This is a genomic window from Kitasatospora cheerisanensis KCTC 2395, from assembly GCF_000696185.1.
Classification (GTDB): Bacteria; Actinomycetota; Actinomycetes; order Streptomycetales; family Streptomycetaceae; genus Kitasatospora; species Kitasatospora cheerisanensis.
Map to the genome: position 1 here is coordinate 3,727,767 of NZ_KK853997.1, position 57,457 is coordinate 3,785,223.

The following is a 57,457-nucleotide window of genomic DNA, read 5'->3' on the forward strand; positions in this document are numbered from 1 at the left end:
CCGTCCCGGCGGCGACGGCGACCCCGCCGACGGCGGTCACGCCCAGCGCGACGGCCATGGCCTTCGCGCTGAGGGCGCGCGCGAGCGCGGTGTCCGCCATCTTTCGTCTCCGGTGCGTGCTGGGGGCAGGCTGGCGACGAGCCTGCCGGAACGCGGCCACGGCCCCCTCTTCGCCGGGCAGCGGGCCGTCGTCCGCCGTCCCGGTCGCCGCAGCGGCGGCGAGCAGGGCTGCGAGCTCGGGCCGCCCTGGCGCGGGCTGCTGCCCGGCGGAGGGGTCCGGACCGGCCTCCGGGCCGACCGTGGCGCCGCCGAGCAACTGCTCGGCGGCGGCGCGATCGATCCGGCGGGATCGGTTGGTGCTCATCTCATGTCCTTCAGCGTCGGCACCTGCGCCGGTGTCACACCCTGCGCGGAGATTTTTTTCCCGGCGCCCGGCGGGGCACCCCGGCGGCCGCTCCCCCGGTCTGTTCCAGCGCCTTGGCGAGCCGCCGCAGCCCCCGGTGCGCGGCCATCCGGACGCTCCCGGCGCGCTTGCCCAGCACCTTGGCGGCGCTCTCCGCGTCCAGCCCGAGCACCACCCGCAGCAGCACGGCCTCGGCCTGGTCGGGCGGCAGCGAGGCGATCAGCGCGAGCGCGTCGGCGGTGGCGACGGTGTCCATCGCCTGGCCCGCGGTGTCCTCGGCGGCGGCCAGCTCGGCCAGGTACTCGACCGGCAGGTCGGCGACCGGGCGGCGGCGCAGCCGGCGCAGGTGGTCCATGGCCCGGTTGCGGGCGATGGTGGCGGCCCAGCCGCGGAAGCCGTCCGCGTCGCCGCGGAAGCCCGGCAGGTCGCGGGCGATCTGCAGCCACGCCTCGGACGCGATGTCCTCGGCGTCCTCGGCCTTGCCGCCGACCAGCACCCGCAGGTAGCGCAGCAGCCCGGGCTGGACGGCCCGGAACAGGACCCGGAACGCCTCCTCGTCTCCGTCCTGGGCGGCCCGGACGGCCGCGGCGAGATCGCCCCGGCGGCCCGGCGCGTTCGGCCGACCGCGCCGGTCGCCGTCGTCCGCCCCGTGATGTTCAGCACTGTGCACCCGCCACATGATGCGCCATCAGGGTGGCCCGGCCCAGCCGCGGGGCGGGTCGCGGGCGGTGACGGAGCGGTGGCCGCCCGGTGTGGGCCCGGGTGCCGCCGGGTGTGCGGGCGGTGCAGGGCCCGGCGGGCGCCGGCCCCGGGACCAAGGCCCCGGACCGGCCCGACCTTGGTCCCGGCGGGCGCTGTCGTTCGCCTGCGGATTCACCCCGCTCCCCCGCCATACCGTGCAAAAGAGGGACATTCCCTCCCACGTCCGGAACGCGGCGGCCTCCCGCCCGCCGCCGTCCCGGCAGCACGGGCAAGGAGACCGGGAGACGCCATGAGCACCGCCCAGGAGCTGTACACGACGGGGATCCGCGAGCACTTCGCGCCCGCCCTGCGCGCCCTCGGGTTCCGGGGCTGGCGGCACTCGTTCTCGCTGCCGGACCGCGACCGGTGGGCGGTGCTCGGCGTGCACGCGGTCCGCTCCGACGGGCGGGTCCGGTACACCGTCAACCTCTCCGTCACCGACAAGGCCGCCTGGGACCGGCGGCGGATCCGCCCCGACGCCAACGACCCGACCGGCCTGGAGCGCTGGCACGCCCCGATCGGCGAGGTGATGCCGGTCGGCGGCGAGGTCTGGTGGGAGGTCGTCCCCGGGCCGCGCTGGCTGGTGGCGGTCGAGGACTCGGTGGCCGCCGTCCGCGGCTACGCGCTGCCCGAACTCCGCCGCCGGCTCCGCCCCGAGGACCGCGGGCCGTACCTGCTGCCGGCCGCCCTGGACGGCGTCAACAACGCCCTCGCGATCGCCGGCGTCGCCCGCATCCAGCGCGCCGAACTCGCCGACGGCATCCTCGAGTTGCGTGGTGCGTGGAGCCGCCACGACCCGGCCGCCCGACAGGTCCTGGCGGGCGCCGCGCGCGGCTTCCTGTCCGCCCGCGACCACCGGTTCCGGCTGGTCCGGGTGCTCGACACCCTCGACCGCCCGCTGTGGGAGTTCCCAGCGGGGAACCAGGACGGGGCCGGCTGAGTCCCAGTCAGTGCCGGCCCGGGAGCGCGCCGGCACTGAACGCACCGGGGGGAAGCACATGACGGGAACGGCCGGCACAGCCGTCACGACCGCCGCCGCACTGCACGAGCAGCGCCGGCTCGACTGGGACGGCTGCCTGAACGTCCGCGACCTGGGCGGCCTGCCCACCCGCGACGGACGGCATACCCGCACCGGCGCGGTCGTCCGCGCCGACAACCTCGACCGGCTCACCGCCGAGGGCCAGAACTCGCTGCTCGACTACGGCGTGCGCACCGTCGTCGACCTGCGCGACGCCGTCGAGTACCGGCCGCTGCTGCCCGCCCCCGACGCCGTCGACCTGGTCCGGGTGCCGCTGGACGCGCTGGCCGGCTCCGCCTGGTGGGCCCGGTTCGGCGGCCTCGACGGCACCCCGCTGTCCTTCCGCCCCTACCTCGACCACTGCCGGGACGCCGTCGCCGAACTGGTCCACGCCGTCGCCGTCGCCCGGCCCGGCGCGGTCGTGGTGCACTGCGGCGCCGGCCGCGACCGCACCGGCCTGGCCGCCCTCCTCCTGCTCGCCCTCGCCGGCGTCGAGCCCGCCGCGATCGCCGAGGACTACCTGCTGTCCGCGGCGAACCTGCGGCCGCTGTGGACCATCCTCGACCGCCCCGACGAGGAGGCCGGCATCGCCCGCGTGCTGGCCGCCGCCGGCACCACCGCCGAGCAGGCCGTGCACCAGGTGCTCGCCGAGTTCGACGCCCCCGACTGGCTGCCCGCCGACGACGTCGCCGCCGTCCGGGCCCGGCTGCTCACCTGACCGGCGGCCCGTTAATCGCTCGCGTCCCGCTCGGGGCGCGAACGATACTGCGCCGCATGGTGGACTTCTCCCTGTTCGACACCCGCGGCTATCCGACCGTCGACGTCCGCACCGGCTACGCCGGGTGGGTCGACAACTACGAGCAGACCGTCCAGGACGCGATGGACGTCGATGTCCTGGCCCGGCTCACCGTCCCCGACTGGTCCGCCGCCACGGCCGCCGTCGACCTCGGCTGCGGCACCGGCCGCACCGGCGCCTGGCTGCGCGGACGCGGCGTCGGCGCGGTCGACGGCGTCGACCTCACTCCCGAGATGCTGGCCCGCGCCCGCACCCGTGGCGCCCACCGCACCCTCACCGAGGGCGACCTCGCCGCGACCGGCCTGCCCACCGCCGGGTACGACCTGGCGGCCTGCTCCCTGGTCGACGAGCACCTCGCCGACCTCGGCCCGCTCTACCGCGAGGCCCACCGCCTGGTCCGCCCCGGCGGCCTGTTCGTCCTGGTCGGCCTCCACCCCGCCTTCATCATGGCTGCCGGCATGCCCACCCACTACGACGGCCCGGACGGCCCCGTCGCCATCACCACCCACGTCCACCTGGTCAGCGACCACCTCACCGCGGGCCTCGCCGCGGGCTGGCAGCTCGCCGAGATGCGCGAACAGGTCGTCGGCGAGGAATGGATCGCCCTCAAGCCCAAGTGGTCCCGCCACCGCGGCCAACCGGTCTCCGCGGCCTACGTCTGGCGGGCATGCTGACGGAGGGCGCACAACCAGGGGCGCGGGGAACTGCGCGAGCAGGGAGCGCACGTCGGCGAGGTCGCGATCACGTGCAACCCACTGCCCGCGACACGTCCTGGCGGTGGGGCGCCTCCCGCTCCGCGCAGTTCCCCGCGCCCCCGCTCTCGCAGCCCTCCGCGGGTCAGCACCCCGAGCAGCCCTCCGCGGGTCAGAACCCCGAGTTGGGCGCCGTCACCACCCGCGCCCGCCCGTCCGCCCTGGCGGCCAGCCCGGCCTCCAGCCGCAGCGCCCGGGCCGGCCCGAGCAGGGCCATCGCCTCGGGGACGGTCGCCCACCGGTAGGCGTCGAGTTCGCCGGCCGGCAGGGTGATCGGGGTGTCGGCCGGGAAGACGCCGAGGTCGAAGAGGAAGTGGCAGGCGGGGTGGCCGAGTTCGCCGCTGGGGTGGGTCCAGGCGACGGCCAGCAGGTCGCCCGCCTCGCGGCGCAGTCCGGTCTCCTCGTGGAGTTCGCGGGTGGCGCACTGCTGCGCGTTCTCGCCGAGGTCGACGGTGCCGCCGACGAACTGCCAGGCGTCCCGGTAGCCGGCCTTGACGATCAGGACCCGTCCGTCGGGGTCGGTGATCAGGCAGCCCGCGGCGGCGTACACGCGGTGCAGGGAGGCCAGCCAGTCCTCACGGGTCGCGAACTCGGGGGCGTCGGCCATCGGACTCCTTCGACGGGGGCGGGCGGGGGCGTGCGGCCCAACTCTCCCACCCCCGTCAAGGATTCAGTGCGCCGAGTGGCGTTCCGCGCCGCGGTGCCGGTGGCCGGGCAGTTCGGTGTGCGCGGCGGCCCCGTCGGCCGGGCCCGCCATCGCGGGCTCGCGCCGGCCGCCGTGGCTGAACGCGACGTCGCCGGGGTAGCCGCCGCTCTGCGCGGCGTGCGCGGTGTCGGTGTGCAACTGCGGCGCGAGGGGCGCCGGGTCGGCCTCCATGGTGCGGCTCTGCAGCACCTCCTGGCTGCCGTTGCGGAGCCTGGTCGTCCTGCCGGTCGATCGCTCGGTCATCGCCGACCTCCCTTCATGGGCCCGATATGCCCATTATCGACCCGTATCCGCCGCACCGGCCCGAACTCCCTTTGCCGAAAGGCCAGCTCAGGACCCCGCCGGTGTGGGACCATGCCGCGTGGCCACGGTGATACAAGCCGACGAATCCCAGGAACCGCGCACGGCACAGCCCACCCCGCGCGGCGGGCACGCGGACCGGGTCCGGCACCCGGCCGCCCTGCTCCGGCTGGTCTCCGGGCTGTGCTGGATCGCCCTGGTACTGCTGCTGGCCGGCTACGCCCGCTCCGCCGCGCTCGGCCTGGACACCGACGTCTCGCGCGGCACCGAACTGCTGCCCTGGCCGCCCGTCAAGCTCGCCGCGGCGCTGTGCGGCGCCGCGCTGCTGCTGGTCCCGCTGGGCTACGCCGTCGACCGACTGCTGCACGCCGACGGCCGCCGGGTCGCCGACGGCGTCCTCGCGGCCGTCCTCGCCTACGGCCTCTCGCTGGCGCTGGACCTGCTGGCCGGCGACCTGACCACGCTGACCCACCCGCTGCCCGGCGGCGGCCGCACCGACCCGGTGTACGGGCACCTCGCGCCGGTGGTGGCGTTCATGACCGCGATCGGCACCGCCGGGATGCGCCGCTGGCGCACCGCGCTGGCCGTCGCCCTGACGCTGTCCGGCCTGTCCGGCCTGATCACCGGGTACGCCACCCCGCTGTCCCTGCTGCTCTCGCTGCTGCTCGGCTGGACCACCGCGCACGCCACCCGGTACGCCGTCGGCGAGCCGGTCGGCACGCCCACCGAGGGCCAGATCGGCGCCGCGCTGGCCGCCTGCGGGGTGCGCACCGACGCCGTCCTCGCGGTCGGACCGACCCGCTACCTGGTCACCCAGCACGGCGGCCGCCCCGACCTGGACGTCCACCTGCTCGACCGGCACGTCCAGGCCAGCGGGCTGCTCGGCCACCTGTGGCTGGCGCTCCGGCTGCGCACCGCCCCCCGCCCGCTCGGCCTGCGCCCGCTGCGCGCCGGGCTGGAGCACCAGACCCTGCTCGGCCACGCCGCGGCCGCCGCGGGCACGCGCACCCGGGCCCCGGTCGCCGCCGTCGAACTGAGCCCGGACGCCGCGCTGGTCGCCTACCGGCGGATCGACGCCCGGCCGTTCGCCGAGCTCTTCGCCGAGGGAGCCGCCGACCCCGACAGCGCCCCGACCGACGGCAACGCCCCGACCGACGCGGAACTGCGCGACGCCTTGGAGCAGTTGGCGCTGCTCCAGCGCCGCCGGATCGCGCACCGCTCGCTGTCCCCGCAGACCGTGCTGCTGGACGCGGAGGGCCGGGTGCACCTGGTCGGGCTGGCCCGCGGCGAGATCGCGGCGAGCGACCTGCTGCTGCGCCTGGACGTCGCCGGCATGCTCGCCGTCCTCGCCGTGCACGCCGGGCCGGAACGGGCGGTGCGGGCCGCGATCGAGGTGCTCGGCCGGGGGCCGGTCGGCGCGGCGCTGCCGCTGCTGCAGCCGATCGCGCTGGCCCGTGACACCCGCGCCGCGCTCGCCCGGCACAAGGAGCTGGCCGGCGAGCTGCGCGCCGAGGTGCAGCGGCAGATGCCGCAGGCCACCGCCGAGCCCGTCCGGCTGGAGCGGCTGCGCCCGCGCACGCTGCTCACCGGCATCGCGGGGATCGCGGTCGGGTACGCGCTGCTGCAGTTCCTGTTCAGCAGCGAGGTCAACCCGGTGCTGCTGGTCGCCGACGCCGACCCGCTGTGGCTGGCCGGTGCGGCGCTCTGGGCCGCGGCCAGCTATCCCGTGGCGACCTTCGCGTTCAGCGGCTTCGTGCCGGAGAAGCTGTCGTTCCGCTCCACGCTGGCCGCCCAGGTGGCCGGTTCCTTCGTCAAGGTGGTCGCCCCCGGCGGCGTCGGCGGGCTGGCGCTGAACACCCGCTACCTGCAGTGCGCCGGCATCCCCACCGCGCAGGCGATGTCCAGCATCGGCGTCAGCCAGCTGTTCGGCCTGGTGCTGCACATGCTGCAGCTCGCGGTGTTCAGCGCGCTGGTCGGGGTGGACAGCGGCGGGGCCGGGGCCGAGTCCTCCTCGCTGCCCAGCGGCTGGGTGCTGTGGCTCGCCGGGGCGGCCACCGCCGTCGTCGCGGTGTCGATCGCCGCGGTGCCGTCGCTGCGGCGGCGGGCCCAGACCCTGCTGCGGCCGCTGCGCGCCGAGGTGCTGCCGCGGCTGCTCGACCTGGCCCAGCAGCCCGGCCGGCTGGCCTCCGGCGTGGCCGGGCAGCTGCTGGTGTCGATGTGCTTCGTGGTGTGCCTGTACTGCTGCACCCGTGCGGTCGGGCAGCACCCGGGCTTCAACGCCGTCGCGGTGAGTTTCCTGGCCGGCAACGCGGCCGGCAACGTGGTGCCGACGCCGGGCGGCATCGGCGGGGTGGAGAGCCTGACCGCGGGCATGCTGACGACGACCGCAGGCATGGGTTCGGGCACCGCGATCGCCGCCGTGATGCTGTACCGGCTGCTGACCTTCATCATTCCGGTGCTGCCGGGGTGGGCCGCTTTCAGCTGGCTGAAGCGCCGCCGGGCGATCTGACCGCCGCGGGGTCAGTCCCCGCGGTGGTCCTCGTCGCCCGTCGCGACCTCCCGGACCTGCTCCACCGCGTCGCCCTCGTCGGCCGGCGCCGTGCCCAGTTCGCGCTGCCGCCGCAGCACCTCCAGATCGTCCACCTCCGGCTCCACCGCCTCCCGCTCCTCCTCGACCCCTTCCAGCACGGTCGGGGTCGGCTCGTCCTTGTCCTCGGGATACTCCGGGTTCTCCGCATTCAGGCGCATACCGCAAGTATCCGGCGCAACCCCCGGGAACCGGAACCTTTCGAACGGCGGGTCTCGCATCCGGGCTCGTACGGTGGTGGACGGGGCCGTCCGGCGGAGGGTGATCGGGATGTTGGTGGCGGAGGTGGCCGGGGCGTCGGCGCGGCTGGCGGGGACGGCGGCGCGCTCGGAGAAGGTGCGGGTGCTGGCGGAGCTGTTCGGGCGGGTGTCGGCCGCGGAGGCGCCGGTGGTGGTGGCGTACCTGGCGGGCCGGCTGCCGCAGCGGAAGGTGGGCGTGGGCCCGCAGGCGCTGCGCGGGCTCCCCGCTGCCGCCGCGGGGGCGACGCTGGAGGTGCTGGAACTGGACCGCCGGCTGTCCGCGCTGGCGGCCCTCTCCGGGCCCGGCTCGCAGCGCGAACGCAAGCGCCAGGTCGACGAGTTGATGGGCCTGGCCACCGCGCAGGAGCAGCACTTCCTGCTCGGCCTGCTCTCCGGCGAGCTGCGGCAGGGGGCGCTGGACGCGGTCGCGGTGGAGGGCCTGGCGGCGGCCGTCGGCGCTCCGGCCGCGGCGGTCCGCCGGGCGCTCATGCTGTCGGGCGGGCTCGGGCCGCTGGCCGGCCGGCTGGTCGAGCACGGCCCGGCAGCGCTGGACGCCTTCCGGCTGACCGTCGGCCGCCCGGTGCAGCCGATGCTGGCGCAGAGCGCGAAGAGCGTGGACGAGGCGGTGGAGCGGCTCGGCCCGTGCGCGGTGGAGGAGAAGCTGGACGGGGTGCGGATCCAGGTGCACCGGGACGGCGAGGAGGTCCGCGTCTACACCCGGACGCTCGCCGACATCACCGCGCGGCTGCCCGAAGTGGTCGCCCTGGTCCGGGAGTTGCCACAGCCGCGGCTGGTGCTGGACGGCGAGGTGCTGGCGCTCGACGAGGAGGGGATGCCGCGGCCGTTCCAGCAGACCTCCGGCCGGGTCGGCTCGCACGTCGGCCCCGGCGCGCCGGACGGCCCCGAGGCGCCCGGCGGGGTCCGGCTGTCCGCCGTCTTCTTCGACCTGCTGCTGACCGGCGACCGGGACCTGCTGGACGCGCCCGCCGCCGAGCGGCACGCCGAACTGGCCGCGCTGGTACCGGAGTCCGCGCGGGTCCGGCACCTGCGGGTGGACGACCCGGCCGATCCGGAACAGCGGCGGCTGGCCCGCGAGTTCACCCGGGCGGCGACCGCCGAGCACCGGCACGAGGGGGTGGTGGTGAAGTCGCTGGACGCCCCGTACAGCGCGGGCCGGCGCGGCTCGTCCTGGCTGAAGGTGAAGCCCGTGCACACCCTGGACCTGGTGGTGCTGGCCGCCGAGTGGGGGCACGGGCGGCGCACCGGGCGGCTGTCGAACCTGCACCTGGGGGCGCGGCGCGCGGACGGCACGTTCGCGATGCTCGGCAAGACCTTCAAGGGCCTGACCGACAGCCTGCTGGAGTGGCAGACGGCGCGGCTGCGGGAGCTGGCGGTCCGCGAGGAGCGCTGGGGCGTGGTGGTGCGGCCGGAACTGGTGGTGGAGATCGCCTTCGACGGGGTGCAGCGCTCCAGCCGCTACCCGGACGGGGTGACGCTGCGCTTCGCCCGGGTGCTGCGCTACCGGGAGGACAAGAGCGCCGCCGAGGCGGACACCGTGGAGTCCGTGGCGGCGCTGCTCGACTGAGCCTCAACTCCTGGCGGCGGCCCGGCGGTTGGCGGCCGGGACGACCAGCGGGGTACCGGTCTCCGGGTCGGGGATCACCCGGCAGGGCAGCCGGAACACCTCCTCGACCAGCTCGGCGGTGACCACGTCCTGCGGGGCTCCGGCGGCGACCAGCCGGCCGTCCCGCAGCGCGATCAGGTGGGTGGCGTAGCGGGCGGCCTGGTTGAGGTCGTGCAGCACGGCGACCAGGGTGCGGCCCTGCTCCCGGTGCAGCCGGGCGCACAGGTCGAGGACCTCGACCTGGTGCGCGATGTCCAGGTAGGTGGTGGGCTCGTCGAGCAGCAGCAGCGGCGTCTGCTGGGCCAGCGCCATGGCGATCCAGACCCGCTGCCGCTGGCCGCCGGACAGCTCGTCCACCGGCCGCTCCGCCAGGTCCGCGACGCCGGTGTCGGCCATCGCCCCGGCCACCACCCGTTCGTCCTCGGCGGACCACTGCCGCAGCACCCCCTGGTGCGGGTAGCGGCCGCGGGAGACCAGTTCGGCGACGGTGATGCCGTCCGGCGCGATCGAGGACTGCGGCAGCAGGCCGAGCGTCCGGGCCACCTGCTTGGCGGGCAGGGTGGCGATCGACTGCCCGTCCAGCAGCACCTGACCGGCCGTCGGCTTCAGCGTCCGCGACAGCGCCCGCAGCAGGGTGGACTTGCCGCAGGCGTTCGGCCCGACCACCACGGTGAAGGAGTGGTCGGGGATGTCGACGCTCAGGCCTTCGGCGATGACGCGCTTCTCGTAGGCGAGGGTGAGCTCACGACCGGCCAGGCGGGACTCGGACTGGGCCATGGGAAGGCTCCGTTCAGGGCGGGGTGGGACGAACGGCGGCAACGGGAAAGCGCTCTCTCACAGGTGTCCGGCGCGGCGCCGGACGGCGAGCAGCCAGAGCAGGTAGCCGCCGCCGAGCACGCCGGTGACCACGCCGACCGGCAGTTGGCGGTCGCCGAACAGGTGCTGCGCGGCGAAGTCGGCGGTGACCAGCAGGGCGGCGCCGGTGCACGCGGAGGCGGCAAGGTTGGGGCCGGGCGCGCCGGTGAGCCGGCGGGCGAGTTGAGGGGCCGTCAGGGCGACGAAGTTGACCGGTCCGGCGGCGGCCGCGGCGAGGGCGGCGAGCAGCACGGCCGCGCCGAGCAGCGCGAGCCGCAGCCGCTCGGGGCGCACCCCGAGACCGCTCGCCGCGTCGTCGCCGAGTTCCAGGGCGCGCAGCGCGGGGCCGCAGCCGAGCAGGACCAGCGGCAGGAGCACGGCGAGCGCGACGGCGAGCGGCCGTGCCTGCTCCCAGCCGCGGCCGTCGAGGCTGCCGGTGAGCCAGAGCACCGCACGGGCGGCGTCCATGAGCTGGGTGCGGGTCAGCAGGTAGCCGTTGACGCCGGTGAGGATCGCGGCGGTGCCGATGCCGACCAGCACCAGCCGCGCCCCCTGGACGCCGCCGCGCCAGGCCAGCGCGTAGATCGCCGCGCCGGTGAGCAGCCCGCCGGCCACCGCGCCGCCGGCCAGCGCCTGGCTGCTGCCGCCGGCAACCACGACGAGCAGCGCGCCGGTGGAGGCGCCCTGGGTGAAACCGAGGATGTCGGGGCTGCCGAGCGGGTTGCGCACCAGGGTCTGGAACAGCGCGCCGGCCAGCGCCAGGGCGGCGCCGACCAGCAGCGCGGTGGCGACCCGGGGCAGCCGCAGCTGGTGGACGACGAAGTCCTCGGCGGGGGTGCCGTCGCCGGCCAGGGTGCGCAGCACGTCGGCGGGGGCGATCGGGTAGTCGCCGTGGCCGAGGGCGAGCACCGCCATCAGCAGGGCGACCAGCAGGGCCCCCGCGCAGGCGGCCAGCGCCCGGGGCCGGTAGCGCACCGAGAAGCGGGCGACGCGCAGCGTCCTCGGGTGCCTCGTGCGGGAGAGTGTGCTCATGCGCGGGCCTTCCCCCGTCGTGCGAAGTACAGGAAGAACGGCCCGCCGAGGACGGCCGTGACGATGCCGACCTGGAGTTCGCCGGGGCGTCCCAGCACCCGGCCGAGCACGTCGGCGCCGAGCAGCAGCACGGGGGCGAGCACCGCGCAGTACGGGAGCAGCTTCCGCAGGTCGGGGCCGGTGAGGGCGCGGACCAGGTGAGGGACCATCAGGCCGACGAAGACGATCGGCCCGCAGGCTGCGGTGGCCGCGCCGCACAGCAGCGTGACGGCGACGATCGCCGCGGCCCGGACGGTGCCGGGCCGGGCGCCGAGCGCGCGGGCCGCGTCGTCGCCGAGGGCGAGCGCGTTCAGCGGCCGGGCCAGGCCGAGGGCGAGCAGCGCGCCGACGGCGACGAACGGCAGCACCCCGAGCACCGTGGACGGCTGCGCACCGGCGAGTGAACCGACCGTCCAGAAGCGCATCTTGTCGAGCGAGGCGGTGTCCAGCAGCATCACGGCGCTGACGTACGAGTACAGGGTGGCGTTGAGTGCGGAACCGGCCAGGGCGAGCCGGGCCGGGGTGGCGCCGCGTCCGCCGCCGACGGCGTAGACCAGAACGGCGACGACGGCCGCGCCGGCCAGGGCGCACCAGACGTAGCCGGAGAAGGAACTGACGCCGAGGAAGGCGGCGGCGGAGGCGACCGCGGCGGAGGCGCCGGCGTTGATGCCGAGGAGTCCGGGGTCGGCCAGCGGGTTGCGGGTGAGGGCCTGCATGACGCCGCCGGCGAGGCCGAGGGCGGTGCCGGCGAGCAGGCCGAGCAGGGTGCGCGGCAGGCGCATCTCGTGGACGGCGGTCCAGCCGGGGGCGTTCGGGTCGACCAGTCCGTGCCAGACCTCGGCGGGGCTCAACTGCCGTGCGCCGAGGCCGAGACTGAGCACCAGGACGGCGAGCAGCACGAGCAGCCCGGCGGCCAGGCCGAGGACGTGCGGGGAGCCGCGGCGGGCGGTGGCGGGGCCGGGGGTCGGGAGGGAGCGGGTGGTGCTCAAGGGTGCTCCGGATCGGTCGGGGACTGTCGGCGCCGGGCCCGGGGGGCCCAACAGGCCAAGACTTAGGTTAGGTTAACCTATCTAGCGCCTGCTCCCGCGGTCGGCCCCGCCCCCTGCGCGCTGCCCCGAACCGCACCGAACCGCCCTGCACCGAACCGAGGTACCGCCATGCCGACTTCCTTCCGCCCGACCCGTCGCGGCCTGCTCGCCGCCGGCGGCGCCACCGCCCTCGGCGCGGTGCTCGCCGCCTGCGGCTCCTCCGGCGGCCAGGGATCCGGCAAGGCCTCCGACGGCGCGAACTCCGGTGCCGGCACCGGCTCGTGGAGCTACACCGACGACCGCGGCAAGACCGTCTCCGCCAAGTCCGTCCCGACCCGGGTGGTGGCCTTCACCGGCGCGGCCGCCGCCCTCGCCGACTTCGGCCTGGACAAGCAGCTGGTCGGCGTCTTCGGCGAGACCAAGGCCGCCGACGGCAAGGCCGACCCGCAGGCCGGCAGCCTGGACGTCGACCGGATCGAGATCCTCGGCAACGCCTGGGGCGAGTTCTCCATCGAGAAGTACGCGGCGCTGCGCCCCGAACTGCTGGTGACCCACATGTACGACCCGGACGCGTACTGGTACGTGCCGGACGAGTCCAAGGACAAGATCCTGCAGCTCGCCCCCGCGGTGCTGACCTCGACCGGCCGGGTGTCGATCAAGCAGCCGATCGAGCACTACGCCAAGCTCGCCGAGTCGCTCGGCGCGGACCTGAAGGCGCCGAAGGTCGTCGACGCCAAGACCCGCTTCGAGCAGGCCTCCGAGGCGCTGCGGCAGGCCGTCAAGGCGGCCGGCGGGATCAAGGTGATGGCCTGCTCGGGCAGCGCCGACCTGTTCTACGTCTCCAATCCGAAGGTCTCCTGCGACCTGATCTACTTCGCCGAGCTGGGCGTGGACTTCGTGCAGCCGGAGAAGACCGACGGCGGCGACTACTACGAGGGCCTGAGCTGGGAGAACGCCGGCAAGTACCCGGCGGACGTCCTGCTGCTCGACCAGCGCTCCACCGCCCTCCAGCCCAAGGACCTGGCCGCCAAGCCCGCCTGGGGGCAGCTGCCCGCGGTGAAGGCCGGGCAGATCACCCCCTGGGACGCGGTGCCGCGGTTCTCCTACGCCGGGTTCACCCCGCTGCTGGAGCGCCTGACCGCGGCCGTCCAGAAGTCCCGCAAGCTGAGCTGAGAGGCAGTCGGATGGCCGACCGGGCCCAGGAGTACGCGTTCTTCCCCGCCGAGGTGGTGCACACCCGCCGGCTCGGCCCGACCATGCTGCGGGTCACCTTCGGCGGCGCGGGCCTGACCGGCTTCGCGAGCGGCGGACGCGACCAGTCGTTCTCGCTGTTCCTGCCGCACCCGGGCCAGGCCGAACCGCTGCTCCCCTACCGGGAGGGCGAGGGCTGGTTCGCGGCCTGGCGGGCACTGCCCGCGGCCGAGCGGGCGGTGATGCGCTCGTACACCGTCCGCGCGCAGCGCACCGAACCGCCGCAGGTGGACGTGGACTTCGCGCTGCACGGCACCGACCCGGCCGACCGGGCCCCGGCCGGTCCGGCGGCCCGCTGGGCGGCGGACGCGGTGCCCGGCGACCGGGTGGTGCTGCTCGGCCCGGCCGTCGCCGACAACCGCTCGGTGGGCTTCCGCCCGCCGGAGGGCGCCGGGACGGTGCTGCTGCTGGCCGACGAGACGGCCCTGCCGGCGGTCGGCGGCATCCTGGAGTGGCTGCCGGCCGGCTCCCGGGCGCTGGTGTGGATCGAGGTGCCGGACCCGGCCGACATCCAGGACCTGTCGGGCGCGGGCGAGGTGGACGTGACCTGGCTGGTGCGCGAACCCGGCTCCCCGTCCGGTCTGCTGACGGCCCTTCGGGAGGCGGAGCTGCCCGGCGGCGACACGTACGCCTGGATCGCCGGGGAGTCCGGCACCGTCAAGGAGCTGCGCCGCCACCTGGTCGCCGAGCGCGGGCTGGACCGGCGCGCGGTGTCCTTCTCCGGCTACTGGCGGCGCGGCGCGTCCGAGGACCGGCTGCGCGAGGAGGCCTACGCCGAGCCCTCCTGACGGCGGGCGAGGAGGCCCAAGCCGAGCCCTCCTGACGGCACGTGGGGGGGGCGGCCGCGGCCCCCTGACGGCCCGTGACATGCGGCGACACCCGCCCTTAATGCCCCCTCAGTGCTCTTGCAAAAGAGTTGCAATAGGGTGGCTCTCGCAACGGATCATCCGTCGACCGAGAGGGGCTGCTCACCCATGGGTGCCTACACGCTGCCTGACCTGCCCTACGACTACTCCGCCCTGGAGCGGGCGATGTCCGCCGAAATCCTGGAGCTCCACCACTCCAAGCACCACCAGGCGTACGTCAACGGCGCCAACCTGACGCTCGAACAGCTCGCCGAGGCCCGCGACAAGGAGCAGTTCGGCTCGCTGGTCGGCCTGCAGAAGACCCTCGCCTTCAACCTGTCCGGCCACGTCCTGCACTCGCTGTTCTGGCAGAACCTCTCCCCCGAGGGCGGCGACCGCCCGGACGGCGCCCTCTCCGACGCCATCACCGAGCACTTCGGCAGCTTCGAGGCGTTCAAGCAGCAGCTCACCACCGCCACCGTCGGCGTCCAGGGCTCCGGCTGGGGCATCCTCTCCTGGGAGCCGCTCGGCCAGCGCCTGATCGTCGAGCAGGTCTACGACCACCACGGCAACGTCGGCCAGGGCACCGTCCCGCTGCTCGCCTTCGACGCCTGGGAGCACGCCTACTACCTGCAGTACAAGAACGTCCGCCCCGACTACGTCACCCGCCTCTGGGACGTCGTCAACTGGCAGGACGTCACCACCCGCTTCACCGCCGCCACTTCGGCCTGACGGCACCTGCCGCCGGGCCCCGCCGCACGGGCGGGCCCCGGCGGCGCCGCGCACCGGGCCCGCTACCGTGGGGGCCCATGGACGCGGCGCAGGAGTTCGAGACCCACCGGCGGCGACTGTTCTCGCTCGCGTACCGGATGCTCGGCTCCGCCGCCGAGGCCGAGGACGCCGTGCAGGACGCCTACCTGCGCTGGCACGGGGCGCAGCCGGGGCAGATCGCGGCTCCCGGGCCGTGGCTGAACAAGGTGCTCACCAACCTGTGCCTGAACCGCCTCACCTCCGCCCGGGCCCGCCGCGAGGAGTACCCGGGCACCTGGCTGCCCGAGCCGGTCGCCACCGGCGACGGCGCCCTCGGGCCGATGGAGCACGCCGAGCAGCGCGAGGCGGTGTCCTTCGCCGTCCTCACCCTGATGGAGCGGCTCACCCCGCCCGAGCGGGCCGCGGTCGTGCTGCGCGACGCGTTCGCCTACAGCCACCGCGAGATCGCCGGCGTCCTGGACTGCACCGAGGCCGCCGCCCGGCAGCTCTACCACCGCGGCCACCGGCACCTGACCGACGACACCCCGCAGCCCGCGCCCGACCCGGCGCAGAACGCGGCCCTGCTCCAGCGCTTCCTGTCCGCCGCGGCCGACGGCGCCCTGGACCGGCTCGAACAACTCCTCGCCGAACAGGTCGTGGTGTGGGCGGACGGCGGCGGCAAGGTCCGCGCCGCGCTGCGCCCGGTGGTCGGCCGCGACAACGCCGCGCGCTTCCTCGCCGGACTGTTCGCCCGCTTCACCGGCGGCGTCCGGTTCTCGGTCGCCGAGGCCAACGGGCTGCCGGCGGTGCTCGGTTGGGAGGGCGACCGGCTCACCTCGCTGGGCGCGATCGACGCCGGCCCGGACGGCGTCACCACCGTCCGGATCCTCCGCAACCCCGACAAGCTCGCCCACTACGAGGCCCGCCACCGCCCGCCGCTCCAGCCGCTGTCACAGATCGGCTGACCGCCCGGTTCCTTCCTGTGCGACCCCGCACCGACCTCTCCGGAAGGAACCCCCATGAACGACCGCACGCTGCTGGTGACCGGCGCGACCGGCGTACTCGGCCGCGAAGTCCTGCGCCGGGCGCACGAAACCGGCTGCACCGTCCGCGCCCTGACCCGCCGCACCGCACCGCCCGACGTCCCCGGCGCGGCCGGCACCGACTGGCGCACCGGCGACCTGACCGCCAACACCGGACTGGACGCGGCGCTGATCGGCGTCGACACGGTGATCCACTGCGCCAGCGACCCCAGGCGGCCCCAGCACGACCTGCCGGCCCTCCGCCACCTGCTCGACGCGGCCCGCCGGGCCGGCGTCCGACACGTCGTCAACATCTCCATCGTCGGCGTCGACCGGGTCCCGATGCGCTACTACCGCATCAAACTGGCGGGCGAGCAGCTGCTCGCGGCGTCCGGCCTCGGCTGGACCAACCTCCGCGCCACCCAGTTCCCCCAGCTCCTCGACGGCATGCTCACCGCCCTCGCCCGCCTCCCCGTCGTCCCGATGCTCGCCGGCACCCCCGTCCAGCCGGTCCACCCCGCCGAGGTCGCCGACCGCCTGGTCACCCTCGCCCTCGGCCAACCCGCCGGGCACGCACCGGACTTCGGCGGCCCCGAGATCCACCCCGCCACCGAACTCGCCGCGAGCTGGCTCCGCGCCACCCACCGCCCGCGACGCGTCCTCCCCCTCCACCTCCCCGGCCGCCTCGGCACCGCCCTCCGCCACGGCCACCTCACCACCCCCACCCACCCCCACGGCACCACCACCTGGACCGACTACCTCACCACCCGCCCCACCTGACCCCCACCGCGGCCGCCCCACTCCCGCAGGCGCGGCCCCCTCCACCCCAAAAACAAGAAAACCCCAGGTCAGAAAACTGACCTGGGGTTCATGGAGCCGCCTGCGGGATTCGAACCCGCGACCTACGCATTACGAGTGCGTTGCTCTGGCCAACTGAGCTAAGGCGGCACCGCTGCCGGGTGTGACCGGGCTGGTGGGCCCAGGGTCGCATTGGCAACGCGGGTCAGTCTACACAGTTTCCGGGGGTGGTCCGTACGCGGTGGTGGGGCGGGTGGGTCAGGCGGAGGAGATGGCGAGTTTCGCGGCGAAGCCGGCGAAGAGGACGGCGACGGAGGAGGTGAGGCCGGCGGAGAGGCGCTTGCGGCGGCGGAAGGCGTTGGCGAGCGAGGTGCCGGTGAAGATCAGGAGGGAGAGGTAGAGGAAGGAGAAGGTCTGCAGGACGCCGCCGAGGAGGGCGAAGGAGAGGGCGGGGGCACCGTAGGAGGTGTCGACGAACTGGGTGAAGAAGGAGAGCAGGAAGAGGATCGCCTTGGGGTTGAGCAGGCTTATGACCAGCGCGCGGCGGAACGGCCGCTCGGTGTCCTCGAGTTCGGCGGGGTCGGCGGCCACGGCGGTCGCCCGCTCGCGCCACATCTGCCGGGCGGCCCGCAGCATGCCGAGGCCGATCCAGAGCAGGTAGGCCGCGCCGCCGAACTTGACGACGGCGAAGACGGCGGGGTTGGCCCGCAGCAGGGAGGCCGCGCCGAGGGAGGTGAGGCTGATCAGGGTGAGGTCGCCGAGGAAGACGCCGCAGGCGGCGCGGTAGCCGGTGCGGACGCCCTTGCGGGCGGCGACGGAGAGCACGTAGAGGGAGTTGGGGCCGGGCAGCAGGACGATGACCAGTGCGCCGAGGACGTAGGTGGTCAGGTCGTGGACTCCGAGCACTGCGGTCTCCAAGGGGGTCCGGGGTCCGGGTGGTGGGAACGCCGAAGGGGCTGCGCCATGCTAGCGCCAGCCCCTTCACGCACAAACACTCCTGACAGCAGCGTCCGCCATCCGGACATCGGCGGAGTCAGTCCTTGCAGACCTTCCCGTTCTCGGGTGCCGCCCCGCCGAGCAGGTAGCGGTTCACCGCCTCGTCGACGCAGGCGTTGTGCCGCCCGTACGCGGTGTGCCCGTCGCCCTCGTAGGTGAGCAGCCGCCCGGCCTCCAGCTGCCCGGCCAGGGACTTGGCCCAGGCGTAGGGGGTGGCGGGGTCGCGGGTGGTGCCGACCACGACGATCGGGGCGGAGCCGGCGGCGCGGACGGTGTGCGGGGCGCCGGTGGCCTTGACCGGCCAGTACGCGCAGCCGAGCGCCATCCAGGCCATGTCGCGGCCGAAGTGCGGCGCGGCCTTCTCGAACGACGGGACGGCCGCGGCGACCGCCGCCGGGTCGGCGAACGAGGCGGGCAGGTCGACGCAGTTGACGGCCATGTTGGCGTACATCAGGTTGTCGTAGCTGCCGTCCTCGGAGCGGCTGTAGTACTCGTCGGCGAGCTGCAGCAGCCCGCTGCCGTTGCCGGCCTGGGCGGTGGCCAGGGCGGTGCGCAGGTGCGGCCAGAGCGCCTCGGCGTACATCGCCTCGGCGACACCGGTGAGCGCCTGGGCCTCGGTGAGCGGCCGGTTGGTGTCGGTGGGCAGCGGCTGCGCGTCGATCTTCTTGAACAGTGCGGCGAGCTTGTCGCCGGCCTCCTGCTCGGTGCGGCCGACCGGGCAGTCCTCGCGCTTGACGCAGTCCTTGGCGAACGCCGTCCACGCGGTCTCGAAGCCGCCGGCCTGGGTGAGGTTGCCGGTGACGGAGTCCAGCGACGGGTCCATCGCGCCGTCCAGCACCATCTTCCCGACCTTGCTCGGGAACAGTCCGGCGTAGGTGGCACCGAGGAAGGTGCCGTACGACTTCCCGACGTAGGCGAGCTTCTGGTCGCCGACCAGGGCCCGCAGCACGTCCATGTCCCGGGCCGCCTCGACGGTGGAGACGTGGCCGAGCAGTTCGCCGGCCTTGGCCGAGCAGCCCGCCGCGAACTCCTTGTCGACGGCCACCAGGGCGTCGATCTCGGACTGGTCGTCGGGGGTGATGTCGGTGGCGGCGTAGGCGTCCATCCGCTCGCCGGTCAGGCAGGTGATCGGCGCGGACTTGCCGACCCCGCGCGGGTCGAAGCCGACCAGGTCGAAACCGGCCCGCACGTTGGCGTCGTAGCGGGACGCGACGCTCTGCACGTAGTCGACCGCCGAGCCGCCGGGGCCGCCCGGGTTGAGCAGCAGCGAGCCCTGCCGGTGTGCCTTGTCGGTGGCGGGCTTGCGGATCGCGGACAGCTCGATGTCGTGGCCGTCGCCGGGGTGGGCGTAGTCCAGCGGCACCTTGAACGAGGTGCACTCGAAGTCCGCCCCGCACGCCTTCCAGCTCAGCTGCTGGGCGTAGTAGGGGGCGAGCCCGGCCGGCTGGTCGGTGGGCAGCGGCTCCAGCGGGGTGACGCCGGCCGGCACCGGGGCCTGGCCGGCCGCCGAGCCGCCGGGCGTGCCGCTCGCCGCGGGTGCCGGGCCGCCCGAGGTGCAGCCCGCCAGCAGCAGGGACGCGGCGGCGGCCAGCGCCGCGGCGGGCAGGAGCCGGCGGGGCCGGGCGAAGCTCATGAACGTGGGTCCTCTCCCCTGGAGACGGGCCGACGGACCGGCCCTCCCGGACGTCGCCGGAAGGCCGAGCCTAGCGGCCGGTGCCGCCACTCCCGGGCCTCCGCCCGCCCGCCACTCCGCCCGGCCGATCATCACACCGCCAGCAGCGCCGCCAGGCCGACCGACCGCCGATCGACCGTCGCCCGACCGCTGCACAACCCTCGCCCCGACCGCCGCACAACCGTGGCCCCGACCCCCGCACGACCGCCGCACAACCGTGGCCCCGACCCCCGCACGACCGCCGCACCACCGTCGGCCGGCCGTCGCCCGGCCGCCCCGGTCGTGCACCACCGATCCCCCGCAGCTCAGGGCTTCGGCAGCTGCTCCGCCAAGTACTGCACCGCGACCCGGACCAGCCGCATCCGCTCCCGGTCCGTCGAGTAGTCCTGCACGATGTCGGAGATCCGCACCTCGGCCCGCGCCCCGGCGTCCCGCAGCGCCGACTGCACCGCCCGGGCCGAGGCCAGCCCGTCGCCGTCCCGTTTCGCGGCGGCCAGCAGCAGCCGCGCGGGCGGCCCGGCCGGCAGTTCGCCCGCAGCCGTCGCCAGCGCCCGCCCGTCGTACTGGCCGGATACCGCGGCGGCCGCGCCGTACAGGTCGGGGCGGGTCAGGCCGGCCGCGGCCGCGCACGGGGCGCCGCCGTCGACGCCGAGCACCGCCCAGCTGTCGGGGCCGGGCGGCAGGGTGCGGAAGGCGGTGCCGACGGCCGTGCGCAGGGCCGCGTCGTCGGCGACCGCCTGCGGGGCGGCCGCCAGCAGCTCGCAGGGGTGGCCGGTGCCGCTCGGGCCTCGGGGGCGACCAGCACGAACGGGCGGGCCTTGCCGGTCTTCACGGCCGAGGCCACGCCGTCGAACACGTCCGGCAGGTCCTCGTCGGCGGTCCGCCCGGCCGTCCCGGAGTGCACCACGATCACCGGGAAGCGGGCCGCCCCGTCCTGCCCGTACTCGGCGGGCAGCCACACCCGTACGGCGCGCGGCCGCCCGTCCGGGCCGGGCACCTGGCCCTGCAGCAGTTCGCCGCCCGCCGGCCGGGCCACGCTGCCGAACAGCACGGCCGGCGGCGCGGACGACGCCGGCGACGCGGGCGCGGGTTCGGGCGGTGCGGCGGGGACGGGCTGCTCCGCGCCGACGGCCGCCACCGCCTGCCGGGCGGCCCCCGGCCGGGCCGTTCACCGAGCAGCACGGCCACGCCGAGCGCGCTCACGCACGTCAGGCAGAGCGCCGCCGCGCCCGCCCGGACCAGCACCGGACGCGCCTCCGCCACCAGTTCGTACGTCTGCGCGGCCCGCAGGTCCCGCCAGCGCAGCATCGCCGACCGGGCCGACCAGCTGCCCGCCACCGCGGCCACCAGCAACAACAGGACGAGGAGCGATCGGGGCATGGGGACGCACCACCTCGGGGAAGGACGGCCGGACGCGAGCGCGTGACCAGTGCACAGGGTGCAAGACCGCGCGCCCCCGGGCCGCCCGGGCGCTACGGGCGTCCCCCCACGTTCACTCGAACGAGCGAACGGCGACGGGGCCAGGGGCGCTCACCTCAGCCCGCGTCCCGGACCGGCGCGCTCAGCCCCCGACCGCGCCCCGCACGGGGGCGGCGGCTCAGCCCGCCCGCAGCGCCACCGTCATCGCCTCGACCGCCAGCAGCGGGTCCACGTTCCGGTCCAGCGCCCGCCGGCAGGCCAGCACCGCCTCCATTCGGCGCAGCGTGTTCTCCGCGGCGCCCTCGCCCGCCACCCGCTGCACGGCCGGCCGCTGGTCCTCGTTGGCCAGCGCCCCGCCCGCGCCGAGCTGCACGGCCAGCACGTCCCGGTAGAAGCCCAGCAGGTCGCCGAGCGCCACGTTCAGCGTCTCCCGGCGGGTGCGGGTGGCCCGGCTCTTCTGCCGCTTCTCGAGTTCCTTGACCGCGCCGGCCATGCCGCGCGGGGCCCGGCTGCCCTCGGCGGCGCCGTACGCGGCCCGCAGGTCGTCGGTCTCCTTGGCGTCCTGGGTCTCGGCGAGCGCCTCGGCGTCGGCCTTCGCGGTGTCGACCAGGCGCTGCGCGGCGGCCAGGCAGCCGCCGAGGTCGGCGACCTCCAGCGGGATCCGCAGCACCTCGGCGCGGCGGGCGCGGGCCTGCTCGTCGACGGCGAGCCGCCGGGAGCGGTCGATGTCGCCCTGCCCGGCCAGCGCGGCGACCCGGGCCGCCTCCGGCTCCACGCCGTCCCGCCGGACCAGCATGTCGGCGACGGCCTCGGCGTGCGGCGTGCGCAGCACCAGCAGCCGGCAGCGGGAGCGGATGGTCGGCAGCACGTCCTGCACGGACGGGGCGCAGAGCAGCCACACAGTGCGCGGCGAGGGCTCCTCGACGCCCTTCAGCAGGGCGTTGGCCGCGGCTTCGGTGAGGCGGTGGGCGGCGTCCACCAGGATCACCGACCAGCGGCCGCCGGTCGGGTAGCTGGAGGCGCGCAGCACCAGGTCGCGCATGTCGCCGACGCCGATGGACAGGCCGTCGGTGCGGACCTGCTTCACGTCGGCGTGGCTGCCGGACAGCACGGTGTGGCAGCCGTCGCAGAAACCGCAGCCGGGCGTGCCGCCGAGTTCCAGGTCGGGGCTGGTGCACTGCAGGGCCGCCGCGAACGCCCGGGCCGCCGTCACCTGGCCGGCGCCGGGCGGGCCGGTGAACAGCCAGGCGTGCGTCATCAGCGAGGCGTTGCCCTCGGGGGCTTCTCCCCGGCCCGCCTGCACGGCCGCCCGGGCCGCCCGCGCGGCCGCCTGCAACTGTTCGACCACCCGGTCCTGTCCGACCAGGTCGTCCCACACACTCACGCCGCGCTCCTCCTCGTCACCGACCCGACGAGCCTAACGCCGTACGGGGACAGCCCGGCCCGCCGCCGGAAGAGGTCAGGGGCGCGGGGAGCCGTGCGGCCGGTCCTGCGCCGCGCGACTCCCCGCGCCCCTGCTCGTTCCGGCCGCGGGCGGTCAGTCCTTGCGGCGCCGCCAGCCGCGCTTCGGCTGCTCGTCCTGGGTGGTCGGCTCCGGGCCCTCGGCCTCCCAGCGGGCCCACTCCTCGCGGGAGCCGAGCAGGCTGTCGGTCAGGCTGGGCAGGTCGTCGAGCGGGGTCTCCTCCGCCCAGTCCGGCCGGGGGCGCAGCTCGCGGGTCCGGGAGGAGTCGTCCTCGTCGCGGAACAGGCCGGGCGGCACCTGCTTGGCCTCCGGTCCGGCGTCCGGCGCGGCGGGCTTGGCCTCGGCGGGCTTGGGCTCGGCTGACTTGGGGCCTTCGGGGCCTCGGGCTCGGGCGCGGCGGTCTTCGGGGACCCGGGCTCGGCCTTGGGCAGCACCGCCGTCTCGGCGTCCTCGATCTTCGGCAGCACGGCGGTCTCGTCGACCGCCGGCTTCGGCAGCTCGCGGGTGGTCTCGCTGTCCGACTCGGCGGCGGGCTCCTCGATCCGGGGCAGCACCGCAGTCTCGGCGGCGGGCTCCTCGATCCGGGGCAGCACCGCGGTCTCGGCGGCCTCCGCGGCCTTGCGGGCGGCCTCGGCGCGCTGCAGCGCCTCCTCGGCGCGGCGCCGCTGCTCCTCCCGCTGCAGGTCGCGCTGGCGCTGGAGTTCGGCGCGGGCGGCCTCCTCGGCGGCGGCCTTGCGGGCGGCGGCGGCCTCGGCGGCGAGCCGGGCCTGCTCGGCGGCCTGCCGCTTCGCCTCTTCCTCCGCCTTGCGGGCGGCTTCCGCCTCGGCCGCGAGGCGGGCTTCCTCGGCGGCCTTGCGGGCGGCCTCGGCCTCGGCGCGGGCGGCTTCCTCGGCGGCGAGGCGGTCCTTCTCGGCCTGCTCGGCGCGGAGTTCCTCCAGCAGGGCGAGGCGCTTGCGCTCGGCCTCCTCGGCGGCCTTCCGGGCGGCCTCGGCCTCGGCGGCCTTGCGGGCGGCTTCCTCGCGGGCCTTGCGCTCCTGGTCGGCCTTGGCGGCCTTCTCCTGGTCGGAGAGCGGCAGCTCGCGGTCGAGCCGGTGGCGGACGGCGGTGGTGACGGCGGCGGGCGGCTGGCTGCCGTCGACGACCAGGTAGCGGGCGGGGTCGGCGGCGGCCAGCGCGAGGAAGCCGGAGCGGACCCGCTGGTGGAACTCGGTGGGCTCGGACTCCAGCCGGTCGAGCGCCTCGGTGAAGCGGTCGCGGGCGGCGGTCGGGTCGACGTCGAGGACGACGGTCAGGTCGGGCACCAGTCCGCCGGTGGCCCAGCGGGAGATCCGGGCGACCTCGGTGGCGGCGAGGTCGCGGCCGGCGCCCTGGTAGGCGATGGAGGAGTCCATGTAGCGGTCGGTGATGACGACGGCTCCGCGCTCCAGCGCGGGGCGGATGACGTTCTCGACGTGCTCGGCCCGGTCGGCGGCGTAGATCAGCGCCTCGGCGCGGTGCGACAGGCCGGTGTTGCCGACGTCCAGGACGAGGGCGCGCAGCCGCTGCCCGATCGGGGAGCCGCCGGGCTCGCGGGTGACGACGACCTCGTGGCCCTTGGCGCGGATCCACTCGGCGAGGGCCTGGGCCTGGGTGGACTTGCCCGCGCCGTCGCCGCCCTCCAGGGCGATGAAGTAGCCCTTGCCGGCGACCCGGTGCGGCGCGACCTCGGCGCCGCCGCGGACGGCCTGGGCGAGCTCGCGGCCGAACGGGACCACGCCGCGCTGGTCGTCGGTCTTCAGCAGGACGACGGCGGCGAGCGCCAGGGTGAGCAGTCCGGCGGTGGAGACGGCGAGCGCGGCGCCGCCGTGGATGAAGGTGAAGCCGCCGGTGCGGACCTCGCCGAGCGAGACCTCGCCGTAGGCGGCGGCCAGCAGCGGCATGCCGACCAGGGCGACGGCGACGACGACCCGCAGCACCGCGTACAGGTGCTCGGTGACCTTGCCGAGGCGGATCTCCTCGATCTCCTGGGCGAGCAGTCCGCGTCCGGTGGCGATGACCACGCCGGCGGCGAGGCCGGCCAGCACGGTGAACAGCAGCACCAGGACGAAGTCGAGGACCAGTCCGGCGAGGATCAGCGCGACGCCGGCGGTGACCAGGCCGAGGGCGAGCAGTCGCCGCCGGGACAGGCCGGGCAGGGTGGCGCGGCTGAGCCGGATGCCGACCGCGGGCGCGCCGGCGGCGGCCAGCACCAGCAGGCCGTAGCCGATCGGGCCGGCCAGGTGCTCGGCGGCGGTGAGCAGGCCGAGCGCGGCGACGCCCGCCATCGCGGCGTAGGCGGCGGCGATCGAGAAGGTGAAGTACGGGGCGGAGCCGGTGCGGCCCTTCTTCAGGGACGGGCCGGGGGTCGCGTCGGTGGGCGCGCGCAGGCCCTGCAGCGGGGAGCGCGGCGGGGTGTTGGCACCGGCGGGCAGCTCCTGGAAGTACAGCAGCGCGGCGTTGACCACGAACAGCGCGGCGGTGCCGAGCGCGGCGGCGGTGACTTGGTGGTCGCGCAGCCAGTGCAGGCCGACCGCGGCGAGCACGTTGTTGAGCAGGGTGAGCGCGACCAGTCCGGTGGCGGCCAGCGGCAGCGCGGCCCAGCCGGTGCGCAGGTCGAGGGTGCGGACGGCGTCGAGCGAGGCGGCCGCGGGCGGGCCGGGCTGCTCGGGGACGGCCAGCAGGGCGGGGACGGCGGCGGCCTTGCCGATCGTCCAGACCCGCTCGGCGGCGCCGGCCAGGAAGACGGAGCCGAGCAGCAGCCAGGTCGCGGAGCCGGGCGACCAGACCACCCACCAGGGGGCGAGGCCGATCAGCAGGGCGCGGACCAGGTCGGCGCCGAGCAGGCTCCAGCGGCGGTCGATCCGGCCGCCGACCAGGGCGTGCACGGGGCCGAGCAGGGCGGCGCCGAACAGGCCGGAGGCGATCAGCCGGGCCGCGAACAGGGCGGCGACGGCGAGCGCGAGCGACCGGTAGCTGTGCCCGAACTGCCCGCCGAGGGCGGTGGCGACCACCGTGAGCGGCACCAGCACCAGCAGGGACAGCCGGTCGGCGGTGCCGCCGAGCAGCTGGGTGGTCCACAGTTTGCGGTAGGGCCGCAGCCGGAGCAGCGCACGGGCCCGTTCACCGGGTGTCCCGGCGGGGGCGACCTCGGGGAGGCCGCGGGCGGCGGTGCGTGCGGTGGGGGGCAGCTCCTCGCTCGTCATACGGTCAGCGTAGCGAGTGCGCGGCCCCGACCTTAACGGGCCTGCCCGGATTCGAACAGGCCCGTTACGGAGTGTCCGTCAGCTCTCCTCGGATGCGTTCTCCGCGGCTGCCGTCTTCTTCGCGGCGGCGGTCTTGGCGGTGGTCTTCTTGGCCGCCGTCTTCTTGGCCGCGGCGGTGGTCTTGGCCGCCGTGGTCTTCTTCGCCGCCGTCTTCTTGGCCGCGGTGGTCTTCTTCGCGGCGGTGGCGGTCTTCTTCGCCGGGGCCTTCTTCGCCGCCTTCTTCACCGGTCCGCGGGCGCGCTTCTCGGCAAGCAGCTCGAACGCCCGCTCCGGGGTGATGGTCTCCACCTCGTCGTCCTTGCGGAGCGTCGCGTTGGTCTCCCCGTCGGTGACGTACGGGCCGAACCGGCCGTCCTTGACCACCACCGGCTTCTCACTGACCGGGTCGTTGCCGAGCTCCTTCAGCGGGGCCGCGGCGGCGGCCCGGCCGCGCTGCTTGGGCTGGGCGTAGATCGCCAGCGCCTCGTCCAGGGTGATGCTGAGCAGCTGGTCCTCGCTGGTCAGCGAGCGCGAGTCGGTGCCGCGCTTGAGGTACGGGCCGTAGCGGCCGTTCTGCGCGGTGATCTCGTTGCCCTCGGCGTCGGTGCCGACCACCCGGGGCAGCGACAGCAGGCGCAGCGCGTCCTCCAGCGTGACGGTGTCCAGGTCCATGGACTTGAACAGCGAGGCCGTGCGCGGCTTGACGGCGTTCTTGCCGGTCTTCGGGGTGCCCTCGGGCAGCACCTCGGTGACGTACGGGCCGTACCGGCCGGCCTTGGCGACCAGCGGGTTGCCACTGACCGGGTCGGTGCCGAGCTCGCGCTCGCCGCTGGGCTTGGCGAGCAGTTCCTCGGCGAGTTCGACGGTCAGCTCGTCCGGCGGCAGCTCGTCGGGGACGTCGGCGCGCTGGCCGGTCTCGCCCTCGACGGCGGCGGGGCGCTCCACGTACGGGCCGTAGCGGCCGACCCGGAGCACGATGCCGTCGCCGACCGGGAAGGAGCTGATCTCGCGGGCGTCGATCGCGCCGAGGTCGGTGACGAGTTCCTTCAGGCCGCCGAGGTGGTCGCCGTCACCGTTGCCCGCGTCGGCGGCGCCGCCGGTGGTGCCGTTGGCCTCGCCCTCGCCGAAGTAGAAGCGCTTGAGCCACGGCACGGACTCGGCCTGGCCGGCCGCGATCCGGTCGAGGTCGTCCTCCATCCGCGCGGTGAAGTCGTAGTCGACGAGCCGGCCGAAGTGCTTCTCCAGCAGGTTGACCACGGCGAACGAGAGGAAGGAGGGCACCAGGGCGGTGCCCTTCTTGAACACGTACTTGCGGTTGATGATCGTATCGATGATCGACGCGTAGGTGGACGGGCGGCCGATCTCGCGGTCTTCCAGCTCCTTGACCAGCGAGGCCTCGGTGTAGCGGGCCGGCGGCTTGGTGGCGTGGCCCTCCGGGGTGAGCCGCTCGGCGGCCAGCGGGTCGCCCTCGGCGACCTGCGGCAGCCGGCGCTCGCGGTCGTCGAGCTCGGCGTTCGGGTCGTCCGCGCCCTCGACGTAGGCCTTCAGGAAGCCGTGGAAGGTGATGATCTTGCCGGAGGCGGAGAACTCGGCGTCCCGGCCGTCCGCGGAGCGCCCGCCGACCTTGACGGTGACGGACTGGCCGACGGCGTCCTTCATCTGGGAGGCGACGGTGCGCATCCAGATCAGCTCGTACAGGCGGAAGTCGTCGCCGCTCAGCCCGGTCTCGGCGGGCGTGCGGAACCGGTCGCCGGACGGGCGGATCGCCTCGTGCGCCTCCTGCGCGTTCTTCACCTTGGAGGCGTAGGTGCGCGGCGCGTCCGGCAGGTAGTCGGCCCCGTAGAGCTGGGTGACCTGGGCGCGGGCGGCGGTGACCGCGGTGTCCGACAGCGTGGTCGAGTCGGTGCGCATATAGGTGATGAAGCCGTTCTCGTACAGCTTCTGCGCGACCTGCATGGTCCGCTTGGCGCCGAAGCCCAGCTTGCGGCTGGCCTCCTGCTGCAGCGTGGTGGTGCGGAACGGCGCGTACGGCGAGCGGCGGTAGGGCTTGGACTCGACGCTGCGGACGCTGAACGCGGTCTGCTCCAGCGCGGCGGCCAGCGTGCGGGCGGCCTGCTCGTCCAGGTGCAGGGTGGTCGCGGCGGACTTCAGCCGGCCGTCCGGGCCGAAGTCGCGGCCGGTGGCGACGCGCTTGCCGTCGACGGTGACCAGGCGGGCGCCGAAGGACTCCGGGTTGGCCGCGTCGGCGGCGGAGCGGCCGGTGCCGAAGGTGCCGACCAGGTCCCAGTAGGAGGCGGAGGTGAAGGCGATCCGCTCGCGCTCGCGCTCGACCACCAGGCGGGTGGCGACCGACTGGACGCGGCCCGCCGACAGCTTCGGCATGACCTTCTTCCACAGCACCGGGGAGACCTCGTAGCCGTAGAGGCGGTCCAGGATGCGGCGGGTCTCCTGCGCGTCGACCAGGCGCTTGTTCAGATGGCGCGGGTTGCGCACGGCCTCCTGGATGGCGTCCTTGGTGATCTCGTGGAAGACCATCCGGTGGACCGGCACCTTGGGCTTCAGCACTTCCTGCAGGTGCCACGCGATGGCCTCGCCCTCGCGGTCCTCATCGGTGGCGAGGAAGAGCTCGTCGGACTCCTTGAGCAGCGACTTCAGCTTGGTGACCTGGGACTTCTTGTCCGGGTTGACCACGTAGATCGGGGCGAAGTCGTGGTCCACGTCGACGCCGAGGCGGCGCACCTCGCCGGTGTACTCGTCCGGGACCTCGGCGGCCGTGCCGGGCAGGTCGCGGATGTGACCGACACTGGCCTCGACGATGTAGCCGGGCCCGAGGTAGCCCTTGATCGTCTTGGCCTTGGCCGGCGACTCGACGATGACGAGTCGCTTGCCGTGCGCGGTCTCGCTGCTCGGGGACACCTTCGCTCTTCTCTCCCGGTCGTTTACCAAAGCTCCTGGGCAGTCGCACGCGACGGTCCCACCAGCGGAGTGTGACCGTACCCTGGCCACCCTTGTCAAACGGACGGATGCCGCTTTTTCACCGGCAAGGCCGACCGACGCCACTCGAACGGTAACCCGATGGCCGCTCTTCGGGCATGTCTTTCCCGGGCAAGCGGGCCTTCGCCGACGGCGCGGAGGAAGAACGGAACGGCGCCGTCCGGCCCCGGTCCGGGCCGGCTCCCGGCGGCGGAACACGGACAGACGCGAACGGATGCGGTCAGTTCCGGCGCGGTGTCGGGCGGCCGGTTCTGTGGGCAGTCCGGCCGGCGGTCCCGCGAGTGTCGCGGCCGGTCGGCGCGGGTCAGCGCAGGGCGAGCGCGAGCAGGGTGAGGCCGCCCGCCAGGGCCGAGGTGCCGAGCAGGGCCCAGAACAGGTCGGCGGGCAGCGAGGGCAGCTCCTCGTGCGCGGCCAGCACCACCCGGTCCGGACGCCGCGGGTCGTAGGCGACCTGGACGGCCGCGCCCGGGGCCAGCCGGGGCGGGCGGCGCAGCGGGGTGTGCCCGCGCGGGCGGGACAGCACCAGCCGGCCCACCGGGTCCGGGCGGAGTTCGTGGACGGTGCCGAGTCCGGCGTCGACGGGACCGCCGACGGTGTCCACGGGGTAGGAGAGCAGCGGGCTGCTGTCCATCGCCTCGGCGCGGTCCCGGTCAGCGACGACCTGGGCGGTGGCGGCCACGCCGTACCGGCGCAGATGGTGGCGAAGGCGCAGTTCCACGGCGCACCACAGCAGCAGCGCGCTCCCGAAGGCCGTCAGAACCGCCCCGCCAGCCAGCGTCGTCGGCGTCTCCACCCGGTCCTCCCCGCACTGCCCACAGCCTGTGGACAGCACCCTGGCAGCCGGTGGACAACCCGCGGCGGACGTCCGGCGTCCGGCGGGCCACGCCCGGGGAACGGCCGGGTGAACGCCGCCGCGGGCCCGCCGGGGCGGCGGACCCGCGCGAGGTCGGGCCGCCCGTGGTGTGCAACGCCGACGGGCCGCCCGGGTCACCGGATCCGCCGGACCCGGGCGGGCGCCCTGGTGACCAATGTCACCGCCGCGGGGACCGCCGGGTCAGCGGATCGGCTCGATGAACCCCTGCTCGGTGAGCAGCCGCAGCGACTCGGGCACCCGGGACCGCAGCTGCGCCGCGTCCTCGCCGAGCAGCTGGGCGATCGCGTCGACGATCTCCCCGGCGGCCAGCGTGCCGTCGCAGACGCCGACGAAGCCCGCGCCGACGGTGTCGACCTTGGTGGCGCGGCGCATGCCCCGGTTGTGGCGGAGCACCACGTGCTCGGGGTCCTCGGAGCCGGGCGCGCCGATCTGCTCCTGCACCACCTCGTCGGCGAGCAGGTAGCGGGCGGCCAGCAGGCCGGCGTCGTCGTGGGAGCGCAGGAAGTCCTGGCGGGCGAACCACTCCTCGATGTGCGGGCCGAGCGGCTGCTCGACCGGGTGCGGCCACTCCTCGATCCGCACCACCGGGTCGGCGGCGCCGGAGGCCCGCAGGGTGATCCAGCCGAAGCCGACGGCCTCGACGCCGGCCGCCTCGAAGCTGTCCAGCCACTCCTCGTACCGGGCGCGGTACTCGTCGCCGCGGTGGTCGCCGCCGTCGCGCAGCCACAGCTCGGCGTACTGGGCGACGTCCTGCACCTCGCGCTGCACGATCCAGGCGTCCAGGCCGGTGCCGGCCACCCAGCCGGCCAGCCGGTCCCGCCAGTCCTCGCCCTTGACGTGCTGCCAGTTCGCCAGCAGGTGGCAGTAGCCGCCGGGCTCCAGGTGGTCGGCGGCGCCGCGGACCACGCTGCGGCACAGCTCGTCGCCGGCCATGCCGCCGTCCCGGTAGGTGAACCGGCCGGCCGGGGAGATCACGAACGGCGGGTTGGAGACGATCAGGTCGAAGCGCCACTCGCCGATCGGCTCGTACAGGCTGCCCTCGGCGGTGGTCACGTTGTCGAAGCCGGACAGCGCGGCGGTCAGCCGGGTGAAGTGCAGGGCGCGCGGGTTGAGGTCGGTGGCGGTGACCCGCTGGGCGTGCCGGGCCGCGTGCAGCGCCTGCACGCCGGAGCCGGAGCCCAGGTCGAGCACCTCGCGCACCGGGCGACGCACCGTCAGGTTGGCCAGCGTGGTGGACGCGCCGCCCACCCCGAGCACCAGGTCGCGCCGCTCGACGCCCGCGTCGGTGCGGCCGGAGCCGATGCCGCCCGCGCCGCCGACGGCGCAGCCGAGGTCGGACACCACCCAGGCGTCCGCGCTGGGCAGGCCGGCCACCTCGTCGGCGTACGGCCGCACGTCCACGGTGGCGCGCAGCTCGGCGCCCTCGCGCACCAGCCAGCCGTCCGCGAGCAGGCCCTCGACGGGCAGCGCGGCCGCGGCGGCGCTCTCCGACACGGGCTGCTGCAGCAGGAACAGCCGCACCAGGGTCTCCAGCGGCGAGTCGCCGCGGGTCGCCCGCAGGGCCGGTACGGCCTCGCTGCGGGCCAGCGCCGCGTAGGCGGACGGGCCGAGCAGGTCGAGCAATCCGTCGGCGGTGAAGGAGGCCTTCAGCAGCGCCTCCCGCAGTTCCGCCGTCCGGCCGGTATCAAGAACGGGGCTGTTCGTCACCCGGACATTCTCCCCCGTCCGCCGGCGCGGCCCGTCCACCGCACCGGCGGACGGGCCGACGGGGCGTCAGCTCTTGGCCGCGGAGGGCGATCCGGCCGCCTGGTCGGGCGTGCCGGCGGACGGGGCTCCGGACGGCGCCGCGTTCGCGCCCGGGGACGCGGCGCCGGACGCGGCGGCCCCGACGGGTCGGCGGCGGCGCGCCGGCCGTGGCCGCCTTGCAGCCGGGCTGCCTCTTGATCGCGTCGCCGAGGTCGCCGCTCTGCAGCGTGGCGAGCGCGCCGGTGGACACCTGGGACAGGCGCTGCACCTGGTCGCCGACGCTGCGCAGGCCGTCCGCGAACTTGGCCTGATCGGCGTTGGTCAGCCCGTCGAGCTTCTTCTGCGCGTCCAGGTAGCCCTGCGCGACCTGCTTCAGCTCGTTGACGGCGTCCTGCTGGACCTTCGCCCCGTCGTCGATCTTCGGCGCGCCGGCCTTCTGCACCGCGTCCGCCAACTGCTGGTTGGTGGTGGCCAGCGCGGCCAGGTCGGTGGACAGCCGCTTCTGCAGGTCGACCGGGGACTCGCCGTCCTTGACGTTTCCGGTGTCGGCGAGCGCGGCCCGGGACTGCGCGATCGGGTCCCGCGAGGCATCGCAGACGTTCTTCGCCCAGCCGTCGAGCTGCTTCGCCGAGTCGTCGGCGGAGCAGCCGACGGCGGCGAGCGCGAGCAGCGCGCCGAGCGCGGAGACGGTCACCAGTCGCTTCTTCACCGGGGCCCTTTCGGTCGCTGACACCCGGTCCGGGCGTCGACCAGCGAACCTACACGGCCGACCGCCCCCGCCCGGCGGGAAGGCCGCAGCCGGGGGCATCCGCGCAGCTCAGCGCGGTCCGTCGGGTGAAGCCGGCCGGGGGGCCAGGGGTGCCGGGCACGGGGCGCAGCGCGCGGGCGGGCGGCTGTGCCGGGCGTAGCGGCCCGCGGGCACAGGCGGCAGCGCGGCGGCGGGTCTCAGACCGTGACGGAGGCCGGCGAGACCGGCCAGCTCATCCGGATCACGCCGCCGTCGGCGCCGTTGCCCACCTCGACGTCCTCGACCAGGCCGGTGATGACCGCCAGGCCGAGCGCGTCCTCGTCCTCGGCGCCGCTGCCCGGGGCTCCGGTGTGGCCCGGGCCGGCCTCGTCGGCGACCTCGATGAGGAAGCGCTTCTCCTGCTCGGTCAGGGCGACCCGGACCGCGCCCTCCACGCCGTTGCGCTGGTGCAGCGCCACCGCGCGGGAGCAGGCCTCGCCCACGGCGAGCCGCAACTCGTCGAGCACCGACTCGTCCACCCCGGCGCGTCTGGCCACCGCGGCGGCCACCAGTCGGGCGGTGCGCACGTGCTCGGGAAGTGCGCTGAATCGAAGTTCGACGGTTGCCATGTCTCCCCTCCGGGGTTGCTCCCCGCCGCCGGGCGCGGCGGCCCGTACGGCGGAGGCGGGAACACCGACCACGCCGGCCGGGCAGGGCTCAGAGCCCGGCCGACCGGCGGCGGTCGATCGAGAAGATTCGGTTGGAACGGCGGACCGACGGAACGTCAGTCGGTCGCGGCGACGGCCTCGTCCACCGAGTTGTGGATCGGGAACACCTTGGTGAGACCGGTGATCCGGAAGATCTTCAGGATGCGCTCCTGGTTGCACACCAGGCGCAGCGAACCCTCGTGCGCACGCACCCGCTTCAGGCCGCCGACCAGCACACCGAGGCCGGTGGAGTCGAGGAAATCCACGCCCTCCATGTCCACGACCAAGTGGTAGTTGCCGTCGTTGACGAGCTCGACAAGCTGCTCGCGCAGCTTGGGGGCGGTGTACACATCGATCTCGCCGCCAACCTCGACGACCGTGCGATCGCCGACAGTACGGGTCGACAGGGACAGGTCCACGGAACCTCCAGCACCTTGCCTTGCTACGTCATTGCGATCTTCAGCCCGGCGGCTGCGACCGCTTGGTCACAGGCCCAGGGCGCGGCAAACCGGCAGGTCGGAGCCTCGGCGTTGCGGCCCTCGGCCATGCGGCCGTCACGGCTTCATTCAACCACTTGCGACCATGGACGCACGATGGTTAACAGCGATTCTCCGTCACGCCGGTGACACACTGGGTCTTCATGCCGCCCCGTCACCACCAGCCCGAGGCCCTGCTCGCGACCCTTTCCACCGAGCGCGGCAGGTCGGATCGCCTCACCCATACGGAGCACTTGCCCGCCCGCGAGGCACGCTACGCCCCTTGGCCGGAAGGAATCCGTCAGGAGGTGGTGGCGGCCGCCGCCGGGCTCGGCGTGCTGCTGCCCTGGGCGCACCAGGCGGAGGCCATGGACCTGGCCGCGGCCGGGCGGACCACGGTGATCGCGACCGGTACCGCTTCGGGCAAGTCGTTGGGCTATCTGGCCCCCGTGCTGAGCGACCTGCTCACCGGCACCGAGGCCCGCAACGGGCGCGGCGCCACCGCGCTGTACCTCGCGCCGACCAAGGCGCTGGCCGCCGACCAGCGCCGGCGCGCCGCCGAGCTCGTCCCCGACCGGGTCCGGGTGGCCCTGTACGACGGTGACACGCCTCCGCAGGAGCGCGAGTGGGTGCGGCAGTACGCGTCGTACGTGCTGACCAATCCCGACATGCTGCACCGGGGCATACTCCCGGCCCACCCGCGCTGGTCGTCCTTCCTGAAGGCGCTGAAGTACGTGGTGATCGACGAGTGCCACACCTACCGCGGGGTGTTCGGCTCGCACGTCGCCCAGGTGCTGCGCCGGCTGCGGCGGCTGTGCGCCCGCTACGGCGCGTCGCCGACCTTCCTGCTGGCCTCGGCCACCACCGCCGAGCCGGCCGTCACCGCGCAGCGCCTGACCGGCCTGCCCGCCACGGCCGTCACCGAGGACTGCTCGCCGCGCGGCCCGCTGGTGTTCGCGCTCTGGGAGCCGCCGCTGACCGAGAACGTCGGCGAGCACGGCGCGCCCGTCCGCCGCTCGGCCACCGCCGAGGCCGGCTACCTGCTCACCGACCTGGTCCACGGCGGCACCCGGACCGTCGCCTTCGTCCGCTCCCGCCGGGCCGCCGAACTGGTCGCCCTGCAGGCCCAGGAGCAGCTCGGCCAGCCGCTCGCCGCCCGGGTCGCCGCCTATCGCGGCGGCTACCTGGCCGAGGAGCGCCGCGCCCTGGAGCGCGACCTGCACACCGGCCGGCTGCTCGGCCTCGCCTCCACCTCCGCCCTCGAACTCGGCGTGGACGTCTCCGGCCTGGACGCCGTCCTGCTGGCCGGCTACCCCGGCACCCGGGCCTCCCTCTGGCAGCAGGCCGGGCGCGCCGGGCGCGAGGGGCAGGGCGCGCTGGCGGTGCTGATCGCCCGGGACGACCCGCTGGACACCTACCTCGTCCACCACCCCGACGCGCTGTTCGCGACCCCGGTGGAGGCGACCGTCCTCGACCCGGACAACCCGCACGTGCTGGCCCCGCACCTGTGCGCGGCCGCGGCCGAACTCCCGCTCACCGACACCGACCTGGAGCTCTTCGGACCGTCCAGCGAGCCGCTGCTGCCGGTGCTGGAGCAGCGCGGGCTGCTGCGCCGCCGGGCGGACGGCTCCTGGTACTGGACCCGCCGGGAGCGCGCCGTGGACGGCGTCGACCTGCGCGGCAGCGGCGGCAGCCCCGTGCAGATCGTCGAGGCGGACACCGGGCGGCTGCTCGGCACGGTGGACGCCGAGGCCGCGCACACCACCGTGCACACCGGCGCCGTGCACCTGCACCGGGGGCTCACGTACCTGGTCCGCGAGTTCGACCTGGACTCCTCGGTGGCGCTGGTCTCCCCCGCGAACCCGCCGTACACCACCTCCGCTCGGGACATCACCTCGATCTCGATCCTGTCCACCGACACCACCGAGGACTGGGGCGAGGCGCGGCTCAGCTTCGGCTCGGTGGAGGTGGTCAACCAGGTCGTCGGCTATCTGCGCAAGCGGATCTCCACCGGCGAGATCCTCGGTGAGAGCAAGCTCGACCTGCCGCCCCGCACCCTGCGCACCCGGGCCGTCTGGTGGTCCGTCACCGAGGACCAACTCCTCGACGCGGTCATTCCGTTCGACCAGCTCCCCGGCGCGGCCCACGCCGCCGAGCACGCCTCGATCGGCCTCCTCCCGCTGTTCGCCACCTGCGACCGCTGGGACATCGGCGGCGTCTCCGTCCCGCTGCATCCCGACACCGGCCTGCCCACCGTCTTCGTCTACGACGGTCACTCCGGTGGTGCGGGCTTCGCGGAGCGAGGCTTCCGCCGCGCCGTCGAGTGGCTGACCGCGACCCGCGACGCCATCGCCGCCTGCGAGTGCGACCGCGGGTGCCCGTCCTGCGTCCAGTCCCCGAAGTGCGGCAACGGCAACGAGCCCCTCGACAAGGCCGCCGCCATCCGCCTGCTCACCGTCCTCCTCGCCGGCGCCCCCGGACGCCCCGCCCCGGGCGGCGACGCGAACGAGGCTGCCGATTCGACTGCTTGACGGCCCGTCGACCGGCTCGGCCGAGCTGTCGCCCCAGGCCCAGAGCGGGCCGGCCCGGGAGCAGGCACGGGCCGGGCCGAGCGGGAGGGGCGGGCCGTGGACGGGGACCTGGACGACCACCTCCACCGCGTCCTGCTCCGGCAGGACACGGCAGGAGATCAGCTCGGCACCGCCCTCCTGAGCCCGCGTCAGTTCGGCCGCCCGGCCGCACCCGCCGTCCGGGTCGAGCAGCAGTCGGTCGGCGGCGGCCAGCGCGGCCAGGTCCGCCGCCGACTCGGCACGGTGGCGGCCGGCCACGGCCGCACCCACCGTCAGGCAGGCCGAGAACACCACCACACCCAGCAGGCCCAGGGCGACCAGCCACACCGTCGCCGACCCGCGGTCGGGTGCCGCGGGGGCGTCGGGCCGGTCTTCCGGTTCTCGCACAGCGCTCAACTCCTTTCGGGATCCCGGTTCTCAGCTGTCGGCGGTCAGCACGTCCTCCCGGGCGCTCACCGCGGTGGCGGTGAGGTGGACGGACAGCAGGGCGGCGAGGCGGCCGGGGCCAGGGCAGGGGGCCTCGACGGTGACCCGGGCGGTGGCGGTGTCCAGCGAGACCGCGACCTTCGCGCCGTGCGGGCGGCCGCCGCTGCGACGGCCGCCGCGTCACCGTCGCCGCGGGCGGCGGCCCGGGCGCCGGCCCGGGCCGCGTCCACGCAGCGGATCTGGGCCCCGGCGGCGACCACGCCCCAGACCAGCATGACCGCGAGCAGCACCAGCGCGGGCAGGGCCACCGCCGTCTCGGCGGTGACCATCCCCGAGTCCGGCGCCCCGGCCCGACCTGACCGGCGGTCAGACCGCATGCAGGGCACGGTCCAGGACGTCCGACAGCGCGCCGGAGACCGTGCCGCTGGTCACCACCTTGTAGAGCACCGCCGCGAAGGCGCACGCCGCGACCGTGCCGATCGCGTACTCGGCGGTGCTCATTCCGGCGTCGGACGGACCGGCCGCCATCGTCCGGTACCGGTGGCGCAGCCAGTCGCCGAGCCTGCGGGCGGCGCGCCTCGCGGGCCTCGGCCGGACGGGCAGGGAGGGGGTGGTCATCATGGTGAATTCCCTTCGTAGTGGCGGACGTTCCGTTCGGAGCTTCCGCAGGAGTGGACGTCGTTCTGCAGGGGTCGTCATTCGGCAGAACGGCTCGGCCCCGACGGCCGGCTGGGCGGTTCGGCGGTTCAGAGACGCTGGGAGAAGGTGCTGGTCAGGCCCATCACCACCGGCACGACGCCGATCAGCACGAACGCGGGCAGGAAGCACAGCCCGAGCGGTGCGGTCGCCAGGACGCCGGCCCGGCGGACCCTCGCGTGGGCCGCGCGGGCGGCGGCCGCCCGCTGGGACTGGGCGAGGCCGAGGAGCGCGGTGGCCGGTGGCGCCCCGCTGAGGGTGGTGCGGGCCAGGCAGCGGGCGAGCGGGGCCATCGGCGGGCAGTCGGCGGCCAGTTGCTCCCAGCAGCGCTCCGGGGAGGCTCCGAGGGTCAGCTGGGCGGCGACGCCGGCCAGGCGGTCCCGGATCGGCGACGGCACGCTGTCCGCGACGGCGGAGGCCGCCGCGGCCGGGGAGCCGCTCGATCCGAGGCAGGCCGCCAGCAGGTCGGCGGCCAGCGGGAGTTGGCGGACCAGCCAGTCCCGCTCCGCCGCCCGTCGGCGCTCCCCCGGCGACCGGACCCCGGGCAGCAGCCGCCACCCGCCCCAGCCGACCGCCAGCCCGACTGCCGGGCCCGCCCAACCGCCGACCAGGACGGCGGCGGACACCCCGAGCAGCACGGCCAGCGGCCGGTCACCCGCGGCCCAGCGGGTCGACCGCCGCACGGCCGCCGCGACCCGGTCGCCCCGGCTCCCCGGCCCGCCCCGCGCGGGAGCGGCCGTCACCGCCGGCACGCAGCGCCCGGCCCGGCGTCGGACCACCCGCCCCCGCACCGCCGCCAGCGCCTCGCCGGCCAGGCCCGCAGCGGCCACCGGCAGCAGGATCGCCATCGCGTCCACCTCGCCTCCATCGAATCGAACTCGGATCAGAAGTCGCTTCAGCACTCGGCCCGTTCGCCGGGCAGCCGGCGCGACGCCGCGCGCCGCCGGATGGGTCGCCCCGGACCCGGACCGGGCCGGCCCACCCGTTCAGCCCCACCGGTCCGCCCGGACCGTGAGCTGATCTCCCGTCAGGGGCGGTACGGCCGCGAGCAACCCGCCCCGGCGGGTGCGGGAGATCCCGCAGCTCGCGGTGGCGGCCCGCACCGGACGGGGCTGCGTCGGCCGGTGCCGCACCGGCCGGGCCCGGGCCGGTGCGTCCTCGGCGGCCCGGACGATCCGGGCGGTCCAGGCGATGCCGGCGGTTTCCAGGGCCGCCCCGGCGAGCAGGCTGAGCAGGCCCGCCGGGGTGTGCAGCAGGACGTGCACCGGATGGGCGCCGAGCGCGCTGCCCAGGCCCAGGCCGACCGCGGGCAGGGCGGCCAGCACGATCACGGTGGTGCGCGGGCCCGCGAGTTCGCCCGCGATCTCCTCGGCGAGGGCCCGTTCGGCGCGCAGCGCGTCCGCGACCTGCTCCAGGCCGAACGCCAGCCCCGTGCCGCTCTCGGTGCTGACCTGCCAGCAGGCCGCGACCGCAGCTGCGCTCTCCCCGCCGGGCAGTTCGGCCACCTGCCGGAGCGCCGCCGGCAGGTCCGCCCCGTAGCGGCCCGCCGCCAACCGGGCCGTGGGCTCGGCACCGAGGCGGTGGGCCCAGTCGGGGGCGGCCCGGGAGACCACGGAGTGCATGGCCTGCTCGGGGGTGGCGCCGCTGCGCAGTTCGGCCGCCAGGCCGGCGCACAGGTCGATCACCGCCGCGGCCCGCCGTCGGGCCGCCCGGCTCGCGGCGTACCGGGCACGCCAGCGGCGGAGCGGGACCACCGCGCACGCCGCGCCGATCAGCGGCAGCAGCGAGGCGGTGCTGCGCCCGGCCGCCGCTCCGGCCGGGAGCAGCAGCAGTTCGGGCACCAGCCAGCGCGGCCGCCGTCGCCGCCATCCGGCCCGCAGCCGGGCGAGCCGGTCGTCCGGCGCCCCGGGCCCGCTCAGCAGGCGTCTCAGGCGGCCGCCGCCGCGCCGTCTGCGCCGGGTGCCGGTCAGCCAGGCCGCCGCACACAGCGCCCCGCCGAGGCCGGCGAAGGCGCCGACCAGGGTCGCCGCGCAGGCGACACCGGCCGACGGCAGGGCCGCCGCGACGCCGAACTCCCCTGCCATCACGGCCTCCTCTCCCCGGAGCGCAACAGCCGCCAGGCGGCCGTCCCGATCGCGCAGAGGGCGATCACCCACCCGAACTCGATCTGACGGAGCGTCACGGAACCTCCACCGGGGTTTCGCAGGCGGGAGCGTCAACCGAACCGGCCTCCTGCTCCGGCGGGTTGAGCCGTTCGACCGCCTCCGGGTGCGGGGGCAGTTCGACGCCTCGTTCGGCGCAGAGTTCTCGCAGTCGGGTCCAGCCGGGGCCGGGCCGGCTGCGGCCGTCGCGGTCGAAGCGGACGGCTTCGGTGGTGGCGGTCAGTCCGTCCGGGTCGCCGACCAGCAGGTGCAGGCCGGTGACCCGGCGGCGGCCGTCGGCGCGGTCCCGGCCGAGGTGGACCACGGCGTCGAGGCCGGCCCGGAGTTGGCTGTGCAGCGACTGCCGGTCGAGTCCGGCGAGCGAGCCGAGGGCTTCCAGCCGGGCGGGCACGTCGGCGGCGGTGTTGGCGTGGACGGTGCCGCAGCCGCCTTCGTGGCCGGTGTTGAGGGCGGCCAGCAGGTCGACCACCTCGGCGCCGCGGACCTCGCCGACCACCAGCCGGTCGGGCCGCATCCGCAGCGCCTGCCGGACCAGGTCGCGAAGGGTCAGCTCGCCCAGCGACTCCTGGTTGGGCGGGCGGGACTGGAGCCGGACGACGTGCGGGTGGTCCGGCCGGAGTTCGGCGGAGTCCTCGGCCAGCACGATGCGCTCGTCGACCGGGACGAGCCCGAGCAGGGCGGCGAGCAGGGTGGTCTTGCCGCTGCCGGTTCCGCCGGAGATCAGGAGCGAGAGCCTGGCCCGGAGCGCGGCGGCGAGCAGGTCGGTGCCGGACGGGGGCAGCGCCCCGGCGGCCACCAGTTCGGCGAGGGTGAAGGGCGTGCTGCGGCAGGTCCGCAGCGAGATGTGGGTGCAGTCGGCGGCGATCGGCGGGAGGACGGCGTGCAGCCGGGTGCCGTCGGGCAGTCGGGCGTCCACCCAGGGGCGGGCGTCGTCCAGGCGGCGGCCGGCCACGGTGGCCAGCCGGTGGGCGAGCCGGCGCACGGCGTCGGCGTTCGGGAAGCGCACCTGGGGTGCGCGTTCGAGGCCCTTGCCGCGGTCGATCCAGACCTGGTCGGGGCCGTTGACCAGGACGTCGGTGACGCCGTTCTCGGCCAGCAGCGGGTCGAGCGGCCCGGCGCCGACGATCTCGGCGCGCAGGCTGCGGACGGTGTTGAGCACGTCGGCCCCGCCGAGCGGCGGCCGGGTGGCGCGCAGCGCGGCGGCGACCGAGCCGGTGGTGGGCGCCGCACCCGCTTCGGCGAGCCGGAGGCGGACCACGTCGACGAGTTCGGCGGCCCCGTCCTGGGGCGGGGCGGCGGGCGGCGGGCCGTCCCGTTCGGGGCGGCCGGGGCCTGCCGGCGGACCAGGTAGCGCACCGGCGGTCCGCTGCGCGGGCCCGATTCGTCCGGTGCGATCTCCTCGGCGGGGCCGGGCGGTGCGCCGCGCAGGGCCCGGGCCCTGGGGACGGCGATGCGGCGGTGGGTGCGGGCGACCGGTCGCCGGGCGAGCCGCGGTTCGGCGGCGTGCCCGTCGGCCTCGTGGGTGTCGGCCTCGTGGGTGTCGACGGCGTGCAGGCGGTTGGTCATGGGTCCTCCTCAGGCCGCCACGACGGGCGGCATCGCTTCGGTCAGGAATCGCCCGCAGAAGCGGGCCAGTGGGCCGCCGTCCCGCAGGCCGGGCGGGGCGCCGCGTTCGGCGTCCAGGGCGAGGCCGGGTTCGGGGGCGAGCTCCCCGGCCAGGCGCAGGTGCAGGCCGCGGGCGACGTCGGCGGCGGTGAGGCCGGACGGGCCGGGGGTGCGGACGACGGCTCGCAGGTCGGCGAGCCGTATCCGGACGGCCGCGGCGACCCGGTCGGCCGCGGCCAGCGCGCGCAGTTCGGCGGGGACCACGAGCAGCCCGGTGTCGGCCTGTTCGAGGGCCTGGGCGGCGGCCGCGTCGAGGTGCCGGGGCAGGTCGAGGACGACCAGCCCGCCGCGTCTGCGGGCGGCGGCCAGGACGCTGTGCATGGCTTCGGCGGGGATGGTGAGGGTGTCGGAGCGGTCCCAGGACAGGGCGCTGAGCCGGTGCGGCTCGGGCAGTGCCTTGGCGAGTTCGTTGCCGCTGATCCGGCCGCGCGAGGCCGCGAGGTCCGGCCAGCGCAGGCCGCCGGCCTGTTCGGCCCCGAGCAGGACGTCCAGCCCGCCGCCCAGCGGGTCGCCGTCGATCAGCATGGTGCGGTGCCCGGCCCGGGCGGCGCGGACCGCGAGCGCGCAGGCCAGCGTGGAGGCTCCCGCGCCGCCGCGTCCGCCGAGCACCGCGACGGTGAGCGCGGGCGGCCCGACGCCCTCGGTGGCGTCGGCGATCCGGTCGAGCAGCCAGGGCTGTGCGTCCGGCAGGAACAGCACGTGCTCCGCGCCGAGCCGGACGGCGCGGACCCAGATCTCGCCGTCGTCGAGGTCGAGGCCGAGCAGCAGCACGCCGGGCCGGCGGGGCAGGCCGGCGCACCGTTCGGCGAGGTCGTCGCCGACCAGCACCAGTGGGGCGTTCTCCCACAGCCGGACGGGCGGTGGGGCGCCGCCGAGCAGCCGTGGCTCGGCTCCGGCGGCGGCGCACAGGCGGGTGAGCTGTTCGGCGAGGGTCTCGTCGCCGGTGAGGATCAGCGGCCCGGGCGGGGGCTCGGGCGGACCGGCGTGCGGGTCGGTGAGGGGGACGGACAAGGCGGCCTCCGCGTGGTGCGGGTTCGGTCTGACGGCGCGTCGGACGCGGCGGCCCGGAGGGGTCGGCGCGGCGGCGCGGACACCACGGTGGAGGACGGCGCGGAATGTGTCGGCCGAGTAAGCAATCCCTGTGGATAACCCGCCCTTGTGGATAACCGGGCTCACTCGGACGGGGGCCGAAACAGTTCGGAATTGACGGATCGGGTATACCGATATGACACTCGATCCACTACGGAGAGTGACATAAATGGGAGGGCAAAGAAGCCTCGACAGCGGCTGGAAAACCGCCGGAGTACCCCCTCGAACCGTCCGTCACGCCACTCCCCGGAGGCTCAATTGCCAAGGAAAATGGGCCCGGACATGCGACGACCCCCGCCGGGGGGGAGAGCGGGGGTCGTCTATCCACGGCCAGGCTCGGGGGGGAGGAGCCGGGCCGGGTTAGCACGGTCGCGCGAACGATCCGTGACTTCCATGGTGTACCCGACCGCCCAGAAACACAAACCCGCACGCCCGCGGGTCCACCGAATGGCGGCCTGTTTTGCCGGTCCCTCTATCCTCGGTTCCCGTGGACACCACCGAGAACGCCGACTTCGCCGACCGCGGTGCCGACTCCGACGCACCGGACTCCGCCGAGCCCGTGACGGCCCCCGCGGCGCCCGCCCGACCCGGGTACGGCGTGCCGCGGACAGCCGCCTTCTTCGACCTCGACAAGACGATCATCGCCAAGTCCAGTGCGCTCGCCTTCAGCCGCCCGTTCTACCAGGGCGGCCTGATCAACCGCCGTTCGGTGGTGAAGAGCGCCTACGCCCAGTTCGTCTTCCTGGTCGGCGGCGCGGACCACGACCAGATGGAGAAGATGCGGGCCTACCTGTCGGCGCTCACCCGGGGCTGGAACGTCCAGCAGGTGCGGGAGATCGTCGCCGAGACGCTGCACGGGATGATCGACCCGATCATCTACGACGAGGCGGCGTCGCTGATCGAGCAGCACCACGCGGCCGGCCGGGACGTGGTGATCGTCAGCAGCTCCGGCTCCGAGGTGGTCGAGCCGATCGGCCAACTGCTGGGCGCGGACCACGTGATCGCCACCCGCCTGCACGTCGAGGACGGCCGCTACACCGGCGAGATCGAGTACTACGCGTACGCCGAGAACAAGGCCGCGGCGATCCGCGAGCTGGCCGAGCGGGAGGGCTACGACCTCGCCAACTGCTATGCGTACAGCGACTCGTCGACCGATCTGCCGATGCTGGAGGCGGTCGGTCACCCGGCCGCGGTGAACCCGGACCGGGCGCTGCGGAAGGAGGCGGTGGCCCGCGAGTGGCCGGTGCTGGTGTTCAGCCGGCCGGTCGAACTGACGCGCAGGCTCCCGGAGTTCCACGCGCCGAGCCGTTCGGTGCTGGCCGCGGTGGCGGTCGGCGCGGCGGCGGTGACGGCCGGGGTGCTCTGGTACAGCGCGCGGCGGCGGCGCCCGGTCGCCTGAGCCCGCGGCCGCCTGCCGCGCGGGGCGGAACGGTCCTGCGCGGAACGACGGTTCGCCAAATCGGACAAACCGTGGTGGAGCCCGGCGAAGCAGCCTTTTCCGGGTTCCCCTTTTGTCCGATCTGCGGTAGAAATGGGTTAGGCCCGCGAGACCCGGTCAGGACCCCACGGGGTCGATCCGACAACGCAGTTCAGGCCCCACGGACCTTCGTACGGACAATCGGGCACCCACATGCAGCCGACCCGCTGACGGGCCGCCGCACCAGGCGAAGGGCAACAGGACCCCGCCTGATGGGCATTGCACGGTGCATGCACTGGTAACCCGGTCTCCGTACCAGCGGCGACGCCCGGAAGTCTCGGGCGTCGCCGCAACTGCGTCCGCGCAACTGCGGCACGGGGCCTGCCCGTTCAGGACGACTGCGGCACGCGGCCCGTCCGTTCGGGCCGGGCGGCCGGGGTCAGACCATGCCGCGCTGCATCGCCTCGCACACCGCGGTGCTCTCGCGGACGCCGAGGCCGAGTCCGGCGGCGCAGTGGGTGAGCCAGCGGGCCATGCCCTCGGGAGTGCCCTCCAGGTAGCCCAGCAGCGCCTGCCGGTAGGCGGCGGTGCCGAGTTCGGCGAGGCCGACCTCGGCGGGGCAGATCGCCTTCGGGTCGAGGCCCTCGGCGGTCAGCACGATCCGCTGGGCGGTCCGGGCGACCAGCCCGTTGTAGCTGCCGAAGGGGCGCAGCGCGAGCAGTTCGCCGTGCACGACGGCGGCAACCACCAGGGCGGGCGCGCCACCGGTGGGGCGCTCGGCGCGGGCGGCCAGCAGGCCGGCCAGCTGGTCGAGGCGGGCGGCCACCTCGTCGGCGGAGGGCGGCGGCGGGAGTTCGCCGACCGGGCCCTCGGGCGCCGTGCCCTCGGTGGCGGCGAGTTCGCGCGGGAACAGCGGCGCGGCGCTCTCGCCGGCCCGGCGGGGGCGGCCGGCGGACGGGTCGGCGTCGCCGACGGCGAGCAGGTGCAGGCGGGCCAGCACCTGGAGCGGGGAGGTGCGCCAGACGCTGAGCAGCTGGCCGGCCTCGGCGGACAGCCGGAGGGCCGCGCCGATCGTCCGGGCTTCGGGGTCGGCGCCGAAGTCGGTGCGGCGGCGGACCTCTTCGAGCGGCCAGTCGGCGCCTTCGAGGGCGGCGGAGGCGCGGGCGCCGCGCAGGGCGGACTCGGACGTCACCTCGCCCGCCCGGCGCCGCATCACGCGGTGGCCGTAGAGCCGGTCGACGTTCTTGCGCACCTCGGCGACGGCCTCGGGGACCCCGGCCAGCTGGGCCAGCGGGGCGAGCGGGTCTGTTCCTGTGGTCACCTACCCGAGAGTAATGAATCCTCCCGGCGACCGGGCGGCAACCCCCGGGTCACCCTTTCGTGGCAATCCGCCCTTCCCCCGTGTTCGATGCCCCAAACCACCGCTAGCATGAGCGCTAATCGGTGACGATAACGGTTTCCAACAAGGCCGAGCTTTCCCACAAGGCCGATCGCAGCGGCGGGGCCGCCCCACCCTCGCGCGGGCGCCGCGCACCGAGCCACAGCACTACAGAGCCACAGAGCCGGAGACTCAGAGATGAAGATCGCCTTCGTCGGCAAGGGCGGCAGCGGCAAGACCACGCTGTCCGCACTGTTCATCCGCCACCTGGCCGCCGGCGGCTGTCCGGTGGTCGCCGTGGACGCGGACATCAACCAGCACCTCGGCCCGGCACTCGGCCTGACGGACGATCAGGCCGCCGCGCTGCCCTCGCTCGGCGCGCACCTGCCGGAGATCAAGGAGTACCTGCGCGGCACCAATCCACTGATCCGCTCCGCCGAGGAGATGATCAAGACCACCCCGCCCGGCCCCGGCTCCCGCCTGCTGCGGATCGTCGAGGAGAACCCGGTGTACGCGGCCTGCGCCCGGCCGATCGCCCTGGACGAGGGCTCGGTGCGCCTGATGGCGACCGGCGCGTTCACCGAGGAGGACCTCGGGGTGGCCTGCTACCACTCCAAGGTCGGCGCGGTGGAGCTGCTGCTCAACCACCTGCTGGACGGCCCGGACGAGTACCTGGTCACCGACATGACGGCCGGCTCCGACTCGTTCGCCTCCGGCCTGTTCACCCGCTTCGACCTGACCTTCCTGGTCGCCGAGCCGACCCGCAAGGGCGTCTCGGTGTACCGCCAGTACAAGGAGTACGCCCAGGACTTCGACGTCCACCTGCGGGTGATCGGCAACAAGGTGCAGAGCGCGGACGACCTGGCCTTCCTGCGCCGCGAGGTCGGCGAGGACCTGTACGCCGCGTTCGGGCACTCGGACTGGGTGCGCCGGCTGGAGCGCGGGGACGAGCCGCCGCTGCGCGAGCTGGAGCCCGCCAACCGGGAGGTGCTGGGCCGGCTGCGGACCGCCGCGGACGCCGCCCACCAGCTGCGCGACCCGGGCCGCTACAGCGCCCAGGCGGCCCGCTTCCACCAGCGCAACGCGGAGAGCTGGGGCAACGCCAAGGTCGGCACGGACCTGGCCGCCCAGGTGGACCCGGACTACGTGCTGGGCGCCGGGCAGCCCCGGACCGCCGGGGTCTGAGCCGCCCGCCAGAAGGGCCGGCCGTCCTGCTGGACGGCCGGCCCCTTCGGCGTTCCCCGGGCGTTTCATGCCTGGTCCGGGCACCACACGATGTGGTGAAAAGCCCTTTTGCGCTTCCACTGGACGAACACGCTGTGCAAAAGTTTCATTACTCTCGGTTTGCCAACTCTTGAACCCGGGTCGCCACTGGCCATCGCCGCGCGCCCCGGGCCCGCGCGGCCACCCCTCGTTCGGCCGCCCCGCCACACCCGCTGCGATCCACGACAGCCGATCCGACCGAGACCCCACCGCCGGACCTGACTGCGTCCGTTCCCCCGGAAGAAGACGGGAAAGACATGACCCTCGACGTCTCCAGCGCCCCCATCGCCTCCGACACCACCGACCACGCCCCGCCGGGCGGCGCCGCCGCTCCCCCGGGGCAGCGGGTGCGCACGCTGCTCGCGCACGACCTGCCGGCCTCGCTGGCGGTGTTCCTGATCGCGGTGCCGTTCTCGCTCGGCATCGCCCTGGCCACCGGCGCTCCGCTGACGGCCGGCCTGGTCGCCGCCGCCGTCGGCGGACTGGTGGCCGGCCTGCTCGGCGGCACCCACCTCCAGGTCAGCGGCCCCTCCGCCGCACTCACCGTGGTCACCGCCGGGGTGATCGCCCAATACGGCTGGCAGACCGCCTGCCTGGTGACGGTCGCCGCCGGGCTGCTGCAGCTGCTGCTCGGCTCGCTGCGGGTGGCCCGCGCCGCGCTCGCCGTCTCCCCCGCCGTGGTGCACGGCCTGCTGGCCGGTGTCGGCATCACCATCGCGATCGCCCAACTGCACGTCATCCTCGGCGGCACGCCGCACAGTTCGGCCCTCGCCGACCTGCGCGCGCTGCCCGGCGAGCTGGCCGGGCCGCACCCGCCCGCGCTGGCGGTCGGCCTGCTCGCGCTCGCGATCCTCTTCGGCTGGCCGAAGCTCGGCCGGCTCCCCGGCCCGGCCGGCCGGTTCGGCGCCCGGCTGGCCCGGCTGCCCGCCGCGCTGCTCGCGGTCGCCGCCGCCACCACGCTGTCGCTGATCGCCGAGCTGAGCCTGGCCCGGGTCGAGCTCCCGGTGTGGGAGCACCACCAGTTCTTCGCGCTGCCGCCCACGGGCGTGCTGACCGGCCACTGGGCGGCGCTGCTCGGCCTGGTGCTCACGGTGGCCGCGGTGGCCGGCGTCGAGTCGCTGCTCTCCTCGGTCGCCGTCGACCGGATGACCCGCCGGACCGGCGACCTGGACCGCGAGCTGCGCGCCCAGGGCGCGTCCAACCTGCTGTCGGGGCTGCTCGGCGGCCTCCCGGTGGCCGGCGGCGCGGTGCGGTCCACCGCCAATGTGCAGGCCGGCGCGGCCACCCGGATGTCCGCGGTGCTGCACGGCTGCTGGGTGCTGCTCGCGGCGCTGGTGCTGACGGCCGGGCTGCGCCGGATCCCGCTGGCCGCGCTCGCCGCGCTGGTGCTGGTGGTCGGCGTGCAGATGGTGAGCTTCGCGCACATCCGGCGGGTGCACCGGCACCGCGAGTTCCCGGTCTACCTGGCCACCGTGCTCGGCGTGGTGCTGCTCGGTGTCCCGCTCGGGGTGCTGCTGGGCGGCTCGGTCGCCGTGCTGCTCGCCCTCTACCGGCTGACGCGGGCCCATGTCGACGTGGTCACCGAGCCGGACGGCTCCTGCACCGTCCGCACCCACGGGCCGCTGACCTTCGTGGCCGTTCCCAAGCTGAGCCGGGCGCTGGCCCGGATCCCCGTCGGCACCCGGGTGACGGTCCGGCACGACGGCTCGTTCCTCGACCACGCCGCGTTCGAGGCGCTGCACGCCTGGCGCGCCGACCACCAAGCCGCGGGCGGCCCGGTCTCGATGTCGACGGACAGCCGGGCGCGGGAGGTGCTCGATCCGGACGGCACCGTGCTGGCCGACGACGCGCCCGGCGGCCACCACTGCAGTCCGTGGACGCCCTGGGTGGGCCACCACTGCATCGAGCAGAGCGAGGACGATCCGCACGTGCGGCTGTTGCACGGCGTGCGCGGCTTCCAGCAGCACACTGCCCCGCTGGTCCGCCGGGAGCTGGCCCGGCTGGCGCGCGACGGCCAGACCCCCTCGCAGCTCTTCCTCACCTGCGCGGACTCCCGGATGGTCACCAGCATGATCACCAGCTCCGGCCCGGGCGACCTCTTCACCGTCCGGAACGTCGGCAACCTGGTGCCCGCCCCGTACGAGCCGGGCGCGGCGGACGATTCGGTGGCGGCGGCCGTCCAGTACGCGGTGGAGGTGCTGGAGGTCGCCTCGATCACGGTCTGCGGGCACTCCGGCTGCGGCGCGATGAAGGCCCTGCTGGACGGGGTGACGGAGCAGCAGGGGCCGCCGACCGCGCTGGCCCGGTGGCTGCGCAACGGGCGCGGCTCGCTGGCCCGGCTGCGGCGGGCCCCGGCGGAGTTCGAGGGCCGCGCGGCGGTGGACGTGGCCGAGCAGCTGTGCATCACCAACGTGGTGCAGCAGCTCGACCAGCTGATGGCCAATCCGGCGGTGGAGCGCCGGGTCTCGGCGGGATCGCTGCGGCTGGTCGGGATGTACTTCGACCTCGCCACCGCCCAGGCCTATGTGATGGACCGTGAGACCGGCCGGTTCGTGCCGGTGCACGCGGAGGCCGGGCACGGCCACGAGCCGGAGCCCGAACCGGAGCTGGCCGCCTGACGGTTCGGCCGACCGCCGACGGCGGAGAGGAGTACAGGGGCGCGTGGAGAATTCTCCAGCGCCCCTGATTGTGCGTCAGCCGCCGGTCCGGCGGTTGAGCAGGTTGGCCAGGTCCGCCGGGGTGACGTAGCCGGGCCAGCGGTGGTCCTCGAACAGGTGGACGCCGGCGTCCTGGTAGCACTGGTCGACGAGTTGCGAGCAGATCATGTGCTTGGTGGAGGCGACGTAGCGCCGGAGCAGCGGGCCCGCGGGGAGGCGCAGGCGGGCGGCGCCGAGGGCGAGGTAGTCGGCGAAGCTGTAGGGGGTGCCGAGGTAGGAGCGGGCAGCGGTGGTGATGGCGGTGCGCTGGTCGTCGGTGAGCGGTATGCGGCCGCTGGACCAGAGCACGGGGTGGCCGTCGTAGTTGCCGAGCGGGCTGAGCGCCGCCCCGCCGGGCTGGGCCTCGACCAGGAGGCCGTCACCGACGAGGACGAAGGCGTGTTCGTAGTCGGAGAATCCGTCGCCGTTGAGGAATTGGCCGATCCGGATCAGGCGGCCGGTGCGGCCGTCCATGCGGACGACCGCGAAGTCGCCGGGCCGGGGTGAGGTGTCGGTCATGCGGAACCCCCGTCACTGTCGCGTACGGTGATGGGTTGCGTACCGTCAGTGGAGTACCGGGGCCGGGGGTCGTCAAGGTGCTGGGCGGGATTGACCGGAGCCGGGGGCGGGAAGGCGTCGGGAGGGCCGGCCGAGCGACGGCGGGAGGCGTCCACCAGGGGCGCAGCCTGCTGCCGGGTCAAAGGTCTACACCAATTTTCCGGAGCCTCTTGTCAACACGGCTCTTGGCCTGGTGAGCTGTGCGCTGGGACACACGGGACCATCCCTCCGCACGGGGTTCCCGGTATTTGAGACTCGATGAGGAGTGCGCGTTGAGCAACGAGAGCCTGGCCAACCTGCTCAAGGAGGAGCGGCGCTTCGCCCCGCCCGCGGAGCTCGCCGCCTCCGCCAACGTCACCGCCGACGCCTACGCGCAGGCCTCCGAGGACCGGCTGGCCTTCTGGGCCGAGCAGGCCCGGCGGCTGAGCTGGGCGGTCGAGCCCACCGAGACCCTGGACTGGTCGAACCCGCCGTTCGCCAAGTGGTTCGCGGACGGCAAGCTCAACGTGGCGTACAACTGCGTCGACCGGCACGTCGAGGCCGGCAACGGCGACCGGGTCGCGATCCACTTCGAGGGCGAGCCGGGCGACAGCCGGGCCATCACCTACGCGCAGCTGAAGGACGAGGTCTCCCGGGCCGCCAACGCGCTGCAGGAGCTGGGCGTGGCCAAGGGCGACCGGGTGGCCGTCTACCTGCCGATGATCCCCGAGGCGGTGGTCTCGATGCTCGCCTGCGCCCGCATCGGTGCCGCCCACTCGGTGGTCTTCGGCGGCTTCTCGGCCGACGCGGTGGCCTCCCGCATCCAGGACGCCGACGCCAAGGTGGTGATCACCGCCGACGGCGGCTACCGCCGCGGCAAGCCCTCCGCGCTGAAGCCGGCCATCGACGAGGCGCTGACCAAGGTCGACGGCGTGCAGAAGGTCCTGGTCGTGCGCCGCACCGGCGAGGAGGTGGCCTGGACCGAGGGCCGCGACGTCTGGTGGCACGAGCTGGTCGACGCCCAGTCCGCCGAGCACACCCCCGAGGCGCACGACGCCGAGCAGCCGCTGTTCATCCTGTACACCTCGGGCACCACGGGTAAGCCGAAGGGCATCCTGCACACCTCCGGCGGCTACCTGACCCAGGCCAGCTACACCCACCACGCGGTGTTCGACCTGAAGCCGGAGACCGACGTCTACTGGTGCACCGCCGACATCGGCTGGGTCACCGGCCACTCGTACATCGTCTACGGCCCGCTCGCCAACGGCGCGACCCAGGTGATCTACGAGGGCACCCCGGACACCCCGCACCAGGGCCGGTTCTGGGAGATCGTGCAGAAGTACGGCGTCACCATCCTCTACACCGCGCCGACCGCGATCCGCACCTTCATGAAGTGGGGCGACGACATCCCGGCCCGCTACGACCTGTCGAGCCTGCGGGTGCTGGGCTCGGTCGGCGAGCCGATCAACCCGGAGGCCTGGGTCTGGTACCGGGAGCACATCGGCGCGGGCCGGACGCCGATCGTCGACACCTGGTGGCAGACCGAGACCGGCGCGATGATGATCAGCCCGCTGCCGGGCGTCACCGAGACCAAGCCGGGCTCGGCCCAGCGCGCCCTGCCGGGCATCGCCGCCACCGTGGTGGACGACGAGGCCAACGAGGTGCCGAACGGCTCCGGCGGCTACCTGGTGCTGACCGAGCCGTGGCCGTCCATGCTGCGCACCATCTGGGGCGACGACCAGCGCTACATCGACACCTACTGGTCGCGCTTCGAGGGCCGGTACTTCGCCGGCGACGGCGCGAAGAAGGACGAGGACGGCGACATCTGGCTGCTCGGCCGGGTGGACGACGTGATGCTGGTGTCGGGCCACAACATCTCCACCACCGAGGTCGAGTCGGCGCTGGTCGGCCACCCGGCGGTCGCCGAGTCCGCGGTGGTCGGCGCGAGCGACGCCACCACCGGCCAGGCGATCGTGGCGTTCGTGATCCTGCGCGGCAGCGCCAGCAACAGCGAGGAGCTGGTCGCCGAGCTGCGCAACCACGTCGGCCGGACGCTCGGCCCGATCGCCAAGCCGAAGCAGATCAAGGTGGTCTCCGAGCTGCCGAAGACCCGTTCCGGCAAGATCATGCGCCGCCTGCTGCGCGACATCGCGGAGGGCCGCGAGGTGGGCGACACCACCACGCTGGCCGACTCCACGGTGATGAACCTGATCCAGTCCCAGCTGCCGGCCGGCGCCGAGGACTGATCCACCGTCAGGCACCGGGCCGGGCCCGCTCCGTGAGACATCGGGGCGGGCCCGGCCCGTCGTCGTTCCCCGGGGGTCGAACGCTCATAAAGTAGGACGGAACGACATACCTCTTGCCGCGCCCCGTAGGATGTCAAGGAATCATCAAGGATCTGAGGCGCGCCGGGAAGTCTGGTCGGCACTGCACCACCCGTGTGTCCGCATGCCGCCCGCCTCAGGAGGTCCCCCGTGGCCAGCCCGTCCAACGAGCGCCGTCAGTTCCTCGGCCTGCTCCCGCTGCCCGAACGCCGCTTCCTCGCCGACGCGCTGCGCACCGAGACGGTCGGCGGAGTGCTGCTGCTGGGAGCCGCGGTCATCGCGCTGATCTGGGCGAACGTCTGGCCGCACGCCTACGAGACGGTCCGCGGGCTGACCTTCGGCCCGTCCGCGCCGCTGCACCTCGACCTCCCGCTGGAGGCCTGGGCGCAGGACGGGCTGCTGACGATCTTCTTCTTCGTCGCCGGGATCGAGCTGAAGCGCGAGTTCGTGGCCGGGGAGCTGCGCACGCCGAGCGCGGCGCTGCTGCCGGTGGTGGCGGCGGCCTGCGGCGTGGCGCTGCCGGCGGTGCTGTACACGGTGGTGAACGCGGTCGGCGACGGGCACCCGGCGGGCTGGGCGATCCCGACCGCCACCGACATCGCTTTCGCGCTGGGCGTGCTGGCCGTGGTGGGCAGTCACCTGCCGTCGGCCCTGCGGGCGTTCCTGCTCACTCTGGCGGTGGTGGACGACCTGATCGCGATCCTGATCATCGCGGTTTTCTACTCGACCGGCATCACCTTCTGGGCGCTGGGCGCGGCGTTCGCGGGCCTGGTGCTGTTCTGGTTCCTGCACCGGCGCGGGGTGGGCCGCTGGTGGCTGATGGTGCCGCTGGGCGTGGCGGTCTGGGCGCTGATGCACGAGAGCGGCGTCCACGCGACGGTGGCCGGCGTGGCGATGGGCCTGATCCTGCGCTGCCACCGCGAGGAGGGCGAGGAGCACTCCCCCGGCGAGCGGATCGAGCACCTGGTGCGGCCGCTGTCGGCGGGTTTCGCGGTGCCGGTGTTCGCGCTGTTCGCGGCGGGGGTGCCGGTGTCGGGGAAGGTGCTGGGCGAGGTGTTCACCGAGGCGGCGCCGCTGGGCGTCGTGATCGGCCTGCTGGTCGGCAAGTCGGTGGGCATCTTCGGCGGCACCTGGCTGGCGGCCCGTTACACCCGGGCCACTCTGAATCCGCAGCTGACCTGGTCCGACATGTTCGCGCTGTCCACCGTGGCGGGCATCGGCTTCACGGTGTCGCTGCTGATCAGCGACCTGGCCTTCGTCGACGACCCGCATCTGGCGGAGCTGTGCAAGGAGGCGGTGCTGGTCGGTTCGCTGACCTGCGCGGTGGTCGGCACCCTGCTGCTGAAGCGCCGCAACCGGTACTACCGGCAGCTGTGCGAGGAGGAGGACCGCGACTCGGACGGCGACGGGATCCCCGATGTGTACCAACGGCAGGGATGACACGCCGTCCGGCGGGCACCCGGAGTGGTGCCCGACTCGCCAGTAGGGGCATGATGCTGAGCTGACACACACGTGCGTGACACACCCTCAGCACGCCTCGTCCAGCCCGCGAAATGGAGACCGCCGATGGCCGCAGGAGCCACCAACCCGAACGGCGCCCGCGTCCCGCACGAGGGCGAGCGCACCGTCGGCGAGCTGTTCGCCGCCGCCTCCGCCGAGCTGTCCAGCCTGGTGCACGACGAGATCGCCCTGGCCAAGGCCGAGATCAAGGCGGACGTGGTGCGCGGCGGCATCGGCACCGCGGCCGGGGTGGTGGCGGGCGTGGTGGCGCTGGCGTCGATCCCGATGTTCTCGTTCGCCTTCGCCTGGGGCCTGCAGGCACTGGGCATCACCACCGGCTGGTCGTTCGCCATCGTCGGCGGCGCGTACGTGCTGATCGCCGCGTTCCTGGCGTTCATGATGATCCGTTACTTCAAGAAGGTCCGGAAGCCGGAGCGCACCATCGCCGGCGCGCAGGCCACCGCGCAGGTGCTGAAGAACGCCAAGCCGCGGCCGGCCACCAAGGAGGAGATCGACCGGGCGCTGGGCCGGATCCAGTGACCGGCGGCCGGTAACGGTTTGCGCCCCGGTGCGAGTGCCGGGCAGGTACGGAGGACGCGGGTATGACAGGCTGCGGGTATGTCGTTGGACCAGAAGCCCGTGGATGAGCCCGCCCCCGTTCCCGCCCGGCCGGGCGCCGGGGAGCCGTGGAGCGTCCGGTCGGCCGGGCCGTGGACGCACCGGGATCTGGCCGCGAACGGCGCCCGCTTCCACATCGCCGAGCTCGGCGAGGGACCGCTGGTGCTGCTGGTGCACGGCTGGCCGGAGTACTGGTGGGCGTGGCGGCACCAGCTGACGGCGCTCGCCGAGGCGGGCTTCCGGGCGGTGGCGCTGGACCTGCGCGGGATGGGCGGCTCGGACCGCACCCCGCGCGGCTACGACCCCGGCAACCTGGCGCTGGACGTCACCGGCGTGATCCGTTCGCTGGGAGAGCGGCAGGCGCACCTGGTGGGCCACGCCACCGGCGGCACGCTGGCCTGGGTGGCCGCGGTGATGCGCCCCTCGGTGATCCGCAGCCTGACGGTGGTGTCGGCCGCGCACCCGCGGCACCTGCGGCGGGCGCTGCTGACGGACCGCCGGCAGATCGCCGCGTTCGAGCACGTGCTGGGCTTCCAGCGGCCGTGGATCCCGGAGCGTCGGCTGGTCGCGGACGACGGCGCGCTGGTCGGCGACTACCTGGGCGCGTGGACCGGGCCGAACATGCTGCCCGCCGAGGCGGTGACGGCCTATCGGAAGGCGATCCAGGTCCCGAGCACCGCGCACTGCTCGATCGAGCCGTACCGCTGGCTGATGCGCTCGATGGCGCGGCCGGACGGCATCCAGTTCGCGCGCCGGATGAAGAAGCAGATCACCGCGCCGGTGCTGCACGTGCAGGGCGCTTCGGACCCGGTGCTGCTGTCGCGCACCGCGCTGGGGGCGGGCGAGTTCGTCTCCGCGCCGTACCGGTGGCGACTGCTCCCGGGCGTGGGGCACTTCCCGCACGAGGAGGTGCCGGAGGAGTTCACGGCGGAGCTGATCGGGTGGGTCCGGCAGCACAAGGACGGTTGAGCTTCCGGCGTCAACGCCGGTGCGCCGCCCAGGACTTGACGGCATTCATATGACAAGCGCATAAGCCAGCCGCATGGCTTCGGGGCGGTTACTCCGGGCGGCCCCAGGGAATCCCTCCGGTATGACCTGGATGCCCGATCGAGAAGCCCAGCCGCGCCGACGCCGCCGTGGCAGCAGCAGCTCGCAGCAGCACGTCCCGCAGCCGGACTGGCCCTACCAGCCGACCGAGCGGACGCCACGCAGCGCGGGTTACCGGCTCGGCATTCCAAAGATCATCGGACGGCGCGCCCGCTGGGTCGGCGCCCGACTGCGCCGGGAGGGGTGAGCCCGCTCCCGCCACGCGAAACGGCCGGGGGCCGCGCGGAGATCCTCTCCGCGCGGCCCCCGGCCACACGTCGTTCCTGACGCCCCTTCGACCGGTGCGCCCCGCTCAGCCCAGCACGGTCGGCGAGATGGCGGTGGACCACAGCAGCAGCGCGAAGGTCGCCACCGTCATCACCGGGACCAGGATCTTGGTCTCCATGTCGTTGCCGGTGCGCTTGATCAGCACGATCTCGTAGCGCTCCTTGTGCGGCCACAGCAGCGGCGAGCCCTGCTTGGTCAGGCAGTCGCCCAGCAGGTGGGCCAGCGTGCCGAGGGCCACCGCGTAGGGCAGCCAGCCCGGGGCGTTGGGCAGCCACTTGAGCATGCCGAAGGTGCCGAGCGCGGCCAGGCCGATCTGGGTGATCCAGGCCGTCGGGCCGTCGCCCGGCGGGTGCAGGCGCAGCGCGCGGATCGCCATCGCCAGCAGGAAGAACGTCAGGCCGATGGTGAAGTTGCGGCCCAGGAAAGTGATGCCGGCCCAGCTGCCGGCGCCCATCAGGGCCACGAACAGCAGCGAGTGGGTGGCGTGCCGGTGCCCGCCGGAGACCCAGGAGACGAAGCGGCACAGCAGCTTGGAGACCGGGCCGAGGAAGTTGGCGATCGTCCCGTCGTGGTGGTCGAGGTCCGGCAGCAGCGCCGCGCCGGCGCACAGCACGGTGCCCATCAGGACGTCGGCCGGCGTCAGGTGCATCCCCATCAGCGGGGGGACGAACGGCGCGGTGGCCGCGAACAGCAGCGCGCCGCTGACCGCGTGCGAGTGACCCATCATGACGTCTGTCGAACCTCCCGTCGGGCTCCGCCGGGGTCGGCCCGGCTGGGCCGTTCGGGTGAGCTCGGCCGACGCTACCAGGCGCGGCCGACGGGTCGTCAGGGCTCGTGCGGCACGCGGCCGGTCAGAGTGCGCAGCCCTCGGTGTCGACCTTGCCGACGGCGGTGGCGCCCTGGGTGACGTCGTCCTTCACCTCGGCGGCGGTCAGCACGTAGCCGGTGTCGGAGCTGTCCAGGGACTTGGCGAACACCACGCCGTACACCTGGCCGTCCGGGGTGAGCAGCGGGCCGCCGCTGTTGCCCTGGCGGACCAGCGAGCGGATCGAGTAGACGTCGCGGACCACCTGGCCGCGGTGGTAGATGTCCGGGCCGTTGGCCTGGATGCGGCCGCGGATGCGGGCGGGCTGGACGTTGAAGGCGCCGTTCTCGGGGAAGCCCGCGACGATCGCCGAGTCGTTGGTCCGGGCGTCGCCGGCGAAGGTCAGCGCCGGGGCGTTCAGCCGGGGGACGTCCAGCACGGCGATGTCGCGCTGCCAGTCGTAGCGGACAACGGTGGCGTCGTAGAGCTGGCCGACGCCGCCGATCTGCACGGTGGGCTCGTCGACGCCGCCGACCACGTGGGCGTTGGTCATCACCCGGTGCGGGGCGAACACGAAGCCGGAGCCCTCCAGGGTCTTGCCGCAGGAGGGGGCGGTGCCGAGCACCTTCACCAGCGAGCCCTTGGCCTTCTGCACGCCCGCGCTGGCGGCCAGCGCCGGGTCGGGCGGCTCCACCTCGGTGATCGGCTCCTGCTCGAACGGGTTGAACACCTGCGGGAAGCCGTTGCGGGCGAGTTCCTTGCTGAAGTCGGAGAACCAGTTCGGGGCGTCGGCCGGCAGCGCCGACTGCACCGAGCCGAGCACCTTGGAGGTGCGCACCTGCTTGGAGACGGTCGGCAGCGAGGTGCCGGCCAGTGCCGAGCCGATCAGCCAGGCCACCAGCAACATGGACAGCACGTTCACCAGCGAGCCGCCGACCGCGTCCAGGGTCTTGACCTTGCCGCGGCCGATCCGTCCGCGGAGCTTCCAGCCGAAGTGCGTGGTGATCGCCTGGCCGACGGCGGCGAGGACGATCACCACCACGACCGCGACCACCGAGGCGGTGGTGCCCGGGGAGAGGTGCCGCAGGACCAGCGGGAGCAGCTGGACGGCGATCAGGCCGCCGCCGAGGAAGCCGAGCACGGAGAGCACGCCGACCACGAACCCCTGCCGATAGCCGGAGACGGCGAAGCCAAGTGCGGCGGCGATCAGCAGCAGATCCAGGACGTTCACCCGGATACCCTCCCACGACCCGCCGGGCGGGGGACACCGGCCACGGGGTGTCGCCCGATCGGGTCAGCCCGGCGGGCAACCCGCCCGGTTTTGTTGAGACTGTCTGATCAGCTGGACAGCCGACGAGGGATCAGGGAGTCGTGCCATGGAACACCCCAGGTGGGACGCGCCGGTCGTGGACCGCACCGAATTCCGGCCCGCCCTGGACATCCCGCCGCCCGACCGGCAGAACCGGCTCACCGTGCTGCTGCGCCTGCTGCTGCTGATCCCGCAGTTCGTCGTGCTGTGGCTGCTGTCGATCGTGGCGTTCGTGGTCGTGGTGATCGGCTGGTTCGGCGCCCTGGTCACCGGCCGGCTCCCGCGCTTCGCCGCCGAGTGGCTCGCCGGGTACGTGGCCTACGACACCAGGGTCTACGCCTCGATGCTGCTGGTGGTCGACCGCTACCCGCCGTTCCGCTTCGCGGCGCCGGACCACCCGGTGCGGATCGAGCTGCGGCCCGGCGGGCCGCTGAACCGGCTCGCGGTGTTCTTCCGGCTGCTGCTGGTGATCCCGGCCGCGATCGTGCAGGGGCTGCTGCAGGCCGGCT

At 74.8% G+C, this 57,457-nt stretch carries 49 protein-coding genes, 1 tRNA gene and 2 pseudogenes (1 of these 52 running past the window's edge); 19 read left to right on the top strand and 33 right to left on the bottom strand.

Features of this window, described 5'->3' with window-relative positions; translation table 11 throughout:
- Together KCH_RS42555 and KCH_RS16860 are read right to left on the bottom strand one after the other, a co-directional pair.
- Positions 1-364, bottom strand: a pseudogene (locus KCH_RS42555) (hypothetical protein); the annotation flags it as partial.
- 34 nt (positions 365-398) lie between these two features.
- The gene (locus tag KCH_RS16860; protein ID WP_341865381.1) at positions 399-1,073 is read right to left on the bottom strand and encodes an RNA polymerase sigma factor; all 675 of its coding nucleotides are present in this window, start codon (positions 1,071-1,073) and stop codon (positions 399-401) included.
- 321 nt (positions 1,074-1,394) lie between these two features.
- On the opposite strand from KCH_RS16860, the gene KCH_RS16865 reads away from it, so the two are divergent.
- From KCH_RS16865 to KCH_RS16875, 3 genes are read left to right on the top strand one after another with little or no spacing between them, the layout of a single operon-like run.
- Positions 1,395-2,084: a DUF4304 domain-containing protein gene (locus KCH_RS16865; protein ID WP_035863916.1), complete on the top strand. Its 690-nt coding sequence runs from the start codon at positions 1,395-1,397 to the stop codon at positions 2,082-2,084.
- A gap of 58 nt (positions 2,085-2,142) precedes the next feature.
- Positions 2,143-2,880, top strand: coding sequence for a tyrosine-protein phosphatase (locus KCH_RS16870; RefSeq protein WP_051653146.1), 738 nt, complete (start codon positions 2,143-2,145; stop codon positions 2,878-2,880).
- A gap of 56 nt (positions 2,881-2,936) precedes the next feature.
- Entirely contained in the window at positions 2,937-3,632 is a 696-nt protein-coding gene (locus tag KCH_RS16875) for a class I SAM-dependent DNA methyltransferase (protein ID WP_035863919.1), read from the top strand.
- A 190-nt stretch (positions 3,633-3,822) separates the two neighbouring features.
- Here KCH_RS16875 and KCH_RS16880 read toward each other — a convergent pair whose 3' ends face one another.
- Together KCH_RS16880 and KCH_RS16885 are read right to left on the bottom strand one after the other, a co-directional pair.
- Positions 3,823-4,317, bottom strand: a complete 495-nt coding sequence (locus tag KCH_RS16880) for an NUDIX domain-containing protein (RefSeq protein WP_035863921.1) — start codon at positions 4,315-4,317, stop codon at positions 3,823-3,825.
- A gap of 63 nt (positions 4,318-4,380) precedes the next feature.
- Positions 4,381-4,659, bottom strand: coding sequence for a hypothetical protein (locus KCH_RS16885; RefSeq protein WP_035863923.1), 279 nt, complete (start codon positions 4,657-4,659; stop codon positions 4,381-4,383).
- Positions 4,660-4,777: 118 nt separating this feature from the next.
- On the opposite strand from KCH_RS16885, the gene KCH_RS16890 reads away from it, so the two are divergent.
- The gene (locus tag KCH_RS16890) at positions 4,778-7,225 is read left to right on the top strand and encodes a lysylphosphatidylglycerol synthase transmembrane domain-containing protein (protein ID WP_051653147.1); all 2,448 of its coding nucleotides are present in this window, start codon (positions 4,778-4,780) and stop codon (positions 7,223-7,225) included.
- Between the two features lie 11 nt (positions 7,226-7,236).
- On the opposite strand, the gene KCH_RS16895 is transcribed toward KCH_RS16890, so the two are convergent.
- Complete coding sequence (locus KCH_RS16895; protein ID WP_035863925.1) at positions 7,237-7,464, bottom strand: hypothetical protein; 228 nt, start codon at positions 7,462-7,464, stop codon at positions 7,237-7,239.
- Positions 7,465-7,573: 109 nt separating this feature from the next.
- On the opposite strand from KCH_RS16895, the gene KCH_RS16900 reads away from it, so the two are divergent.
- Positions 7,574-9,127, top strand: coding sequence for an ATP-dependent DNA ligase (locus tag KCH_RS16900; RefSeq protein WP_035863926.1), 1,554 nt, complete (start codon positions 7,574-7,576; stop codon positions 9,125-9,127).
- 3 nt (positions 9,128-9,130) lie between these two features.
- Here KCH_RS16900 and KCH_RS16905 read toward each other — a convergent pair whose 3' ends face one another.
- The 3 genes from KCH_RS16905 to KCH_RS16915 are packed head-to-tail and all read right to left on the bottom strand — an operon-like array spanning position 9,131 to position 12,081.
- Positions 9,131-9,943 carry an ABC transporter ATP-binding protein gene (locus tag KCH_RS16905; RefSeq protein ID WP_035863928.1) on the bottom strand — a complete coding sequence of 271 codons (813 nt, stop codon included), beginning with the start codon at positions 9,941-9,943 and terminating at the stop codon, positions 9,131-9,133.
- Positions 9,944-10,000: 57 nt separating this feature from the next.
- Positions 10,001-11,053, bottom strand: a complete 1,053-nt coding sequence (locus KCH_RS16910; protein WP_084223682.1) for a FecCD family ABC transporter permease — start codon at positions 11,051-11,053, stop codon at positions 10,001-10,003.
- Positions 11,050-12,081, bottom strand: a complete 1,032-nt coding sequence (locus KCH_RS16915; protein WP_035863932.1) for a FecCD family ABC transporter permease — start codon at positions 12,079-12,081, stop codon at positions 11,050-11,052. The genes KCH_RS16910 and KCH_RS16915 overlap by 4 nt, the downstream gene beginning before the upstream one ends.
- 168 nt (positions 12,082-12,249) lie before the next feature.
- Between KCH_RS16915 and KCH_RS16920 the strand changes: the two genes are divergently transcribed.
- From KCH_RS16920 to KCH_RS16940, 5 genes are all read left to right on the top strand, one after another.
- Positions 12,250-13,293, top strand: a complete 1,044-nt coding sequence (locus tag KCH_RS16920) for an ABC transporter substrate-binding protein (RefSeq protein WP_035863934.1) — start codon at positions 12,250-12,252, stop codon at positions 13,291-13,293.
- A gap of 11 nt (positions 13,294-13,304) precedes the next feature.
- Positions 13,305-14,159 carry a siderophore-interacting protein gene (locus tag KCH_RS16925; protein WP_035863935.1) on the top strand — a complete coding sequence of 285 codons (855 nt, stop codon included), beginning with the start codon at positions 13,305-13,307 and terminating at the stop codon, positions 14,157-14,159.
- Positions 14,160-14,345: 186 nt separating this feature from the next.
- Positions 14,346-14,948 (top strand): superoxide dismutase, encoded by a 603-nt coding sequence (locus tag KCH_RS16930; protein ID WP_035863936.1) that lies wholly within the window; start codon positions 14,346-14,348, stop codon positions 14,946-14,948.
- 77 nt (positions 14,949-15,025) lie between these two features.
- Positions 15,026-15,931, top strand: a complete 906-nt coding sequence (sigJ, locus tag KCH_RS16935) for an RNA polymerase sigma factor SigJ (RefSeq protein WP_035863938.1) — start codon at positions 15,026-15,028, stop codon at positions 15,929-15,931.
- Between the two features lie 54 nt (positions 15,932-15,985).
- Positions 15,986-16,768, top strand: coding sequence for an SDR family oxidoreductase (locus KCH_RS16940; RefSeq protein WP_035863940.1), 783 nt, complete (start codon positions 15,986-15,988; stop codon positions 16,766-16,768).
- A gap of 91 nt (positions 16,769-16,859) precedes the next feature.
- Here KCH_RS16940 and KCH_RS16945 read toward each other — a convergent pair.
- The 14 genes from KCH_RS16945 to bldG all read right to left on the bottom strand — a co-directional run bounded on the left by KCH_RS16945 (position 16,860) and on the right by bldG (position 33,062).
- A tRNA-Thr gene (locus KCH_RS16945) sits at positions 16,860-16,936 on the bottom strand.
- Between the two features lie 108 nt (positions 16,937-17,044).
- Positions 17,045-17,692, bottom strand: coding sequence for a leucine efflux protein LeuE (gene leuE, locus KCH_RS16950; RefSeq protein ID WP_035863942.1), 648 nt, complete (start codon positions 17,690-17,692; stop codon positions 17,045-17,047).
- Positions 17,693-17,819: 127 nt separating this feature from the next.
- Entirely contained in the window at positions 17,820-19,415 is a 1,596-nt protein-coding gene (locus KCH_RS16955; RefSeq protein WP_035863944.1) for an alpha/beta hydrolase, read from the bottom strand.
- A gap of 344 nt (positions 19,416-19,759) precedes the next feature.
- The gene (locus KCH_RS16960; RefSeq protein ID WP_035863946.1) at positions 19,760-20,110 is read right to left on the bottom strand and encodes a hypothetical protein; all 351 of its coding nucleotides are present in this window, start codon (positions 20,108-20,110) and stop codon (positions 19,760-19,762) included.
- Positions 20,062-20,592, bottom strand: a complete 531-nt coding sequence (locus KCH_RS16965) for a hypothetical protein (RefSeq protein ID WP_035863948.1) — start codon at positions 20,590-20,592, stop codon at positions 20,062-20,064. Before KCH_RS16965 ends, KCH_RS16960 begins: the two co-directional genes overlap by 49 nt.
- Positions 20,593-21,051: 459 nt before the next feature.
- Complete coding sequence (locus KCH_RS16970) at positions 21,052-22,257, bottom strand: DNA polymerase III subunit delta' (protein ID WP_035863950.1); 1,206 nt, start codon at positions 22,255-22,257, stop codon at positions 21,052-21,054.
- 153 nt (positions 22,258-22,410) lie between these two features.
- The gene (locus KCH_RS44555; protein ID WP_244305349.1) at positions 22,411-22,632 is read right to left on the bottom strand and encodes a hypothetical protein; all 222 of its coding nucleotides are present in this window, start codon (positions 22,630-22,632) and stop codon (positions 22,411-22,413) included.
- Positions 22,524-25,556 (bottom strand): dTMP kinase, encoded by a 3,033-nt coding sequence (tmk, locus tag KCH_RS16975; RefSeq protein WP_244305350.1) that lies wholly within the window; start codon positions 25,554-25,556, stop codon positions 22,524-22,526. The genes KCH_RS44555 and tmk overlap by 109 nt, the downstream gene beginning before the upstream one ends.
- A 78-nt stretch (positions 25,557-25,634) precedes the next feature.
- Positions 25,635-28,511 (bottom strand): type I DNA topoisomerase, encoded by a 2,877-nt coding sequence (gene topA / locus KCH_RS16980; protein WP_035863952.1) that lies wholly within the window; start codon positions 28,509-28,511, stop codon positions 25,635-25,637.
- 382 nt (positions 28,512-28,893) lie between these two features.
- Entirely contained in the window at positions 28,894-29,382 is a 489-nt protein-coding gene (locus tag KCH_RS16985; protein WP_035863954.1) for a DUF3592 domain-containing protein, read from the bottom strand.
- Positions 29,383-29,643: 261 nt separating this feature from the next.
- Entirely contained in the window at positions 29,644-31,170 is a 1,527-nt protein-coding gene (locus tag KCH_RS16990; protein WP_035863957.1) for a DUF7059 domain-containing protein, read from the bottom strand.
- A complete protein-coding gene (locus KCH_RS16995; protein WP_157032081.1) occupies positions 31,148-31,903 on the bottom strand; it encodes a small secreted protein in 756 nt (251 codons plus the stop codon). The genes KCH_RS16990 and KCH_RS16995 overlap by 23 nt, the downstream gene beginning before the upstream one ends.
- Positions 31,904-32,154: 251 nt before the next feature.
- On the bottom strand, positions 32,155-32,565 hold the full coding sequence (locus KCH_RS17000; protein ID WP_035863959.1) for an ATP-binding protein: 411 nt from the start codon (positions 32,563-32,565) through the stop codon (positions 32,155-32,157).
- Between the two features lie 155 nt (positions 32,566-32,720).
- Positions 32,721-33,062: an anti-sigma factor antagonist BldG gene (gene bldG, locus KCH_RS17005; protein ID WP_014136695.1), complete on the bottom strand. Its 342-nt coding sequence runs from the start codon at positions 33,060-33,062 to the stop codon at positions 32,721-32,723.
- Between the two features lie 221 nt (positions 33,063-33,283).
- Between bldG and KCH_RS17010 the strand changes: the two genes are divergently transcribed.
- Positions 33,284-35,650, top strand: a complete 2,367-nt coding sequence (locus KCH_RS17010) for a DEAD/DEAH box helicase (RefSeq protein WP_084224216.1) — start codon at positions 33,284-33,286, stop codon at positions 35,648-35,650.
- Positions 35,651-35,755: 105 nt separating this feature from the next.
- Here KCH_RS17010 and KCH_RS44560 read toward each other — a convergent pair.
- The 7 genes and pseudogenes from KCH_RS44560 to ssd form a co-directional block, all read right to left on the bottom strand.
- A pseudogene (locus KCH_RS44560) lies at positions 35,756-36,076 on the bottom strand (Rv3654c family TadE-like protein); the annotation flags it as partial.
- A gap of 65 nt (positions 36,077-36,141) precedes the next feature.
- Positions 36,142-36,444: a TadE family type IV pilus minor pilin gene (locus KCH_RS39715; RefSeq protein WP_425268775.1), complete on the bottom strand. Its 303-nt coding sequence runs from the start codon at positions 36,442-36,444 to the stop codon at positions 36,142-36,144.
- Between the two features lie 37 nt (positions 36,445-36,481).
- On the bottom strand, positions 36,482-36,733 hold the full coding sequence (locus tag KCH_RS46625) for a DUF4244 domain-containing protein (protein ID WP_063750289.1): 252 nt from the start codon (positions 36,731-36,733) through the stop codon (positions 36,482-36,484).
- 128 nt (positions 36,734-36,861) lie between these two features.
- Entirely contained in the window at positions 36,862-37,659 is a 798-nt protein-coding gene (locus KCH_RS17025; protein WP_084224218.1) for a type II secretion system F family protein, read from the bottom strand.
- A gap of 138 nt (positions 37,660-37,797) precedes the next feature.
- On the bottom strand, positions 37,798-38,895 hold the full coding sequence (locus KCH_RS17030; RefSeq protein ID WP_051653151.1) for a type II secretion system F family protein: 1,098 nt from the start codon (positions 38,893-38,895) through the stop codon (positions 37,798-37,800).
- Positions 38,896-38,989: 94 nt separating this feature from the next.
- On the bottom strand, positions 38,990-40,231 hold the full coding sequence (locus KCH_RS17035) for a TadA family conjugal transfer-associated ATPase (protein ID WP_051653152.1): 1,242 nt from the start codon (positions 40,229-40,231) through the stop codon (positions 38,990-38,992).
- A 317-nt stretch (positions 40,232-40,548) separates the two neighbouring features.
- Positions 40,549-41,649: a septum site-determining protein Ssd gene (gene ssd, locus KCH_RS17040; protein WP_035863961.1), complete on the bottom strand. Its 1,101-nt coding sequence runs from the start codon at positions 41,647-41,649 to the stop codon at positions 40,549-40,551.
- Positions 41,650-42,286: 637 nt separating this feature from the next.
- Between ssd and KCH_RS17045 the strand changes: the two genes are divergently transcribed.
- A complete protein-coding gene (locus KCH_RS17045) occupies positions 42,287-43,126 on the top strand; it encodes an HAD family hydrolase (protein WP_051653972.1) in 840 nt (279 codons plus the stop codon).
- 457 nt (positions 43,127-43,583) lie between these two features.
- On the opposite strand, the gene KCH_RS17050 is transcribed toward KCH_RS17045, so the two are convergent.
- Entirely contained in the window at positions 43,584-44,465 is an 882-nt protein-coding gene (locus KCH_RS17050) for a Fic family protein (protein WP_035863963.1), read from the bottom strand.
- Positions 44,466-44,720: 255 nt separating this feature from the next.
- Between KCH_RS17050 and KCH_RS17055 the strand changes: the two genes are divergently transcribed.
- Positions 44,721-45,707: an ATP-binding protein gene (locus KCH_RS17055; RefSeq protein WP_035863965.1), complete on the top strand. Its 987-nt coding sequence runs from the start codon at positions 44,721-44,723 to the stop codon at positions 45,705-45,707.
- Between the two features lie 335 nt (positions 45,708-46,042).
- Complete coding sequence (locus KCH_RS17060; RefSeq protein WP_035863967.1) at positions 46,043-48,403, top strand: SulP family inorganic anion transporter; 2,361 nt, start codon at positions 46,043-46,045, stop codon at positions 48,401-48,403.
- Positions 48,404-48,478: 75 nt separating this feature from the next.
- On the opposite strand, the gene KCH_RS17065 is transcribed toward KCH_RS17060, so the two are convergent.
- Positions 48,479-49,000 carry a C40 family peptidase gene (locus tag KCH_RS17065; protein WP_035863971.1) on the bottom strand — a complete coding sequence of 174 codons (522 nt, stop codon included), beginning with the start codon at positions 48,998-49,000 and terminating at the stop codon, positions 48,479-48,481.
- A gap of 311 nt (positions 49,001-49,311) precedes the next feature.
- Here KCH_RS17065 and acs point away from each other — a divergent pair, with 311 nt between their 5' ends.
- From acs to KCH_RS17085, 4 genes are all read left to right on the top strand, one after another.
- A complete protein-coding gene (gene acs, locus KCH_RS17070; RefSeq protein ID WP_051653153.1) occupies positions 49,312-51,264 on the top strand; it encodes an acetate--CoA ligase in 1,953 nt (650 codons plus the stop codon).
- A gap of 228 nt (positions 51,265-51,492) precedes the next feature.
- Positions 51,493-52,782, top strand: a complete 1,290-nt coding sequence (gene nhaA / locus KCH_RS17075; RefSeq protein ID WP_035863974.1) for a Na+/H+ antiporter NhaA — start codon at positions 51,493-51,495, stop codon at positions 52,780-52,782.
- 126 nt (positions 52,783-52,908) lie between these two features.
- Positions 52,909-53,382: a phage holin family protein gene (locus KCH_RS17080; protein WP_035863976.1), complete on the top strand. Its 474-nt coding sequence runs from the start codon at positions 52,909-52,911 to the stop codon at positions 53,380-53,382.
- A 99-nt stretch (positions 53,383-53,481) separates the two neighbouring features.
- On the top strand, positions 53,482-54,429 hold the full coding sequence (locus tag KCH_RS17085) for an alpha/beta fold hydrolase (protein ID WP_035872417.1): 948 nt from the start codon (positions 53,482-53,484) through the stop codon (positions 54,427-54,429).
- A gap of 430 nt (positions 54,430-54,859) precedes the next feature.
- Here the strand turns inward: KCH_RS17085 and KCH_RS17090 are convergent, their stop codons facing one another.
- Both KCH_RS17090 and KCH_RS17095 read right to left on the bottom strand, forming a co-directional pair.
- The gene (locus KCH_RS17090; RefSeq protein ID WP_035863978.1) at positions 54,860-55,561 is read right to left on the bottom strand and encodes a metal-dependent hydrolase; all 702 of its coding nucleotides are present in this window, start codon (positions 55,559-55,561) and stop codon (positions 54,860-54,862) included.
- Between the two features lie 124 nt (positions 55,562-55,685).
- Complete coding sequence (locus KCH_RS17095; protein ID WP_035863980.1) at positions 55,686-56,870, bottom strand: MarP family serine protease; 1,185 nt, start codon at positions 56,868-56,870, stop codon at positions 55,686-55,688.
- A gap of 145 nt (positions 56,871-57,015) precedes the next feature.
- On the opposite strand from KCH_RS17095, the gene KCH_RS17100 reads away from it, so the two are divergent.
- On the top strand, positions 57,016-57,457 hold the 5' portion of the coding sequence (locus KCH_RS17100) for a DUF4389 domain-containing protein (RefSeq protein WP_035863983.1). The gene runs 365 nt beyond the window's last position; 442 of the gene's 807 nt are visible here — the first part of the coding sequence; its start codon is at positions 57,016-57,018; its stop codon lies off the right edge, out of view.

Bases quoted from the DNA above. Each gene is read 5' to 3' on its own strand.
- KCH_RS16940 (WP_035863940.1), top strand. From the start codon at position 15,986: ATGAACGACCGCACGCTGCTGGTGACCGGCGCGACCGGCGTACTCGGC.
- KCH_RS17060 (WP_035863967.1), top strand. From the start codon at position 46,043: ATGACCCTCGACGTCTCCAGCGCCCCCATCGCCTCCGACACCACCGAC.
- KCH_RS17090 (WP_035863978.1), bottom strand. From the start codon at position 55,561: ATGATGGGTCACTCGCACGCGGTCAGCGGCGCGCTGCTGTTCGCGGCC.
- KCH_RS16865 (WP_035863916.1), top strand. From the start codon at position 1,395: ATGAGCACCGCCCAGGAGCTGTACACGACGGGGATCCGCGAGCACTTC.
- sigJ (WP_035863938.1), top strand. From the start codon at position 15,026: ATGGACGCGGCGCAGGAGTTCGAGACCCACCGGCGGCGACTGTTCTCG.
- KCH_RS39715 (WP_425268775.1), bottom strand. From the start codon at position 36,444: ATGGTCACCGCCGAGACGGCGGTGGCCCTGCCCGCGCTGGTGCTGCTC.
- KCH_RS17000 (WP_035863959.1), bottom strand. From the start codon at position 32,565: ATGGCAACCGTCGAACTTCGATTCAGCGCACTTCCCGAGCACGTGCGC.
- KCH_RS16905 (WP_035863928.1), bottom strand. From the start codon at position 9,943: ATGGCCCAGTCCGAGTCCCGCCTGGCCGGTCGTGAGCTCACCCTCGCC.
- KCH_RS17010 (WP_084224216.1), top strand. From the start codon at position 33,284: ATGCCGCCCCGTCACCACCAGCCCGAGGCCCTGCTCGCGACCCTTTCC.
- KCH_RS17025 (WP_084224218.1), bottom strand. From the start codon at position 37,659: ATGGCGATCCTGCTGCCGGTGGCCGCTGCGGGCCTGGCCGGCGAGGCG.
- KCH_RS16875 (WP_035863919.1), top strand. From the start codon at position 2,937: ATGGTGGACTTCTCCCTGTTCGACACCCGCGGCTATCCGACCGTCGAC.
- tmk (WP_244305350.1), bottom strand. From the start codon at position 25,556: ATGACGAGCGAGGAGCTGCCCCCCACCGCACGCACCGCCGCCCGCGGC.
- KCH_RS16895 (WP_035863925.1), bottom strand. From the start codon at position 7,464: ATGCGCCTGAATGCGGAGAACCCGGAGTATCCCGAGGACAAGGACGAG.
- KCH_RS16920 (WP_035863934.1), top strand. From the start codon at position 12,250: ATGCCGACTTCCTTCCGCCCGACCCGTCGCGGCCTGCTCGCCGCCGGC.
- KCH_RS17065 (WP_035863971.1), bottom strand. From the start codon at position 49,000: ATGACCGACACCTCACCCCGGCCCGGCGACTTCGCGGTCGTCCGCATG.
- KCH_RS16885 (WP_035863923.1), bottom strand. From the start codon at position 4,659: ATGACCGAGCGATCGACCGGCAGGACGACCAGGCTCCGCAACGGCAGC.
- KCH_RS16910 (WP_084223682.1), bottom strand. From the start codon at position 11,053: ATGAGCACACTCTCCCGCACGAGGCACCCGAGGACGCTGCGCGTCGCC.
- KCH_RS16955 (WP_035863944.1), bottom strand. From the start codon at position 19,415: ATGAGCTTCGCCCGGCCCCGCCGGCTCCTGCCCGCCGCGGCGCTGGCC.
- KCH_RS46625 (WP_063750289.1), bottom strand. From the start codon at position 36,733: ATGACCACCCCCTCCCTGCCCGTCCGGCCGAGGCCCGCGAGGCGCGCC.
- KCH_RS16880 (WP_035863921.1), bottom strand. From the start codon at position 4,317: ATGGCCGACGCCCCCGAGTTCGCGACCCGTGAGGACTGGCTGGCCTCC.
- KCH_RS17055 (WP_035863965.1), top strand. From the start codon at position 44,721: ATGAAGATCGCCTTCGTCGGCAAGGGCGGCAGCGGCAAGACCACGCTG.
- KCH_RS16925 (WP_035863935.1), top strand. From the start codon at position 13,305: ATGGCCGACCGGGCCCAGGAGTACGCGTTCTTCCCCGCCGAGGTGGTG.
- KCH_RS17030 (WP_051653151.1), bottom strand. From the start codon at position 38,895: ATGGCAGGGGAGTTCGGCGTCGCGGCGGCCCTGCCGTCGGCCGGTGTC.
- KCH_RS16930 (WP_035863936.1), top strand. From the start codon at position 14,346: ATGGGTGCCTACACGCTGCCTGACCTGCCCTACGACTACTCCGCCCTG.
- KCH_RS16870 (WP_051653146.1), top strand. From the start codon at position 2,143: ATGACGGGAACGGCCGGCACAGCCGTCACGACCGCCGCCGCACTGCAC.
- KCH_RS17080 (WP_035863976.1), top strand. From the start codon at position 52,909: ATGGCCGCAGGAGCCACCAACCCGAACGGCGCCCGCGTCCCGCACGAG.
- KCH_RS16900 (WP_035863926.1), top strand. From the start codon at position 7,574: ATGTTGGTGGCGGAGGTGGCCGGGGCGTCGGCGCGGCTGGCGGGGACG.